This is a genomic window from Gluconobacter morbifer G707, from assembly GCF_000234355.1.
Taxonomy (GTDB): Bacteria; Pseudomonadota; Alphaproteobacteria; order Acetobacterales; family Acetobacteraceae; genus Gluconobacter; species Gluconobacter morbifer.
The window spans coordinates 288,357-346,027 of the sequence record NZ_AGQV01000010.1; the positions used below are offsets into that span (position 1 = coordinate 288,357).

The window sequence follows — 57,671 nt, forward strand, 5'->3', positions numbered from 1 at the left end:
TGGCCAACCGAAAATTACAGAAAAGGCTGTTCAGAAGCACTCTGTCAGAAATCCATGAATATCCACATAATAGTCATTCTGTTATTTGAGCAGCGTTTTTCTAGGATACTTTCATGATTCAGCCCTCTATCGTGGCCGTGGATGGAGGGGGAAGCAAAACCCTGATGGTCGTCCTGCGTCAGGACGGTACCATTTTCGATATCAGGCGTGCCAGAGGTTCCAACCCTTTCGATCAACCCTTATGGCGCGAAACGCTCTTGGGGTTGCTCGACCGCCTTCCAGGTCATGTTGCAGCCGCTGGTCTGGGCCTTGCTGGTTCCGGAGAAAGCGCCACATTCACTCAACATCAGTGTAGCCTGATTGATGTGGCCCTGGGGGATATTCCCCACTCTCTGACCAATGATGTGGACATGGCCTGCAATGGCGCTTTTGCAGGACAGGCAGGCGTTCTTCTGCTTTCGGGAACCGGCTCCATGGCATGGGCAACAGACGGTGCCGGCCGGACCTGCCGGGTGGGAGGCTGGGGGAGTCTTCTGGGCGACGAAGGAAGCGCTTTCTGGATTGGACGCAAGGCTCTTGGGGTCATCACGGCCATTCTCGATGGTCGCAACACGGTCGATACGGATTTTTTGGCGCCGTTTCAGAAGGCATTGGATCTATCGTCCGATCCAGCTGAATGCGCCGCAGCCCTGCTGGACTGGTACGCCAATCTGACACATGAACGCTCTGCTGTGGCCTCGCTCGCACATATAGTCGCCCGGTTGGCTGAGGAGAACTGTGCGCCAGCAGGCAGGCTCATGCAGGAAGCTGCAGCGGAACTTGTGCTCAATATCCAGACGGCCCGCCGCAAACTGCTCTGCCCTGATCTCCCCTGGAGCTATGCAGGTGGAACCCTTCAGAGCGCTTTCCTGCGCAATGCGATTGCCGAAACGTGCGGCGCTCCTGCGCGTCCACTGCTACCTCCGATCGGAGGTGGTCTTCTCACGGCTGCCAGACTTGCAGCCTGGCCTGTGGATGACATCTGGATCCACAATCTCGCCAAGACCCTCAGCGACGCAGGGCTGGGCAATTGATCCTGCCCTGCGTGCAACCGTCTTTATAATAGTCCTTGCCCACAAAGGCTTACGGATCCCTCCTAACGTGGCTCTTTCCAAGCCACCTTCACATAACAGTCTGACCATGCCTGACAGACTGGGACCACTTGGCGTCGCTGCTGGCATCTTCTTTATGATGGGCTTCGTGACCTAGCTGAATGACCTCCTGATCTCGTATGCCTGCGACGCCTTTTCTCTCGGAGACGCGGCAGCCTTCCTCGTCACGCTCATAGCCTTTCTGACAACCGACTTTCTTAATCGGCTGCGTCGCCCTTCTCGATACTACCAATGCCATGATGGTGCCGACGATCTTTCCCATTGCCATCTGGCGCCGGTCCTTGGTCACCACGCCTCGACCCTGATCGTCATGGCCTACAGCGGCGATACCATCATGCCGCAGATCTATATCGCCCTTAAACCCTTTGTCGGTTTCCAGGGAAACATATCATACTTCTTGGCAAAAATCTGATGAGGTCAAGCATGACAGTTCTGGGACTGAATCATATCACTCAGGCCGTAGCGGATGTGCAGCACTCCCTGGCGTTTTATCGGGATATTCTGGGATGCAGGGTACGCGCAATCTGGGCAGAAGGCGCGTATCTTAAAGTCGGCAGCCTTTGATTATGCCTATCGCGCGACGATCAGGTGAGACAGACACCGCATGCAGACTATACGCATATAGCTTTCAGTGTTTCCGAGGCCGCCTTTGCCAGTATGAGCGAAACACTCATAAGCAACAGCGTAATCTGGAAAGAAAACAGGAGCGAGGGACACTCTGTCTACTCTCTGGATCCAGACGGGTATAAGCTCGAAATTCACGCCAGCTCACTTGAGACCAGATTACAGCATTATCTGAACACTCCCTCGAAAAATGTGCAGGTTCTCTAAAAGGCAGCTTTCCGTTCTGTCACACAGCAAAGCCATAAGAACATCCCATGCAACTCGTTCTCGCCCCATCAAACCTTGGACTCAGTCCGCTTCAGAAGGGACATGTTCCCGGAACATGGCGCGCTCCCGAAGCCCTGATGGATGCCGGCCTCGGGGAGGCCGTGAACTACAGCTGCCTCCATAGTCTTTCGAGACCGGATTATTCTCCTGAGGCTCAGGAAGGGACACGTATTCGGAACGGTCACGCAATCCGTGCTTATGACCTTATCCTTGGAGAAACAGTTGGGAATGTCTGCACTTCAGGTGAGTTCGCGCTTGTCATTGGAGGAGACTGCTCCCTGTTGCTTGGAGCATTGGTAGGCGCCCGACAGATCGGGCCTATTTCACTGATCCATATCGATGGACACAGCGACTTCAGGCACCCGGGAAATTACGATCCAGCAGCAGCTCTCAATGGTGCGGCCGGCATGGATCTGGCGCTCGCAACCGGGCGGGGTGAGGCGCTTCTAACCGCCTGGCCCGATGTGTCAGATCCGCTGGTTTCGGATGCGAACGTCATCCAGATTGGTGAGCGCGAAAGTCACGATCCCGATTTCGTTTGGCCTGATATCGCAAACACTGCGATTGAACAGGTTGATATCTTTGAAGCCCAGAAGATCGGTCCGTCAGGTCTTTCCCAGCGGATCCATGATGTGCTTCTCCGCGAACCTGAGCAGAGTTTCTGGATCCATTTCGATGTCGATGTCATGGATCAGGCCATCATGCCCGCAGTGGATTGTCCGGGTTCTCCCGGCCTCTCGCCCGAATATCTGGTCCAGATCCTCTCTCCGCTTGTTTCCAGCGCAGGATGCTTGGGCATGAGCCTGACAATTTACGATCCTGACCGAGATCCAGAGGGACAATGTGCCACGATTATCATCGATATTTTGCATGCTCTACCTTTTCGGTAAGTAGGCATACATAACCATGCATTTTATGAACCGCTTACGCCTTTATACAAGATGCAAATTAACGCATGGCGGCTTGCCAAACGCCAGTCCCAGCTCCACGGGGACTTCTGGAGCGGATCAAGAGCAGACTTATAGAACTTCCCATATAAAGGCGCAGGGAAATAACCCTCTGACATGATTGGATCGCCGTTCGCTGGAAATCATTGCTTTTCCTTGAAAGATGAGCCGAAAAGCAACGACACAATGACGTGACCTGCTTACGACGGTTCCGGAAAGTTTCGAACCTCGCCCGGTTCTGGGCATTCAAAGCCAGATCCATATCATGCGAGGACGCGATGACGGCCACTCGACGAAATCTTCTCGCTCTTTCTGCTTTGGGAAGTGCTGCAGTTCTGGTGCCCCGAAGCGGACGGGCTCAGGATGCACAGCATGCCGGAGATGTCACCCCGACCATGGGAAACGTGGTGCGCAATACGCTACCACTGAACGTAGCGCAGACGGGTCAGCGGTTTCGTCCTCCGACACGCATAGGCCTTGGTGGGGTTCCGATCGGAAACGGTTTCGCGGCTGGTACGGATGAAGATGCCGAAGCCGCGCTGGAAGCGGCATGGGCTTCAGGAGTGCGTTATTTCGATACATCACCCTGGTACGGTCTGGGTCTGAGTGAACGGCGGTTTGGTCATTTTCTGCATACGCGACCGCGGGATGAATTTGTCCTTTCCTCCAAGGTTGGTCGACTGCTGACGGCTGCCCCCCAGCCACCTGGTGGGACGATGTGGAACGATCCCTCTCCTTTCGCCTACCGCTACGACTACACGGCAGACGGTATTCGGCGGTCAATCGAGGATAGCCTGCAAAGACTGGGAATTTCCCGGCTCGATATCGTCTACATCCATGACCTGTCGCCAGAAAACAAGGACATGGGGCCGCGGTGGACGACCTATTTCGATCAGGCCGCCAAAGGCGCTATTCCAACGTTGACCAGAATGCGGGAGGAAGGTCTCATCAGGGGCTGGGGGCTCGGGGTCAATACACCTCAGGCCGTTCTACGAACCATTGAGATCGGAGATCCGGATATCGTCCTTCTGGCAACCCAGTATTCCATCATGCGACATGATGAGGCGCTGACCCACACACTCCCTGCACTCGCGCCGCGTGGCATTTCAGCTGTTGTCGGCGCGCCTTTGAATGCAGGCTATGCAGCTGGACGCAATCGTTACGATTATGGAGGTACTATTCCATCCGGGATGGCGCGCAAACGTACAGCGATGGAGGCCATTGCCAGACAGCACGGAACCGATCTGCGTACGGCAGCACTTCAGTTTGCGGCGGCTCATCCGACTGTTGCAGCTGTCATTCCGGGGGCACGTAACGCTGCTCAAATGCAGGCTAATGCGAAGTCTATGGAAGTCTCAATTCCGGCAGCCTTTTGGGATGAACTCAAGCAGAAAAAATTGATTGCCCAAGCTGCGCCTGTTCCTGCTTCCTTGTAAGGGAAGCAGAAGTGGGTCTTGGGTGCTTTGTATTCTAAGCTCAGGATCTGTTAATTTATTGAATTGAGCTGTGCTCTATGCTTCACGGGCCTCCCGAGGGGAACCTGTGGGTAATATGTTTTTGCTGGCTGAGAGGCAGATGGAAAGGATTACGCCGTATTTTCCTCTGGGCTCACGGAGCTGAGTGTGGATGACCGCCGAGTGCTCCTTGGGATCGTGTATATGATCCGTAACAGGGCTCAGTGGAAAGATGTGCCGGAAGCGTATGGTCTGCACAAAACCTTATAACCGATTCATCCGCTAGAGCGTCTGGGTATTTTCAATGTGATGGCCTGTTTCGGCCTAGCCGCCTGCATCTGCCAGCCTTCCTGTTCAGTTGCTTCCTGATTACCTCAAGAGCGGTATCACGAAGCCCCAGGGCATCTTACGCGTGCAGGTCTGGAGAAATTTGAGGATGTCTTTTCGGATTCCCATGCAGGAAGCAAGCATCTTGCCGGCGGTCTTTCGGGATGATGAACCGGACATAAAAAAGTCCATCCCAATCAGCCATATCCGTGTCGCCTTCTATCAACGAAGGCAGGACCGAGCCATAGCATCGAGGTGACGCTAGACCAGTGACGCAGCGTTAACCTGAAGTGACGCTGGTTTTGGCTAAATGATTGTTTTTTCAGGAAAAGGGGACCTGGTGGAGAGAGTTGGAAACAGCTCTCATTTGTCATAAAACACCATACAAAACATATAGTTATCGCACCGAAAATCCGATGGCTGACTCTCATGGTGCTACAACTCGGCGAGCAGCGTATCCGTCGTCGAAGAAGATCCAGTGACAGAGGCAAATTGTCAATCTGCGGAATGGTTTTCTCCCTTCGCAGAACGTATCATGAGAAATTCTCGAAGACCGTGTGCGGCTTACTGAATGATGGCGGAAAAGAAGCGAAACCCACCTTGGACCCGTGACGAGATCATCTTGGCGTTGGACCTCTATCGACAAGTTGAAGGGGCTTGGCCCCGAGAAAGTGATCCTCGCGTCGCGGCGCTCAGCGATACCCTTAATAGCTTCTGGCGTGCCCAGGGCCATGAAGGAGCGACACTGCGCAATGCTAATGGTGTGAAGATGAAGCTCATGAACCTTCGCGCCCATGATCCCGCTTACGCTGACAAGGCAGGTCTGAAAGCAGGAAATCATATTGAGCGTGAAGTATGGGCCGACTTCGCAGATGATCCTCGACATCTCAAGGAAACGGCTGATGCAATTCGGGAAGCGATTGTGTCGGGAAAAGCTATCCAGATTGAGGTCGAAAGTGATGAGATTCTGGACCCAAACGAGGTAGAAGCTCCAGAAGGACGGCTTCTGACAGTCATGCATCATCGCCGGGAGCGGTCGCGAAAGATCGTTAAGGCAAAGAAGCAGGATGTCTTGAAAAAGGTGGGCCGCCTGACCTGCGAGGCTTGTAGCTTTGATTTCGCCGAACGATACGGTGCTCGCGGAGATGGGTTTATAGAGTGCCACCATATAAAGCCGCTGGCAGACTTGGCCGAAGCAGGAAATACGCGGTTAGCCGATTTGGCGCTTCTCTGTGCAAATTGCCACAGGATGATCCATGCGAAGCGGCCCTGGCTAAGCGTAGACGAACTTCGCGCTCTTCTTGATTTAGAGGGGTGGAACTGAGGGGAAAGTCCGGATGGGAGAAATTATCTGTTTAAATTTTCAATACAAAAAGAGTATTTTTAGCAAGTCAAATTGAGTGAGGTTTATGTGGTGTGCAAATTAGCCCGCATTCAACTTCTGTTTCTCCACCGGCATGCGGCCTAGTTATTCTTTTGCAGTTTATAGCAAGATGGGACCCAAGACGAGATATAGCGTGTTACAAGCCTCGGCGCGCAGCCGCTTTTACGGTAGTCGGATAACGAGTAAGAAATGCCCGCCTTCGTCGAAGGCCAGCAATCCCCCGGCCGTCGTAAATGAATGCCAATGGGGGAAGCGTGTAGCTGCTGTTACTTCCTTACACGGCACCATTTCTGCCGTTTTTATAATTCTCGTAATCGCCTTTGAGATCGAAGTGCGTTCATATCAGGATGGAGAGCCGGATCATCGGGTAGCGAAATTTGCTGTCCATGAAGGTCACGATATGTGTTTTCGGTGATCTCAGGGGAAACTAAAATTCTAAAATTATCGTCGATTGACAATAATCCGAGATCAAACAACGTATGTATATCGGATCGCAGTAGTATTCCGTTCGTAGTGCAGTTAGTTTCAGGTCCATTGTATGGATTTATGTGTGCAGCTTCAAGTATTTCTAGCGTATTTGATCCTGTGAATGCGCATCTATTTTTATAAGCGGCAATCAATTGCGATCTGAATTTCGCTTGTCCCTGACGCTGTGTGATCGATGCGAAAACCTTTCGTCTTCCTTCTATCGCGTTTTGATCGTTATTATCTCTATTCTGACGCTCAAGGAGCTTTTCTTGTTGACGGAGGATTCTCTCGCGTGCTTGCCATTCATGAAGAACATTTGCCACCGGTGCTTGCCGTGCGCGGATATAGGACATAAGTGGCGCAAATAATCGAGCAGCATTTTCAAATTCAGTGTAAAAACTGAGATCTATGTCGTCAATTTCATCTAAATTGTAATATCTACTAATAGAAGTTGCACCGTATTTTTGACCTGCCTCACTATGAAGGTAGCTTATCAACTCGGATATTGACTGAAAATCACTATTTTGATTTTCCATGCGGGCTTTTTTCTTAAATTTCCAGCCACCCTCTTGGTTTAGGCGCACACTAAGATCGAAAATAATTTGACTATTGGAAGCGGGAAATAAGTCAAAGAGCAACGGCGTTACTTTTCTTAAAAGATTTTTTACATCTTGATTTGAAAAATCACTTCGGTGAATTGCCGGAGCAAGACCGATTTCTACGCCACGGCCAGATACGATCATGAAAATCTGCGGCATACCAACCAAGTCGACTGAATCACTATTAACTAATGAGCACCATAGGTCGCGAGGTCGATTATTTCGAATTCCGGTTTCTGGTCGAAAACTAGGTTGAACTACGGGCTGAAGGTGATCGATGAAATTCTGGGCCACGTTCTCGCATATATTTCTTAGCGTCTGATTGATTCTGACATACGCATCACGCTGCTCTTGTGTGAGAATTTCGGTCCAAGCATTAGAAGGGGAATTCGGAAAATTTCCGACGATTTGGCAATCTTGGCTACTGATTTCTGACATATAAATCGCCTTAAATCACAAAATTTTATAAGAGGCATTCAGACGAAGCGCTAAAGGCCCACAGTTGACATGGTTATTTACCTTTCTACTTTTTGGAGAAAAGTCAATTCCTGTCAGAACGGCAAATTGAGTAATATATAAGATATTCATTCTTTTATCATTATAAAAGTTTCTGGAAATGTGTCGCCTTGTGCGCAAGTCGCAAGGCTATAGTCATCTGTCCGGATTGCATACTTTTCTGGACACTTTCGCCGCCAACGGAAAACCGGGCTTCCTATGTGTCAGGAAAACACCGATTCTATGTTTATTGACACTATGTAAGCCATAGCCTAGACATTTCCTTACACACAAGGGACCCAGTCATGTCAGGCCAGACCGTCGCATACGTCCGCGTTTCATCAGCAGACCAAAACACAGACCGTCAGACCTTCGAAGGCGTGAAAGTAAACAAGACCTTTACCGACAAGTGCAGCGGCGGAACGCGCAACCGCCCGGCCCTCACCGAGATGATGGAATATGTCCGCAACGGAGACACCATCGTCTGTCACTCCATCGACCGGCTGGCCCGCGACCTGCAAGACCTGATGGAACTGGTCCAGACCCTGACGGCCCGTGGCGTCGGTGTGCGGTTCATGAAAGAGAGCCTGATCTTCACCGGCGACGAAAGTCCGATGCAAACCATGATCCTGCAAGTCATGGGATCTTTCGCGCAGTTCGAGCGCAGCATGATCCGGGAACGCCAGAAGGAAGGACAGATTGCCGCCCGTGCAAAAGGCAAGCTTCCAGGTCGAAAGAAGACCCTATCAGCGGGCCAGATCAACGAGCTACATGCACGGATTGATGCCAAGGAACCCAAAGCACAGATCGCAAAAGCACTCGGGATCAGCCGCGCCACGCTATATTCCTATTGGGATCAGTCCGCCAAAACCTGAACTACAATATAGACCGGCCTTGAGCCGGTCTTTTCGTATCTGACACGGCCGCTAAGAAATACACCTGCCGATCATCCGTTGAGGTTAGGAAGCGGCTGAACTCGAACGTCTCTTCTTCGAGCCAGAAATCCGCAATCAATAACTACTATCCTGTTTCGTGCTATAATAGGTGCAATCAATCCCCCCGAACGAGACAGGAGCCATCATGAGCGAACCGAAAAAGAGGCGATATGCCAAGCTGACAGACGAGAAGTGGGTTGAGGCCGCAGAAATGCACAAACTTGGCTTCACCCAAGACCAGATAGCTGAGGCGATGAATGTCTCCGTCCGCACGGTCAACACCCATCTTCCGGTAGCCGTTGCCAAACTGGACGCCGCCAAGATCGCGATCACCTCGACTGACACGGCCCCAGTCCTTCCGGTTCCATCGCCTCATGACTTGCCGCCAGTCACCGATCTAGAAGAGTGCGGGCGCTACGCTCGTCGCCAAATGTGGAACGACATCGACGCCGTGACGAAGGCCCTACGTCGCGAGGTCGCATCCCCCGTCCCGAACGGAAGAAGCATCCGCGCACTGGCGACCGCTGCCGAGGCGTTCAAGAACGTATGGGGCATCGCTAGAGACGTCATCCAGCTTGACGACACGATTGATGACAAGGCGCTACCGCAGATCGTTATCCGTGAGATCACGGCTGATGAGGTGCAGGAGATGCGGCGCAAGCAGCGTCTCGAAGACGGAGACATTGACGAGGCCGAAGCCCGACTCCTGAAGGAAGAGGCGGCGCGTGATGATACCGACGCGGACACCGCTGTCATCAGTGAGGAATAGGCCGAAGTCTTAGAAAATCGCGGGAAACCCTCCATCCATACCCGATATACTCGGCAGCAATTTTGAAAATCGGCAACCAAAATCACTAGATTAAATCGTTTGTTGTGGAAATATCGGCCTCAATATTGTTACAATAAAGGGGCTCATACGGACTGTGAGTTAGCAGGGAGATGCAGGGGTGCATCTCCCTGCCACCCCGTCCGTGAGCCCCCGCCGCAGTCCAAGTCACAAACCCCATGAGCCCCCATAAGTGGATCACCAGATCGCTGCCGCCCGCGTCATCAGGCATATAAAAAATACGCGCAAAGATTTACTACCAAACCTCATCGCCTTCCGGGATGAAGTGCTTCAGCATGAGAGCCGCGACCTGATCGCACAGGCCGTGCTGGATTTCGCACGTCACCACCACCTGCCGAACGTGCCTGAAGCGAAGCGTCCGGTAATGCGTATTGGTGAGCCTCTGCCGTCCCAGAAGGTCCGCGCCCGCATCATGGCGGCGCTAACGGAGAAGGCTGATGGCAACCTAGAAGCCGCTCTGGAAATCCTCAACATCCCATCCCCAACGGGCATCGGCGAGGACGCCGACATGAGCGCCCTGATGTCCTACCTGCACTGCCTCGATGCCAAGCGGGATGGAAAATTGGAGGGAGATTCGCCCTCATTTGGAGGGACATTTGCCCCTCATTTGGAGGGAGATTTGCCCCTCAATTTGGAGGAGGATTCGCCCCTCGATACAGCCGATAACGCCGCGTTGAAAAATCCGCAGTTTCCTGCCGCCCGGAATACTGCCGATCAGAGCAAGAGCGAGGGTGGAAAAACGCATGGACCATTAGTATCCCTTCCCCTGCATACAGTTTCACACCCTGAAACCCTCCCTCTAAATGCAGTGCAAAAGCCGCAAGAAATCCAGCGGCCCGCCATCTCGGCAGTCCGCGTCACGGACGCGCCGAGCGCACCCAAGACGCTCCCAGCCAGCCCAGCGAGAAAGCATCGCAAGAGGGCTTCAACAGACATGACGGCGGAAGAAATCGCGCATGTCCGGCTCGCTATGCTCGCCTCCCAAGCCAGATCAAAGCCGCTTAACGTCGAGATCATGGTTCGCCTCGAAAAGACGGCCTCATACAGAAAACTTTGGAACCCATCCCCGGATGCGAAAGGGAAAATAAGAAGCCCGAACTCCGCGAGTGAGCGACAGGCAAGAGCGCAAGCCCGCAGGGCCGCAGCGGATGCCCTGTCTCGCCTTCTCGACAATCTTGGCAGGGACACGGGCGCTTCTATTCCATACATCGCTGTCTTTGAGCTTCCAGCGAAGGGCGGTTCAGGACTCCACGTCCACATAAAGGCCCACCTGCCGGATCGTGAAGCGGTGCAGATCCTCATCCGGAGGCTATCGAAGTTCACGAATACAACGCCGGAGATGGTTCAGAACTTCCAGCATCTTGCGGACAGCAACCACCTGCCGTTCGACGTCAGAGGAGAAGAATCTTTCGTCCGCAATCCCGACGCCCCCTTCGCCTCGGAGAAGCGGTCATGGCAAAGCGCCGCATATCTCTGCAAGAGCGCCGCGCAGGACGTCGAAGTCACCATCGCCGGGCAAGCAGCAACTCTAGGCACCATCAGGCCAGAGGCGGACGAACGAAAACACCTCCGTCACATGCAGGACATCAGAGCCTATCAGCAGCAGAACGCCGATATGTCAATCGCAAAGCGCGTCCGCTTCAGCAGGTGTCTGGGATGGGCCGCACTGGCAGCGGATGGCTTCACGCCAGAAAAGGCGGGTGATGCCGGGTGGCTTTCAAAATCCGAACGCAACCGACGGGACGGTATCCATCGCCGCGCCCTTCCAGCTTACTCGCCGCGAGCACCATCATTTCTTCCTCCAGAGCCTGAAAACTCGCCAAAATCTGCCGTTTCTGCTATAATAACTCTCGAAAGAGAGGACCATTTGTGACGCCATTCATTAAGCATTATTGCGATACAATCCTGCCTTCCCCGACCGGCGCATCAGATGAGGAAACGCACTTCATCCCGCCATTCGGGTGGTCCGAAATCATGCACATTGCATCCGATGTCCAGCATCAAGGTCGCGTCGCATCAAAACAGTGGGGGGACGTTGAAGTCCTCTCTTGCATCATCGAGGGTCAGCCGCACATCCTCGCCCACATCCGAACGATCCAAGGCACGCCCTTCGAAGGTGGGTTTGCATGGCACCGGGAAACCCTGAAGGCGGAGCTTCACGCCATAAAATCGTCTCTGGAGATCGCAGGAGCCGCCGTATTCTTCGGAGTCACGGCGCTGGAGCTGTTTTCCGAGCCACTGGATGCGTCCCAGCCCTCGTCCGGCATGATGACACCCAAGAGGACCAGCAAGCGCACCGGCGCAAAGGTGTCGCCATGAACGCCGCCACGACACCGAATCTCCTCATGACCAAGGATGCCGGTCTGGCTCTCATCGCGACCAGTAAGACGATTCGCCTGTTCCCGGAGACAATAGAGGGGATAGACTACGCCGTGATAACAGTTAAAATAGGCGGGAAAACAATTAATATCTATTCAAATCTACATATATGCGGATATTTAATTAGATATTTTGAATGACTAGTTAGTAATAGATATTTAAATTATTTATTGACCACGAAAGATTCGTGATGCTTTTGTTTTCATCACCAACAAAAAAAGGATGGAATCAATGTCTAATATTGAATCTTACTTCGCTAATGCAGAGATCGTCTCCGAGAGCATGGACCGCGCAATGAAGGCCGGGACGTTCCGCATGAATCGCCGCCCGTCTGGTCGATCAGTAGTGTTCGGGCGATCCGTTGACGGAGAAGATGAGGCGTTCGTAGAAATAGTTGTTGGTGAAGAGTTTGTAAGGCTGGCATAGAATAGAATAAATTTAGGTCATGGCACGATATAATTGCGCCATGACCTATAATAAATATAGTAATTATACAGTACCATATATCGGAAACTCTCTAGAATTAACGTATAATAATTTCTATTACCTTCTCATTTCCGAAAATATACTTCGAACGATTGATGCCAGACAGGGCGTCACGATTTACCGCTTTGCCGTAGCGAGGTAGGCCCATTGGGCCGTCGCTGATGGCGAGACTGCCCTGCTCTTCGATAAGACGACTTTCGCCGGGCCATCATCGCCCGCGCAGACAAAGAGCGTCTTCCGGTCTGATCGTCAGTATCGCGCTCAAAGCATAACCTATTTGACCTTAGACAAGACAGAACGTCGCCTTGGCTTGACTGGGTCAAGGCGAATCTTTTTCACGCCGCGCATAGACATTTTGCCAGGCGGCGCGAGGGTAATTGACAGGCCTGGATAAGAAATTGCTTGAATAGCCTTATCCAAAACCGCCAGTTCGAAACCGCTTCCCGTCTCGTCGAGACCATAAACTTCGGCAACATCCTCGGCATCATGGCCCATGACGGCATCCCGCAGCGTTTTGTCCACCCCGGCATTTCGCAAAGCCCGCTTCGCCGTATGCCTGAAAGAGTGAAAGGATTTGTTGAGCTCCGGAACCGCTTTTCGTGCTTCGCGCCCCCACCAGTTCGAAAAAGGACTGGTAGGCTTTTTCCCTTTAGACGTCTCGGCACGGATCATAGGAAAGAGAAGGTCGTCTAGACCATCACCTGATAGACGCCTTCCCTCGACGTAGCGCAGAAAGCCGAGACGCTTCACTTCATTATGAATAGGGATGCGCCGTGCAGCATTTACAGTTTTCCCAGTCAAGATATGGAGCACGTCGATATCGTCTTCCCGAACAACATCCCTAATTCTCAACGTGCCAAGCTCGTTCAGGCGTGCGCCAGAATACAAAGCTAAGATCGGCAGCCAGACTGCGGCCTCACCCGCGCCAGCCGCCGACCGCTCGCCCTTCACGAACACAGGCAACGCAAAAATAGACTTCAGATCCTCAAGACTGTAGGGTAGACGTGCTGCTTTGGTTTTCGGCGCTCCACCCTTTGCACGAACCTCTCGCGAAACCACCTGGTCCACGTAACCATTATCAGAAGCCCATTTTAGCGCAACGGACACAGCAGAAAGATGCTTGCTGTTAATCGTGGCTGACGACAGGCGCGGAACGTCAGGTTTATCTTTGTAAAGCGCCGTCACCTCTTGAACCGTAAGCAGTCGCTCCGCTGGCTTCAGCCGTGCAGGTATCTTCAGCAGCACATCTTTAAAGCCAGCGATTTGCCGTTTCGTGATCCGCGCGACATCCAAATCCCCAAATACTTCAATAAAGCGCCGGATGGACGTCTGAAAACTTGCCGCAGTGGAGACCGCGGGCTTGCGCTCATCAATGTATCGCTGCAAAGCCCCAGAAATCGTCAAGCCGGACGTTTTCACTGGCAAATGATCTTTGTCTTCCGCTTTCGTCGTAGGCCCGTCTGGCTCCTGGGGGCTTTTCGCACGCGGAAACAGGTCATCGGGTAGCGACGGCTTCCATGAAGGCTGAAAGTCCGTCCGTCCAGACGCCCATTCAAGCACTGTCTCGGCAACCTCGCTCTCGCCAGCCAAGATTTGCCCGGCGATAACTTCGACCCGCCTGTCATTCTCTAGAATGGGAGGAGCCGCTTTGGCTGCCAAGAGCCGCGCAACACTCCTGAAGGAAGAGGCCTTCAGCGTGCCTTCCTCGAGTTGCTGAAGCGTATGATCGGCACAATCAGCCGCGAACCTCGCCTTCTCTCCCATGAAATCAAAATTAGCGCCGGGCCTATCACGTTTAAGAGCCGCGATCCGTTCGGAAATGATCTCATCTCGCTCGGGGTCTAAGAAATTATCAGCCCAGGCTCGCTGCAGGGCAGTTTCAAACCATTCCCGAATAATCCGGTCCATTTCCTCAAAACCAGACACGCTCTCCAACTCCACCCAAAGCCGTTTGATCCGTAGACCAAGCGCAGCACACAAAATCCGCGCGACATCCCGATCCCGCGTTCCAACAGCGAACACGACATCTTGTTTTGCCACACGGCTCCGCAACCAGGCTGGCACGCGACACCTAAACGAATAGGTATCGCCACGGCGATAGACAAAGCTGCCAATGCCCATCGGTGCTACAGTCTTGTGCTACAATGAGTACAGACTGACCCGTTAGGAAAAAAACAGTCAAAACAATCAGTTAGATGGAGGCGACCTGGTGGAGAGAGTTGGATTCGAACCAACGTAGGCGTACGCCAGCGGATTTACAGTCCGCCCCCTTTAGCCACTCGGGCACCTCTCCGGGTCGGCGGTTGGGATATGTGGATTTGACGGCTATGTCAATCGCATAACCTCGATTATATGATTTTTTTCATGGCCAGACGACCGCACTCACGCTCCGCTTCATCCCGTTCGATCGAACGGATTCCCTCCCTCTCAAACCCATCCGCCGTACGGACCGGCCGCTCCAGTAAGGGCGCGCCCGGATACTGGATCTATGGACGTCATGCCGTGGAAGCGGCTCTGGCTAACCCGGCCCGGACTATTCACGAGTTTCTGGCCACCCGGGAGGCCGCCGCTTCTCTGGAACAGAATTTGCGCCAGCAGCCACAGATCGTTGATCGTGAACGCCTGGACCGGCTATGCGAACGGGATGCCGTGCATCAGGGCCTGTGCCTGAGAGTAGACCCCCTGACGTCACTTTCCATTCATGAGGCGCTGGCACAGCCCGGCCCCATTCTTGTCCTGGATCAGGTGACGGACCCGAGGAACATCGGTGCCATCCTGCGCTCCGCAGCGGCCTTCGGAGCCGCAGGACTGCTTGTTCAGGATCGCAACACACCGCAGGAAAGCGGCGCCATGGCCAAAGCTGCCTCGGGCGCGCTGGACATTGTTCCTATCCTTCGAGAAGTCAATCTCTCACGAGCCCTTGCGACGCTTCAGGCCGAGAATCTCTGGGTGGTTGGATTGGATGCCGGCGGTGGACGGCTGGACGGAACGAGCTTCGGAGACAGGCGCGTAGCCCTAGTTCTGGGAGCCGAAGGAGCTGGCCTGCGACGCCTCACACGTGAGACCTGCGATGAAATCGCCAGTGTTTACATGCCGGGAAACATGGAAAGCCTAAATGTTTCCAACGCCGCGGCAGTCGCCCTTTACGAGCTTGCACGCGGCTGAAAAACCGGTTTCCGGAGCCAAACCGGCTTACCGGATACCGGGACACTTAACCTTCAGGCCGAGAGGAAAGGATAGTCGGTATATCCTTCCGGTCCCTGGCTATACCAAGTCTTCATGTCATCGGCCTGAAGAGGCGCGTGCTGACGGAAACGTTCCGGCAGATCAGGATTGGCAATGAACTTTCGCCCGAAGGCGATGGCATCGGCCCGCCCTTCGGAAACGGCGGCTTCGGCTCCCTCGAACGTATAGTCCTGATTGAGAACCAGTGGTTTGTGGAACACCTTCCGGATCTGGGGCGAGAGCTTGGGCTGATCTGTTTTGCCGAATGTACCGTTCGGCCCTGGTTCCCGTAGTTCCAACCAGGCAATCCCGAGATCCTGCAAAATTTCCGCAGCCAGAATGAAGACTTTCTCAGGCGCACTATCGATACAGCCCTGCGTTTCTCCGTTCGGTGAAAGACGTATGGCGGTACGATCGGCACCAATGGTGGCAATGACCCGTTCCACGACATGCCGAAGAAAGCGGGTGCGGTTCTCCGGACTACCGCCATATTCGTCTGTCCGGTGATTGGTGCCATCACGGAGAAATTCGTCGATCAGATAGCCGTTAGCGCCATGGATCTGGACACCGTCGAAGCCCGCTTTCAGGGCGTTGCGTGCTGCGTTTTCATAATCGTTCAGGATGCGGGGAATTTCATCAAGCCGCAGGGCACGGGCCTGTTCGTACGGCTTCTTGCCTTCGTATGTGTGGACTTCGTCCGGCCCGGTGGTGGCCGAACACGAGACAGGCTGCTGTCCAGTGACGGAAGAATGAACAAGCCGCCCCATATGCCAGAGCTGGCAGACAATCTTTCCGCCCTTTGCATGAACGGCTTCGGTCACGGGCTTCCACGCAGCAACCTGCTCATCCGACCAGATGCCGGGAGCAAACGGCCAGCCAAGGCCTTCCCGCGAGATACCGGTTGCTTCGGAGATGATCAGGCCGGCAGAGGCACGCTGTGCATAATATTCTACCATGAGTGCCGAAGGTACACCGTTCTTGTCGGCGCGTCCGCGCGTCAGAGGAGCCATCAGAATCCGGTTTCTGGCGTGAATAGTGCCGAGTTCTACAGGATCAAAAAGTGTTGGCATGAAAAAATTCCTCTTGAGGGTCTGATTGTTCGATAACGATCGAACAATCAGAGTGTTGCAGTACACTTTCAGGAAAAGACTGTATAGAGAATCGTATGCCCCCTGCTCACCGCGCTCCCTTGCTCTCCCTGGACATCATTACCGTTCTGCGCGCCCTCGCGGACCCGGTGCGGCTCGATATCGTGCGACGACTGGAGACCCTGGGAGAAGCGAACTGCGCGGCGCTAATCGGCTCACGGCCCAAATCCAGTATGTCCCATCATTTTCAGGTTCTGCGGGAAAGCGGGATCATCCACACCCGCATCGAGGGCATCCACCATTACAATTCCCTGCGGCGAATGGAACTGGAGGACACGTTTCCGGGATTGCTGACGGCCATTCTGGCAGGGGCGACCGGAGCACGCGTACCGAAAGAGCCATCAGCCTGAAAAGCGCGCCTCAGTTGTGGCGCCAGACTTCCTCATGCACGCAGATGGCGAAGATCAGCCAGACAAAAAGCGGCACCTGCAGCTTTGCGGCACAGGGATCAACCTTGCGAGCGGCGACAACCGAACTGCCGGATGAGAGGATCATGCCAATGCAGATGGCCAGGCCAGTCCCGAGTTCACGCTTGCGGAACACGAAGAAAGGAAAAGACGCAATCCCCACCACGCAGAGCGCCCAGAGCGACAGGGCCAGAGTGCGCCCGGGAGAACTCTCCGCTCTCAGGAGCCGGTATCCCGACCAAGCGAGCAGACTGTCCAGCATGGTCCAGACCACGGCATAGACCGGCCCGGGCGGATTGAAGGCAGGCTTGTTCAGACGCGTATACCAGCGACGGGTCTCGGGATCATCCGCGGGGCTGATCTCTTGGGAAGCATACTGCACTCCAAAAACCGTCCCTGCCGCCAGAAGCGCGTCGATATACCGTCCCATGCCGGGTTCCTTTCGTCGAAGAGGCGGTCCTACAACGTCGGAAGGATGGGCCGGGTTCAGAGAGCGGGACATCAGGGCTGGTTCCCGGATCGGGAAGCACTGGCGAAATCGAGTTCGGAAACGATCCGTCCATCTTCCGGACTCCAGAGCAGAAGGCGAGCCTGTCCAGGACCGGAAAGAGTAATGGCCATCATTCCGTCCGGACGGGACGTGACGGCAGTGATATGCTCTCCTTCCGCCAGCGGCAGGGCCAGACGCGGCGTGGCGCCAGATGAAAGAGACGCCATAACAGGTGACGGAGCGGTCTTGTGAGGATGCAGGAAACGATAGGCCACGACGCCGATCAGGCCGAACGTGGCAAAAATGATCAGTACGCCCATGATAATGACGGCGGCGATAAGCGCTTTTGGCGTCTGTGGCTCGCTGTGCGTCTGATCCTCGGCTAAACCCTGCATCATGTCCGATCCCGAATCCCCGTTTCACCTTGCTGTTGATGCCAGTCTGGCCGGCCAGCGTGCCGATCGCGCGCTGGCGGACGCCATCGGCACCGTTTCGCGTTCCCGGGTCAAGACCCTCATTGAAGGAGGGCATCTTTTCCGCAATGGGCAGGTTCTGCGGGAGCCCGCGGAAACCCTGCGGGCCGGCATGGAACTCTTGCTGAATTTTCCGCCTCCGCTGCCGGCGCGCCCGATTGCGGAGAACCTGCCGCTGAAGATCCTTTACGAGGATCAGGACCTGATCGTGCTGGACAAACAGGCCGGTCTCGTCACCCATCCCGCGCCCGGCAACGAGACCGGTACGCTCGTGAATGCCCTGCTGGGGCATTGCGGAGACGGATTCGAGGGAATTGGCGGAGAGAAGCGTCCCGGCATCGTGCATCGGCTGGACAAGGATACATCGGGCGTCATGGTCGTGGCCAAGACCGCTCTGGCGCATAACGCGCTGTCCGAAGCCTTCGCCGCACGCGACATCGACCGGGCATATCTGGCTCTTGCCTGGGGACTCCTGCCGGCATCCGGCGAATTTGACGGCGCGATCGGGCGAGACAAACGGGACCGCAAGCGCATGACGGTCGTGACATCGGGCGGGAAGGCCGCCCTCACCCGGTTCCGGCTGCTGGAACCGATTCATGCTGCGGTTTCACTGATTGAATGCAAGCTGGCGACCGGCCGGACGCATCAGATCCGGGTACATCTGTCGCAGGCCGGGCATCCGCTGCTGGGAGACCCGGTCTATCTCCGCCGGATTCCCGCCGCGGCGCGGGGATTGTCCCAAGATGCCCGGGAAGCGGCCCTTGATTTCCCACGGCAGGCTCTCCATGCAGCGCGACTCGGCTTTATCCATCCACGAACGAAAAAACCAATTTCCTTCGACACTGCCCCTCCCGCTGACTTTCAAGACTTGAAAAACCGCCTGATCGGCTAAACCTGTGTGAGTTCTTGACTTTTTTGGCTGAGCCTGTCATAAACTGCGTATCCGACGAGCTGACGCGCCGCCGGAATGGATCGTACCACCAGAGGCCGCCCAGTTCGGGGGTTGATGGTCGGGGACGTGAAAGTCCTTCCCAATGCGTCACCTGGGTGTGTGGAACCATCCTGTCGTCCGGTCGTATGAGTCTTCACCTCAGCGAGGCCGGCGCACCCCGGGCGAAAGGAGTCGAAGAACATGGCATCCCCAGCCGTCATTTCCGTAGGTCCCGAGAACAATCTCACCCGCTACCTTCAGGAAATCCGCAAATTCCCCCTTCTGACCCAGAAGGAAGAGCTGGATCTCTCCCGTCGCTGGCGCAAGGATGAGGACACCGGTGCGGCCCATCGCCTGGTCACGTCCCATCTGCGTCTCGTGGCCAAAATCGCGATGGGCTATCGTGGTTATGGTCTGCCGGTCAGCGAACTCATCAGCGAAGGCAATATCGGCATGATGCAGGCCGTGCGCCGGTTCGACCCGGAACGTGGCTTCCGTCTGGCGACCTATGCCATGTGGTGGATCCGGGCCGCGATGCAGGAATATATCCTGCATAGCTGGTCTCTGGTGAAGATGGGAACGACTGCCGCCCAGAAGAAGCTGTTCTTCAACCTGCGTCGTCTGAAAGGGCAGATGCAGGCCATTGATGACGGTGATCTGAAGCCGGAACAGGTCAATTCCATCGCCACGACGCTGGGTGTTCCAGAACAAGACGTCGTATCCATGAACCAGCGTCTGTCTGCACCGGATCACAGCCTCAATGCTCCGCTGCGCATTGATGGCGAGGGTGAGTGGCAGGACTGGCTCGTGGACGATCATGAGAACCAGGAGCAGACCTATGCGGCCTCCGAAGAATTCAGTGGCCGCAAGGCCCTGCTGGATCAGGCCATGATGACGCTGAACGAGCGTGAACGTCATATCCTGGCGGAACGTCGCCTGAAAGAAGACCCGTCCACACTGGAAGAGCTGTCTCATCATTACGGTGTGTCCCGTGAGCGCATCCGGCAGATCGAAGCCCGCGCCATGGAAAAACTTCAGAAAGCCGTGGCGGCGGAAGTCGAGCATCGCCGTCGGGAAAATGGTCTTCAGGCCTGAAGACTGTTTCCCTCCAAAACATCAGAAGCCGCCGGGAGAAATTCCGGCGGCTTTTCTGTTTCCGGGTTTACTGTGACAGCGGGACGGCCAAGGCCAGACCACATGAAGCGCTGCCATGTCCGCGGCGCTGCTGGTTGGCGTGGTCGCTTTCTTCGCCATCGCCGAAAGAGCCATCTAGACGATGAAAAAAATCCGGTCGAAAATGGGCTGTGTCCGGAGTACTTTCTGTCGGAGCCTGTATATCTTCATCTGGAAGGGGCGCTGTACCGAACGACGATGAAGCCTGTGTAACATGGGTGGAGGCCGCCCGCAGAAGGGCCGCGCCCTGACGCGGATCGCGTGTCACATCCTGAAAAAGCGTACTGTTCATCGGGCGCATCAGGGGCGCCGCCGCTGTCATTGTTGCAGGGACTTCATGATACGACGGTACTATCACGGCACTGCTCGCAGGTGTTGCAGCAAGCGTCATGACCGGCACCAGAAAACAGAGGATGGGGAATATTTGGGGAGAAACGCGGAAACGGCCCATGATGGAAGGTCCGAAAGCAGGTTGACCCCATTATTCTGGATGTCCAGTTGGTTCGGACACAATTAAAAAATATCGAAGATTTCAGGGTGTCGCAAATCGTGATGGCCGCGTAAAAAAGCGGCCCGGAACGATGTCCCGGGCCGCTGGAAACGGATGTGGTTCAGTTATTCCGCTCCGTGTCAGTCAAGACCAAGATCCTGACCGGCGGTATGCAAAACTTCGATTCCTGGAAGCATCTTGCCTTCCAGCCATTCCAGAAAAGCGCCACCCGCAGTCGAAACATAGGTCATCTTGTCGGCAACGCCGGCATGGCGCAGAGCGGAAACCGTATCACCACCTCCGGCAACGGTCCTGAGTTTGCCCTGTTCGGTCAGGCGAGCGGCTTCCTGCGCCACCTCGACCGTGGCCCTGTCAAAGGGAGGCATCTCGAACGCGCCGAGAGGACCGTTCCAGACCAGTGTTTTCAGGGACGCCAGACGGTCCTTGATCAGTTCGACCGTGCGCGGTCCGGCATCGAGGATCATGGCGTCTGCCGGAACCTCGCCGATGAGGCAGACTTCGCTCGGGGCATTGGCCCTGAATTCACGAGCCACCACGGCATCGACCGGCAGGATCAATTCGCAGCCTTTTTCTTGTGCCTGATGGGCGATCTGGCGGGCAGTCTCGTGCATGTCCGCTTCCTGGAGGGACTTGCCCACATTCATGCCTTCCGCGGCGAGGAACGTGTTGGCCATTGCGCCGGTAATGAACAGCGTGTCCACCTTTTCCAGCACATTGCCGATCAGATCCAGCTTTGTAGAGATCTTGGAGCCGCCGATAATGGCACCGACCGGCCGTTCAGGGTTTTCCAACGCCGCAGACAACGCACCGAGTTCAGCCTGCATCAGACGCCCGGCGAAAGACGGTAGATGCCGTGCGACACCCTCCGTGGAGGCATGCGCCCGATGGGCGGTCGAGAAGGCATCATTGACGAAAATATCGCCATTCTGTGCGAGTGCCTTGGAAAACTCCGGATCGTTGGCCTCTTCCCCCCCATAGAAACGGGTATTTTCGAGAACCAGCACATCGCCGTCATCAAGATGACTGACTGCGCTTTCCACATTCGGGCCGACACAATCCCCGACAAAGGAAACCGGCCTGCCAAGAACCTGCCCCAGTTTCTCGGCGATGGGACGCAGGGACAGGGAAGGCACGACCTGCCCCTTCGGGCGATCGAAATGACTCAGGACAATGACGCGCGCGCCCTTCTCCGCCAGTTCGCTCAGGGTCGGGGCCACGCGCTCGATACGGGTGGTGTCCGTGATGACGCCGTCATGCAGGGGCACGTTGAGATCCGCGCGGACAAGAACGCGTTTGCCGCGCACATCCACGCCGTCAATGGTGCGGAACGCCATCACTCACAGACTCCCGAACAGGGCGGCCGTATCGGCCATACGGTTGGAGAAACCCCACTCGTTGTCATACCAGGAGCAAACACGTACCAGCTTGCCACCATCGACAAGTGCCGTCTGCGTGGCATCAAAGGTGGAGGACGCCTTGCAGTGGTTGAAATCAGTGCTGACCAGTGGAGCGGTGCTGTATTCCAGAATACCCTTGAGGCTACCCTCAGAGGCCGTACGGATCGCCTCGTTCACGGCGTCAACCGAGGCCGGAATGGTCCGGGGCACGAAATCCAGCGAGATGAGCGACACGTTCGGCGTCGGCACGCGGATGGCCGTACCGTCCAGCCTGCCTTTCAGGTGCGGCAGAACCAGACCGACAGCGCGGGCTGCGCCCGTGGAGGTCGGGATCATATTCAGGGCGGCGGCGCGGGCGCGGCGCGGGTCCTTGTGAAGCGTGTCCACCGTGCGCTGGTCCCCGGTGTAGGAATGGATTGTGACCATATATCCGCGCTCGATGCCGAATGCTTCGTCCAGGACATGGGCGATGGGCGCCAGGCAATTCGTCGTGCAGGACGCATTGGAGATGATCTGCATGCTCGGCGTCAGGACGTCGTTGTTGACGCCGAAGACGACGGTAGCATCCACCTCGGTTCCCGGAGCAGAGATCAGGACACGCTTTGCGCCGGCTTCCAGCAGGGGAGCCGCCTTCTCTCGGGACGTGAAAAGACCCGTGCATTCCAGTGCGACATCAACGCCCTGGAATGGAACCTGCGAGGGATTACGCTCGGCCGAAACGTGGATCGGGCCGTAAATCCGGCCATTCGCCTCAATGACGAGGGCGCTGCCTTCCACCCGTACGGTGCCAGGAAAGCGGCCATGGACACTGTCATAGGACAGGAGGTGGGCATTCGCCTCAACGGAGCCGAGATCATTGATGGCCACGACTTCAACGTCGGTCCGTCCGCTTTCGATAATGCCGCGCAGAACGAGACGCCCGATACGTCCGAAACCATTGATCGCGATTTTTACGGCCATATCCGCTCTACTCCGCTACTGAGATCCTGTGTGCCTCTTCCATAGCATTGCCACAGCCAAGCGACAGGGGGGTCACAATGTTTTTGATGAAGTTGGATCTATAATCTTGCCGAACTCCTCCGTTCCTGCGACGGTCCCGCACGATATGGCTGCTACTGTCCGACATTTTCGTGCGCGGAAGGGTGTTCACCCTGCCCGTCTCCTTGCCCTTCTGGGAGCTGTTATACTGACGGCTCCGCTGCTGTCCGGCTGCAAGCTGGTGGATCAGCGGACCTTCAACCCGAATGCGGGGCGCCCGCCACAGCCGGTTGTGCCCCCGGCACCCCCTGCCCCACCCGCGAAGCCACCTTTCCTCCAGATCAGGAGCGGCACGCCGGAATCGGAGTATGGGCCGATCGTGGACCGGGCTGTAAGGGCGGCGCTGGCGCACAAGGCCAATGTGCTGTTCATCGTGCAGGGGCTGGCACCGATGCAGGCCAGTCCTGACGAACAGGCTAGGGTCCTGACCGATCTGACGAAAAAACAGCTCGCCCCGCTTGGGGCACGGATTGCACGGGCAGGCGCGCAGCCCATCCAGATCGAAATGCATGCCGCCACCGATCCGTCACTGAAGGATGCCGTGATGCGCGTGGATGTCCGCTGATTTCCGGCTGAGGGAAGAACGCGTTAGTGAAGTGTCAGGAAGATCCGGGGCAGGAGCCAGCCCAGCGCGCCACCGACAAGCAGCAGCAGCAATCCTTTGCCAAGACCTGCGAGCGGTGATGCCCGGGGCGTGACGGGAAGCGTGACAACGCTCTCCCGCAGGGCGGCAATTTCTTCCTGCTGGGCCCTTTCCTCCTCTTCCTTCTGCCAGACGCGGCCGCTCATGCGACGGATATAATGACCGGCATCGGCCGGAGTAGTAGCGGACTGATCGACCATATGTTCAGCCAGTGTGCGATTGGCGGTATGACCCAGCCCCAGAACGCGGTGCGCCGGGCAGGCCGACAGTGCCTCCAGCACGCGCGGATGTTCGAACACCAGAAACTCCGATGCGTCCCCTCCACCGCGGATCAGGACGAGAATGTCCTCCCGGCAGGTTCCGATGGCATCCGCAATGCGGTATGGGTCCATCATGGCGGTAGGCAGGATGCGGATGCGGTCCGGACGCCAGGCACCACCGAGGGCCTGAAGAAAATCTTCCGCCACAAGAGCGCTGGAGGCCGCGGAATGGATCAGCATCATGTGCGGCTCCCTGCGCGTCGGATAGGGATGAAACTCCCAGGACAGGCTCCGCATCAGATCGAGTACGGACTGTTCGGTCCGTCCGGCTTTGCGCTGGACCGGATCATGCCCGACAATGGCGAGGGCCTCGAAACGGAGGGTAACCTGTCCGCGTATCTGGCGTGCCCGCAGCATGCCGGTGACCTGAACCTGATCGCCCGAACGGACACCGGCTTCGGCTAGGACACTCTTGGTGATATCCAATGGCAGGGTCGCGCCATGCTGCGGATCAAGGAGGGGAAGCTGATAATATTTCCGATAGCTGTTCGGTGCGACATCCCCCAGTTGACCAGCCACAACAAGGGGAAAACCCCAGTCTTCGAAAGCGGAACAAATTTCATCAAGACGGGCAGCAAAAAGATCCTGCACCTGCAGTGGAGACAGTATAGGCACACCCGACGTGTCATCGGATGAAGAGAAGTGGCGGTTGCGTCTCGGAAAAGCGTCCATCTCGCACCATATGGCGAAAGAACAAATGTTCTTACAGGGGTTTATGAGCCCCTCACGCCATTTTTTCTCGTTTTTCAGGAGGTTGGGCCGGAGATGACGTCTTTTGACCTGGACGGGCTTTTTGCCCGGCTCGCACGCTCCACGTTCCGGGCGCGTTTTCATCTGGATGAACAGGCGCGGTCATATCTCGAGACACGCGGGCTGGAAGCCGTCATGGAACATGGGGCAGCATTCATTCATGACCGACTAGCACCGGCCTATCCGCTCCGGGATGGACGACAGACCCCCATGCGCGGCCATCCGGTCTTCATTGCACAGCATGCGACCGGTTCATGCTGCCGGGGCTGTCTGGCCAAATGGCACGGGATCGAACGGGGACAAGCCCTGACGGAAGAAGAACAGGCACGCGTGCTGGACACCATCCGTGCCTGGATCGAGCGGGATTTCGGGCAGGAAGTTCCTGAGGCGCCTTCTCAGGGCCGGTTGTTCTGAGCCTTTCTCAGTCGCTGACGGACAGAAGCAACAAGCAGGATGACGATGATGGCCACACTGCCGACCTCGATCTGGGAACGGGTTTCCGGCTGCATGATCATGGCCACGAGGATGCAGGCGCTCAGAAGAAGCGCGGCATAGGACGTCAGGGGTCTTTCAGGAACAAGTTTCAGCCGCCCGACAATCAGCAGCATGTTGTTGAAAACCATGAAAGCCCCGGTCAGGCTCACCAGCAGGGCGAAGATCACGGAAGGCGATAGAACAGCCATGACCGCGACGCCGACCGATGACAGAACGCTGCCGAGAATAGCGCGGCGCGGAAGGTGACTATCGGGATCGACCGGCAGGAACAGACGGGGTGCATCGCCATCCCGCGCCAGTTCGTGCAGGATACGTGACGTCACGTAGATCCCGGAGTTGAGACTGGAAAGAGCCGCCGTCAGGATCACGATGGTCATGAACAGATCCGCAAAGGGCACGTGTAGGCGATGGAGCACCAGCAGGAACGGTGACTGGCCAGATGTGACATCACTCCACGGTACGAGACAGAGGATCAGGGTAACGGACGTCAGATACAGGCCGAGAATACGGAAGGCGATGGTCCGTGTGGCCCGGACGATGTTCTGCTCCGTATTGTCGGACTCCACGGCCGCGACAGTGGAGATTTCGCTTCCCCCCATGGAAAAGAGAATGGTGGGAATGACCGCGAGCAGGGCCAGCCAGCCATGGGGCACCAGGCCGCCATGAGCAAACAGGTTGTCATGGACAGGAACGTCCTGCGTGCCCAGCGCCCAGCACCCGAGGGCGATGAACCCGGCGATGGCGAAGACCTTGATCGCGGCGAACCAGTATTCAAATTCGCCATACCCCCTGACGGACAGCAGGTTGAGGCCGGTCATGGCGGCTAGAACGATCAGTTCAAGCGCGGCATAGGGGAGCGGGATGAAAGGAGTGAGCATCGTGGCCACGGCGATGACCTCGATCGCGATGACCGTCACCCATGTCAGCCAGTAGGCCCAGCCTGCGACGAAACCGATCCGGTCTCCCAGGGCATAGCGAATTTGTTGGAGGAAGGAGGCGCGACCGGGGACCTTTCGGGCGAGATCCCGCATCATCATGTTGACGAGAAAGACAAAGGTGCCGGTGACGGAATAAGAAATAAGAACAGCCGGTCCACCCAAGGACAGGGCCGCGGAGGAACCGACGAAATATCCGGCTCCCATCACGCCGCCAAGGGCGATCATAACGATATGGCGTGTTCGAAGACTGTGCGCGAGCTGGTCAGTCTGGGTCAAAAAACCATTCCTTGCCGTAACGGATGAAAGCCCTCTCAGACCGGCAGATCCCGGTTATCAGCCAGCGTTTCCATGGTCATGTAGGATGTGACGGCATCCAGTTCGACCCGGTTTATGATCTGCTGATAGACACGGTCGAAATCATTCATGTCGCAGGCAATCACCTTCAGAAGGTAGTCGTATTCACCCGCAATTCGATAAAAATCAATGATATTTGGTATCGAGATCACAACATTCCGGAATGTCTCGAACCATTCCGTGCTGTGATGGCGTGTCCGCAGGAGCACGAACACGGTCAGTGAAAGCCCGAGCGCGCGCGCATTGAGGCGGACGGTGTCATGACTGATGATGCCTCTCTCCTGCAGGGCGTTCAGCCGCCTCCAGCAGGCATTCTGGGAAAGGCCGACCTTCTCGGCCAGCTCGCGCTGCGAGGGTGTGCCCTGCTTCTGGAGGATTTTCAGAATGGCACGATCAATCTGATCTAATTTTTTTGTCATACCAGCGCAAATGACAACAGAAATATCTTTTCTGTCCAGAAAAACAAACCGATCGAACCTGCTGATGTGATCTATCGTACCGTTTCAGACCAGCAGTGGAGGAGTGGGATATGGAGACGGTCAACTGCCTTGCGAACAGCACGGATCTTCTGGACCGGTTTGAGGCTTCCCTGACCCGGGCAGGACGCGAGAGTCTGGCAGCGGGTGTCATTGGCGATGGCGCGGCATTCACCGGCCCTTTTGGCAGGCAGTACCTTCTCTATGCCGATTATGTTGCGTCTGGGCGGGCCATGAAACCGGTGGAGGACTTCGTCATGACCGAAATTCTTCCCTTCTATGCCAACAGCCATACTGAGGCGTCTTTCTGCGGTGCGTTCATGACGCGGCTGCGCAACAGTGCGCGGGCGACCATTGCACGACTGTGCCATGCCCCGGAGGAAACCTTCAGCACCATCTTCATGGGCAACGGGGCAACCGCGGGACTTAACCGTCTTGTGCATCTTCTGGATATTCCCGCCCTCTGCGCTGCCGGGCACCGGCCTGTCGTGTTCATCGGACCATACGAGCACCACTCCAACATCCTCCCCTGGCGGGAAAGCGGAGCGGACATCATCGAGATCCCTGAAAGCCCGCAAGGCGGGCCTGATCTGGCTGTTCTGGAAGACGCGCTGAAAAACGTAGGCGGAGAGCGACTAAAGATCGGATCATTCTCCGCAGCATCCAACGTGACGGGGATCGTGACGGATGTGGATCCCGTCACGATATTGCTCAAACGGTATGGTGCGCTGGCCATCTGGGACTATGCGGGGGCTGGCCCCTACATGCCGATCGACATGAAGTCAGGCACACCGGCGGAGAAAGACGCGATTGTCGTGTCCTGCCACAAGTTCCTTGGCGGGCCAGCCGCATCGGGGGTTCTGATCGTGCGCAAGGACGTGGTGTCACGCCGGACACCGGTGCTGCCCGGCGGCGGTACTGTCCGGTTCGTTTCACCGTGGTCCCATGACTACACTGACCATCTTGCTGCGCGGGAGGAGAGCGGCACGCCGGATGTCATCGGAGACATCCGTGCGGCCCTGGCCTTCATCGTCAAGGCCGTAATCGGTGAGGATTTCATGGCCGAACGCAACACCGAACTGCGGACCCGGGCGCTGGACGTCTGGAATGCCAACCCGAATATCGAGATCCTTGGCCTACCCGACTTGAAGGCGCTGCCCATCTTCTCTTTCCGGGTCAGGAATGCCAGCCAGGGCGGGTACATCCATCAGCAGCTTTTCACACGGATGTTGTCTGACCGGTATGGAATTCAGGCACGGGGCGGGTGCGCCTGTGCCGGACCCTATGCCCATCGTCTGCTCGGGATCGGGGAAGCAGCTTCCGAAACCATTCGGCAGGCCATCCTGTCCGGACAGGAAATCGACAAGCCGGGCTGGACGCGTCTGAATTTCAGTGTCCTGATGGATGACGGCAAAGTCGAACGGATCATCCGGGCTGTTGACGAACTGGCTCGGGCACCGGAAGCCGTTGCGGCACAGTATGAATGCGATGTCTCCACGGCCCGTTTTCATCCCAGAGCGGCAGCCTGAACCGGGTGACATGGAACGGTTTCTTGAAAGAGCCACAGAGGGAAAGAAAGCATCTGAGGAAAAGGGGTGTGTATTGTTCAGGCCGACAGATGAGACTATGCGAAGATAAAGCGGGATTTCGATCCCCTGATCTGCACACGACGCGTCCGAGGTCGAGTCCATGTCTTTTACGCTGCCGTCCTATCCGTCCCGTTCCTCCCTCCGTCAGGCCATTGATGCTGACCGGCGACGACCGGAAGCCGAATGCATTCTTCCCCTGATCGATGAAGCAACCCTGACTGACACGCAGCAGGCCGACACTCATGCCCTCGCCCGCCAGCTGACGGCGGGGGTACGGGCAAAGAAACGACCGGTGGGTGTCGAGGCGCTGGTGCAGGAATTCTCCCTTTCCTCAGCGGAAGGCGTGGCCCTGATGGGGCTGGCTGAAGCTCTGCTCCGCATTCCGGATGCTGCCACGCGCGATGCGCTGATCCGGGACAGGATCGGCAATGGCGACTGGCTGGCCCATGTCGGAAATGGCCGCTCCCTGTTCACGAATGCGGCATCCTGGGGACTGAAGCTCACGGACCATCTGACGCGGGATGGTGGAAAGGGGTTGGCAGGCACGCTGCTGGGCCTGATCGGGCGCGGCGGACAGCCTCTCATACGCGAAGCGCTCGATGTGGCGATGCGGATGATGGGGAACCAGTTCGTCACGGGAGAGACGATCAGGGAAGCCCGGCGCAACAGTCTTGCCTTGGAGAACCGCGGCTTTACCTATTCCTACGACATGCTGGGAGAAGCAGCGATGACGGCGGCCGATGCGCTGCGTTATCGCGTGGATTATGAGCGGGCGATCGAGGTCGTGGGTGAAACCGCCCGTGGCGTGGCCCTGCATGAGCGGCCGGGCGTTTCCATCAAGCTTTCGGCCCTCCATCCGCGTTATGTCTTTGCCCAGCGTGAACGGGTCATGACGGAACTGGGTGAGACGCTGCGTTATCTCGCGACCCGTGCCCGCAGCTTCAATATCGGCCTGACCATTGACGCGGAAGAAAGCGAACGGCTGGATCTTTCGCTCGATCTTCTGGAAGACCTCTGCCACTGCCCGGAACTGGAAGGCTGGAACGGGATCGGGTTTGTCGTTCAGGCTTATGGACGCCGGGCACGGAAAGTCGTGGATTTCCTCGTGGATCTGGCGCAGCGGACGAAGCACCGGCTCATGATCCGGCTGGTCAAGGGGGCTTACTGGGACAGCGAGATCAAGAGGACGCAGGTCGAGGGGCAGGCGGATTTCCCGGTCTTCACCCGCAAATGCTACACGGATGTCAGCTATATCGCCTGCGCGAAAAGGCTGCTTGCGTCCCGGGACGTAGTTTTTCCCCAGTTTGCTACACATAATGCCCGCACGGTCGCGACAATCTATACGCTGGCAGGGCTGAATTTCCAGCCCGGGGATTATGAATTCCAGTGTCTGCACGGCATGGGAGAAACACTTTATGAAGAGATTGTCGGGCCGGAAAAACTGAAACGTCCCTGCCGGATCTATGCGCCGGTTGGATCCCATGAAACGCTCCTGCCCTATCTGGTGCGCCGTCTGCTTGAGAATGGGGCCAATTCATCTTTTCTGCATCAGATCAACGCGCGGGATGTGGACGTTGAACAGGTCATTGCCGATCCGGTCGCGCTCGCGCATGCGGTTCAGCCGCCGGGTGCTTCCCATCCGGGTATTGCGCTACCCTGTGACCTGTTTGCTCCGGAACGACGCAATTCAGCCGGTACGGATCTGACGGACGAACAGACCGTAATGACGCTGGCCAAAGCCGTAGCGCAATCCACCGCTTCCGAACGGGAGAACCTCGGCTGTTCGGGCGAGGCACAGACGATCATCAACCCTGCCGATCCCAGTGACCGGATCGGAACCGTCACGCTGGGGACGGAGACGGATATCCGCCGGGCGATCGCCATCGCCGTACGGGGCCTGTCGGGCTGGGCCGGTCTGGAAGTTTCCGACCGAAGCGACAGGCTCGACCGTGCAGCGGATCTGCTGGAAGATCATCACCCTGAACTCGTGGCGCTTCTGGTGCGGGAAGCAGGCAAGACCTATGCCAATGCTGTCAGCGAAGTCCGCGAAGCCGTGGATTTTCTGCGCTATTATGCCGTGCAGGCTCGTGAGCTCGCCGCGCAGGGGCCAGTGGCTTCCCTGGGCGTCATGGCCTGCATCAGCCCCTGGAACTTCCCGCTGGCGATTTTTGTGGGACAGGTTGCCGCCGCACTGGCTACGGGGAACACGGTCATTGCCAAACCTGCACCAGAAACACCGTTCATTGCGCTGCGCGCCGTGGAACTGCTTCAGGAAGCCGGGATTCCGAAATCCGTCCTGCGCGTCGTCCCTGGCGATGGCCTGACCGGCGCGGCCCTTGTGGAGGACGAGCGCATCGCCGGCGTCCTGTTCACGGGATCGACCGCCGTTGCGGAGAAGATTGCCGAAACACTGGCGGGACGAACCGGAACAGATGGGCAGCCTGTGCCGCTGATTGCGGAAACAGGCGGGCAGAATGCCATGATCGTGGACAGTTCCGCCCTGCCTGAGCAGGTGGTGACGGATGTGCTGGCCTCGGCGTTCGACAGTGCAGGGCAACGTTGTTCCGCGCTGCGTGTACTCTGCGTGCAGGAAGACTGCGCAGATCAGGTTCTGACCATGCTGCGCGGAGCGATGGAAGAACTACGCATCGGCAATCCAGCCCTGCTGGAAACGGATATAGGCCCCGTCATTTCGCAAAAATCGCACGAGGGTCTGTTGTCCTATATTGCGGACATGCGCAGCAATGGCCGTTCCGTTCAGTCCCTGTCACTATCTGGAACCCAAGCGGACGGAACATTCGTGGCGCCAACACTTATTGAAATCACTGGACTGGGGCAGTTGCGCGGAGAAGTCTTTGGGCCTGTCCTGCATGTTCTGCGGTTTCCGGCCTGCAATCTTGAACGCCTGATCCAGACCATCAACCATTCCGGCTATGGCCTTACCTTCGGACTGCATACGCGGATCGAGAGCCGAGCGCAGTCCATCACGGGACGGGTCCAGGCCGGAAATCTGTACGTGAACCGCAATATGGTCGGGGCCGTCGTGGGCAGCCAGCCTTTCGGTGGGGAAAAGCTTTCCGGCACGGGTCCGAAAGCGGGAGGGCCGCTGATCCTGCGTCGCCTGATGGCGAGCGCCCTTCCCCATGCCGGATGGAACCGTGGCGATCTGCCTGAGCCGGCCAGGACGTTCCTGTCCTGGCTGCTGCACCGCGACCTGCCGCTCTATCAGAAACTCGCCCCGGACATGCTGCATGGACTGTCTGGCACAGTGCGCGACCTGCCGGGCCCCGTAGGAGAAAGCAACCGGTATACCCTCCTGCCCCGAGGCGGGGTCCTGTGCATTGCCAGCGACAAGGCAATGTTGCTCCGGGCGGTTGGACTGGCTCTGAGTGCGGGGAATGTGGCGTTTGTCCAGGGGCCGAATGCGGCTGCGAACTGGGTGAAGGATCTTCCGCCACGCATGGCGCTGCATGTCCGCCGTGTCCAGGGCGGGAAAGCCGAGGACTGCAGGATCATCCTGTCATCCTTTGACGAGCAGCAGATGGCGGAACAGGCCCGCAGGACGCTCTCCCGCTCAGGGGTTGTCGTCTCCGTCCATCTTATGGATGCCGGAAGTCCGATACGACCGGAATGGGTGCTCAAAGAGAAGGTCATCAGCACAAACACGGCAGCCGCAGGCGGGAATGCAAGCCTCCTGACGATTGCATAGGAACAGGGATGAAAACTTTCACGGCGGCTGAAACTGCGCGCCTTCTGCCGTTTCAGCCGCTGGTGGACATGCTGCGTGCAACGTTGCTCGACTATCAGGCCGGACAGATCCTCTGTCCGGCACGGACTATCCTGTCACTTCCCGGTCGTTCCGGGCAGTTGATATCCATGCCGGTCATGGCGCCCGATCTTCTGGCCACCAAGCTGCTGACCATTCTTGATGAAAACAGGACGCGTGGTCTGCCTACCATCCAGGGGGCTGATTGGAACCGGTGCACAGGCACGGGTTCATCTGGAAGCGCTGAACACGCTTCATCCCGGACTGCGAGTTGATGTCCGCGGCCGCTCGCCCGAACGGGTGAAGGCCCTTCTGACGACAATCCCCTGCCCCGCTCTCACGCTGGCAGCAGATGATCCGGCGTTTACGGATCATGATGTGGTCATTACCGTGACGAGCAGTCGCGATGTGCTGTTTGATGCGCAGCCTTCGCCGAAGCGGCTTGTTATCGGGGTCGGGGCGTACCGCCCGGATATGGTGGAAGTAGGGCCGATGATCGTGGCCGGAAGGAAGCCTCCTCATCGTCGATGATCCGGTGGGCGCCCCTTCCGAGGCCGGAGATTTCATTCAGGCAGGCACGGACTGGAAGCAAGTACGATCTCTGGCAGAGATGCTGCAAACACAACGACCCGTTTCCAGGCCGGTTTTCTTCAAGAGCGTCGGCTGTGCGGCATGGGATCTGGCGGCGTGCCGTCTGGTGCGGGCATCCTTGGCTGACGGGACAATCTGACTCGGACTTTTCCGGCGAAAGCAGGCCCGAAGTGTTCTTTTGACAGGACACACGTAACAGTCAAAACATTTTAGTGTCATTCGTGCAACATTGCGGATTATTTACGACTGATTGATGAAATAAATCTCTTCTATTCCATTACAGATATGGAATTGTTTTTCTTCCAGCCAGGAAGGATTGCCATGCAGCTTCGCCGCCAGCTTTTCATTGCCACGACCCTCGCGTCACTAACTTATACATCTGCCTTTGCGGAAGGAGATACCCCGGCGGCTTCCCATTCTCATCATCCCTCTCCCGCAACGCCTCACACATCCCGTGCGCCAAGAGGCGCAACACACAGAACAGCAGCCCCAGCGGCACGCCGTCATTCCACGGCAGAGCCTCCCTCGGGCAACGAAGCCATGATCGTGACAGGGACACATGCCAGCAACCGTCACGCCCGGCAGAGTGTTTCGCCCGTGACGGTCGTGACTGCTGCCACCCTGCGTCATTCTGGTATGGTCAACCTGGCCGATGCACTGACCCGGACTTACGCCCAGATCAATGTCTCGGCCATGGGCTCGGATGCGGGAGCGCTGACCTCCTCCATCCGGATGCGCGGCCTCAACCCCAATCAAGTCCTCGTTCTGGTGGACGGCAAGCGACGCCATACTACTGCGAATATTTACGCCGACAGCGGACCCCAGTTTGGCGCGACGCCTGTTGATCTGAACATGATCCCTGCCAACGCCATCGATCATATCGAGGTTCTCGAAGACGGTGCGGCAGCCATGTACGGGTCGGACGCGATTGCCGGCGTGGTCAACATCATCACGAAGAAGACATCTCATGGGCTGAACGTGAGTGCCCAAACGGGAGCAAATGCCTATAACGGGGATGGCTGGCAGTATCAGGTCAATGCCGATGGCGGGCTGAAGCTCGGGAATGATGGCTACATCCACATCAGTGGGCAGGAAACGCATACGGACCACTTCATCACGAAAAATGTCAGTGACCACCGTCTTGTCGGTTACACGCCAGCGGGTGTCGCCAATGAACTTTATACTGCTCCGGCAGGTGGATATCAGCCGCCTGCCACCAGCAACAAGATCATGAGTACGCCGGAAGAAACGCGCGAGAACCTCATGATCGACTTCGGAAAGCCCATCACAGAGAAAGTGAATTTCTACGGGCAGATCACATACGCGCACCGGCACTCGGAAGCTTATGAAAACTACCGCACGCCGGACATCATGCCCGAATATTATCCGGAGGGCTTCACCCCGATCGAAACCATCGAAGAGAACGACTTTGCCGCTCTCCTGGGTCTGAAGGGAAATGTCTTCGGCTTCGACTGGGATCTCAGTACCGTTTATGGCGAGGACACGGACAAGGTCGGCAATAAAAATACCGTCAACCCGAACTATTACGCCACCTATGGGTGGTCTCCGACCAAGGCACGGGCCGAGAGCTATACAATGTCCCAATGGACCAACAGCCTTGATTTCCGCCGCCACTTCAACATCGCCAATACAGTTCCCATGACGCTGGCTTTCGGCGGACAGCATCGCCTTGAAGGATACCAGATCGTCGCGGGCAATCCGGCATCCTACGAAATGGGCGGAACGCAGGGCTATGCTGGTCTGACACCGCAGGATGCGGGAACCTGGTGGCGGGACATCTGGGCAGCCTATCTAGATGGAGACTTCCACTTTACCAAAAAATGGGAAGTCGATTTCGCTGGCCGTTTCGAACATTACACGGACGTCGGCAACACCGAGAACGGCAAAATCTCGACGCGGTATGACTTTACCAAACGTATTGGCATCCGCGGAACGATTACGAACGGCTTCCGCGCCCCAACACTAGCCGAACAGCATTTCAGTGCGCTGAACGTCGCTCCCAACGGGGCTGGCGGACTGCTGCCGGTTGATTCGGCTGCGGCACGGAGCCTCGGGGCATCTCCACTGAAGCCCGAGCGCTCTACCAGTGCGAGCGGTGGCATCGTTCTGGAGCCGGTAACGGGCTGGCATATCGAGACGGACGTCTATCAGATCAACATCCGTGACCGGATCGTGGCGGGTGGAACGACCAACGGGCTTGCCGCCGTGGACGCGATCGAATCCCTTGGCATCGCGCTACCCAGCAATCTGAGTGGTGCGGACAATCAAAACGTCACGGCATATTATTTCGCCAACGGGGCCAGCACGCGAACCCAGGGGCTGGACATCAAGAGCGACTACATGTTCCGGCTCCACAAATACGGCAATCTGACGCTCTCCATGGCGCTGGATCTGAACCGTACCCGCCTGCACCACAACGGGATCGGCAGTAACGGATCGGCCCTGCTGACGGAACAGAATATTGCCTCCATCACCTCGGCTTATCCGCGCAGCAAGATTATCCTGAATGCTTACTGGTCTTACAAGAACTGGGACGTCAACATCCGGCAGACCCGTTACGGCGAGACGACCAGCATGCTGACTTACGAGGACTGGACACCATCCGCCGCGACCTGCCCCGATGGCAGCGGCAAACAGTATTCCAACACCTGCTTCCAGCAGTTCAAGAACACACCTCGCTGGCTGACGGATCTTGAGATCGGATATCGCTTCAACGAGAACTGGCATATCGCTGTCGGCGCGAACGATATCTTCAATGTCCGTCCGAGAAAGATCCCTGCAATCGCCAACAGTCTGGGTGCGTCACCTTACGATGGCGATTCCGCACAGGTTCCGATGTATGGCGGTTATTACTACGGTCGGATCAACGCGAATTTCTGAAGCAGTCTGTCATGCGGGAGCGCCGGCCTCTCGAAAAAACGGGAGGCCGGCGCTCCCGCATGACGCAAACTCACCACGTATAGACGAACTTCATGTAATAGGCGTTTGTCTCGGGAACATTGCGGCCATCCACAGAATGGGAATAACGGGTGGTCAGGGAAAAATCCTTCGTGATGAAGATCATTGCTCCCAGTCCAAGTGCGATTTCCCGCCCGCTGGAATCTGCGACCCAGAGGTTCGACGTGTTGTCGTGCATGCCGCCGGTATTCTGCCAGTCCAGAGCAAAAAATGGTTCGATGCGCTGGGTCGCTTTCCAGCTGAATCTCAAATTTGTGTAGAAGACATTGCCTGGCGAATAGCTGTGTTCTCCAGTCTTGTGTTTCGTGGAACCGACGACGCTGCCCAGATCGCCGTCAAAACTGAAATGCTTCCATTCATAATCGAAAATGATGCTGGAGAGATTGGCCCAGTACCCAGAAGAGAGGGAATCCCGGGTGCCGGACGGTGTTTCCATGAAGGTCTGGATGCCGAGGGTACTGTGCTTGTTGGGCTTAAACCAGGCGGCAGGGCCAACAATTGTCGTGCCGAGGCCGCCGTAGTTGGTCCCGTTTGCAAGCGCGAAACTTTCAGCCTGAATGAGCTCAAAAGCGAACCCCACATGGGGAATGGCATCAAAAGTACGGAAATGGACATATTTGGTCATGCCGGACCACGTATGACTTCCGCCCCGCGGCTGCCGGCTTCCCTGGCTGTCATAACTATTACCCGCAGCGTTGCCATCTCCGTACTGGACGAGGACGTTGAACGGTTTGTAGTCCACCGGAAGATCGTATTCATGGGGACCGATAATGGCGAGTGCGATGTCGGAAGCCTGCAGAGAGGCTGTCGAACAGTACAGAATCACGGGCAGACAGCATGTTTTCAGAACCCGAAAACAGAGTTCAGGCCGAAATTTCCGGGGCATGGCGTGCAAATCCATCGAGCAGCAGGGACGCATGTTCTTTAGAACAGACACCCCAGAATTCACGAAAAACCAGTGACCGGTCCGGACTGATCTCCGTTTCCTAAGATGAAACGGATGTTATCGTCGTCTCGACGGAGGCAAACCCCTGACACCACCCGAGTGCGATCACAATGCATCGTTTCCCGACGATGTGATGGGGGCATGAATACTGCCAGAGTTACATTGACAAACTATTTCTTACCTTCAGCAGTTATCCTGAATATTCCACGTTAGTAAAGCGTCCATCAGACTCCTGAAGCAAAGATCCTTTCGTAAAGTTCCGGTTTGAAGCCCGTGATCGGAGCAGCCCCCGGTCGCTCCAGAACCGGGCGACGGATCATGGCGGGCTGTTCCAGCATCAGGGTCATGGCTTTTTCTGCTGTCAGGCTACCTTTTTTCTCCTGAGGAAGGCGCCTGAAAGTGGTCCCTGACTGGTTGAGCAGAGCTTTCCACCCTAGCTGGTCTACCCAACGCTTCAGGTGCTCTTCCGGAACGCCATCCTTGCGGTAATCGTGAAAAACATAGGCAACACCGTGATCGTCCAGCCACGCACGAGCTTTTCGCATCGTGTCGCAGCTTCTGATGCCATAGAGCGTAACAGGTGCGGTCATGTCATGTCCCATGATCTGAATGATGGAATGCTCTTTCTGCCAGAAACGATGAGATGTCAGATATCCGTGAAATCCGCCACATTTTGTAAAAATTCCAAAAAACGCGTTGTTAATTTTTTCCAATCTCTGCATGTTAAGTAATTGTTAAGCATCTCTGGCGGATAAACCCACATGAGCAATCAGACGGTATCTTCAGGTATTCTCTCAAGCGGCACGACTGTTTCCAGCGGTGACACGCTGGTCGTGGCAAATGGTGGAACCATCAGCGGCACCTCTCTTGAAGGAGGAACAACGAGTGATGCCATTCTGAGCGGGCGCACGGCGTTCCAGCATGTTCTGGCAGGTGGTACGGACTCCGGGACCACGATTGAGGCAGGCGCCAAGGAATGGTTGGATGGTACCGCGATTGGCGATACGCTGGCTGGTGTAGGTGAGCTGCATATCGGCTCAGGCGCGTCGGCCACAGATACGTCCGTTCAGACACACGGCCACGAATATGTCAGCGCCGGGGGCGTCTCCACAGGCTCCCACCTAGCTTATCAGGGCATGCAGTTCGTGGCGGGTACGTCGAATGACGCGACACTGTCCACCAACAGCATTCAGGTTGTCAGCGCCAGCGGCATGGTAAATGACGCCACGCTAGACACGGGTGCCACGCAGTATGATGCCGGCATCACGATGGGAACGAAGCTGAACAGCGGTGGCACGGAAATCGTTTCGTCTGATGGCGTCTCCCTGAACACGCAGATCGGGAATGGCGGCATCGAGAGGACGACCCAGGGCGGCGTTTCCGAATCGGCCATTGTGAGTACTGGTGGTCTTGAAGACGTCCAGTCCGGCGGCCGCACCGACAATCTTACGGTCAACGGTGGCCGGGTCGACGTCGAGAACGGCGGGTTCGGTGCTGGAACAACAGTGAAGAGCGGCTCCGTTGCGATCAGCGCTGGCGGCATGGACATCAATACGGCTGTCAGCGGCGGCACGGTCACAGACGCTGGCGCACTCAGCGATACAACAATCACGGGCGGTACCGTCACGATCGCGAGTGGTGGTTTTGCCTCCGCCACAACGGAATACAAGGGTTACATTGACGTCCAGTCCGGTGGGACGACGCTTAATACCGCTATCAATGGTGGCCCGGCCTATGAGACTATCGAGGCTGGCGGCACGGAGATGAACGCGAGCATCATCCGTGGTGAGGACTGGGTATCGGGCGTGGCACTGAACGACAGCGCCACGACTCTGGGCAAGATCGATGTCATGTCTGGTGGTTATACCAGCGGCAGCACGATCACGCGTCATGCCCATGAGACGATCAGCGCCGGTGGCGTGGCATCCGGTACGATCCTTGACCAGCAGGGCATGGATTACGTGATGGGATCGTCCGTCAATGCGACGGTCAAGGGCGGAAGCGAGCAGTTTATCAGTGCAGGCGGTGTGGCCACCGATGCGACGGTCGGCAGTGGTTCTCTGCAGTACGACAGCGGTGAGACAGACGGAACTGTTCTGGAAGACCATGCCTACGAGACAGTGACGTCCGGTGGCGTGGCCAAGGGAACAGTCGTTGAGAATGGTGCCTTCCTGACGGTTGATGCCGGTGGCGAGATCGACGGAACAGTGCTGCAGGCCGGTGGTGGCATCGACATCGACAGCCTTCAGTACGGGGATGTTACCAAGGCAGCCATCGAGGGCGACACGCTGGTCGTCACCGAAAACGGGCAGAGCTACACGCTTGATCTGGCTGGCGATTACAGCGGCTACCATGCCGATCTGACCAAGGCCGCCGATGGCAGTACCATCGTTCGTCTGGGCAAGGGCGAGGAAGTCTGTTTCCTGCCGGGCACCATGATCCGCACGCCGGATGGGGAAACTGCCATTGAGGAACTGCGCATCGGGGATGATGTGCTGGCCTGGGTGGAAGACGCACCCGTGACGCGCCGGATCACCTGGATTGGCAGCCGCCGCGTTCAGGCGCAGGGCGGAGCCGCCGCACAGTCCGGACATCCGGTCCATATCCTGAAAGATGCCATTGCCGAAGGCATGCCATATAAGGATCTGCTGGTTACGCCCGAACACTGCCTGTTCATTGACGGCGGTTTCGTACCGACGCGGATGCTGGTGAATGGTCGCTCCATTTTCTATGACCGTTCCATTGCGGTTTACGATTACTTCCACATTGAGACAGAAAACCATTCCGTCATCATGGCGGATGGAATGCTGACGGAAAGCTATCTGGATACGGGCAACCGTCGCAGCTTTACACAGCACGGTACCGTGGCGCAGCTGGGTGGACGCCAGAAGAGCTGGGAGCAGGATGCCGCAGCCACACTGACGGTGGATCGTGCAACAGTGGAGCCCCTCTTCCGCACGCTGGAAGCGCGGGCCGTCGCCGCCGGTTTCGATCTGCGTGAAGCCGCTCCGACCCTGACGGATGATGCGGACCTTCATCTGGTCACGCCTCAGGGTCAGGTGATCCATCCAAGCCGCACGGCAGGTGATCGCGCAGTCTTCATGATCCCGACCGACGTGCATGAGGTGCGGCTGGTTTCCCGCACATTCCGCCCGTCTGAAACGGAAGGTCCGTTCGTGGATGACCGTCGTGACCTTGGCGTTTTGGTCGGCGACGTATCGCTCTATGACTCCGGTGCAACCCGTCATCTCGACGAGCATTTCAACGCCGGGACACTGTCGGGCTGGGCCAACCCTGAAGACGGTGCATGCCGCTGGACAACGGGTAATGCCGTTCTGGACCTTGGATCGCGGGAGCCTAACAGCCTTGCGCTTCTCTCCGTTCAGGTTCTCGCAGCTGGTCCGTACGCTCTGGACGAAGAGACGCAGGTGGACAGCCAAACGGCCTGAACCTCACGAAAAAAGCCTGGTCCATCAGGACCGGGCTTTTCTGGTCACGTTCTGCCTGCGACGGCTGGTCTTTCCGGATCAGCCGCCGTTTTTTTGACCAGCGTGCCGGATCAGGCGACGAGACCGCCATCCACCAGCAGGGATGCTCCGGTGACGTAGGAAGCATCCGGACTGGCTAGAAACGAGACCGCACGGGCGATGTCATCTACGGAACCATATGACCGTGTTGCGGTAAAGCTGCGGATCAAATCGGCTCCCTCGCCTTGGTCCGGGTTCAGATCCGTGGCGATCGGGCCGGGCTCAACCACGTTTGCCGTAATGCCACGGGGCCCGAGGTCACGTGCCACGCCTTTCACGAAACCGATCAGACCGGCCTTGGTGGCGGAATACAGGGAAATCCCCGGGAAGGGTGCACGCTCTCCGAAAGCGGAGCCGATGAAGATCAACCGCCCGCCAGACGCCATATGTTTCACGGCCTCGGACGTTTCGACCATGGCGGCGCGCAGGTTCAGGTTGAGGACATCTTCGATCTGTTTGACGCTCATCTCGTCAATCGGGCCATATGGGTAGATACCGGCGTTGCAGACCAGCGTATCCAGACGACCGAATTGTTCGCGGGTTCTGGTCACGGCGGCGAGATTGTCCTCCACGCGGGCACCATCCGCCTGAATGGCGACAGCCCGCCGGCCTGTGGCTGTCACCTTTTCCACCACTCTGTTCGCAGCCTCCTCATTGCGGGCATAGGTAATGGCAATGTCATACCCATCCTCAGCCAGCTTCAGGGCTATGGCCGCACCAATACCGCGCGAACCACCTGTCACAAGCGCGACGCGCTGGGTCATGTTGCTGTTCCTTTTCGTCTTGTATTTCAAAAAACTTCAGTATCATGACAGCGTGATACCCGCTGTCTGTACTTCCACTAAGCGAGACATTGTGACGAAAAAAGGTATGATCCTGGATCAGCTGACCGATTTGTGTCCGAAAAAACGACAGGGACAGGCAGACCATGACCGAGCCGGATGAACCATCCTCACCCCGTCCTTGGTGGAGTAACGTACTGGCAGGAGTTTCCCTTGCATCCATCAATATTCCACAGGTTCTGGGCTACACGCGCATCGCGGCCATGCCTGCCGTCACCGGTCTTTACACGGTTCTGATGCCCCTGATCGCCTTTGCGGCTTTCGGATCTTCCAGACATCTCGTGGTGGCTGCGGATTCCGCCACGGCAGCCATATTCTCCAGCGCACTTAGCAGGATAGCAGCGCCGGGAAGTGCACATTATAGTGCCCTTGTCAGTGGGACAGCGCTGCTTTCCGCCATTTTTTTGCTGTTTGCGCGGCTGTTCCGTCTCGGGTTCCTTGCGGATTTTCTCTCCCGTACCGTTCTGGCGGGTTTTCTGACTGGCGTGGGATTTCAGGTCTCGATCGCCATGCTGCATGACATGCTGGATATCCCCTCGACCGCGCAAAATACGCTGATGCAGCTGGGACAGACACTTACCCATCTCTCTTCAGTCAACATAACGGTCGCCGGCCTGTCCGTCCTGACAGTCCTACTGATCCTGACGGGGCGCAGACTTTCCCCTCACCTGCCTGTTGGTCTGTTCGTCGTGATCGGGAGCATTGTCCTGAGCAGGGCAGCGGACCTGCCCCATCGGGGTGTTCCTGTTCTCGGAACGATTGCAGGTGGTCTGCCGCGATTTGGGCTGCCACATCTCTCATGGGCTGATTTTCTGGCGCTTATGCCGGTCGCAGCGTCCTGTGTATTTGTTATTATTGCACAGAGCGCAGCAACATCCCGCGCCTTTGCCGAACGGTTTGAGGAGACGGATGACGAGAACCGAGATCTGCTCGGTCTGGCCGCAGCCAATGCGGCAGCGGCCATCAGCGGCACTTTCACCGTCAATGGTAGCCCAACCCAGACGGCCATGGCCGTGCAGGCCGGAGCGCGCACGCAGATTGCGCAAATCACGTTTGCCTGTGTCACGTTCCTTGTCCTGATGGTCCTGACCGGGCCTCTTCAGGCCCTGCCGCACTGCGTTCTGGGAGCCATCGTCTTTACCGTAGCCATCGGCATGATTGACCTCCGTGGGTTGCGGGCCATCCGGCAGGAAAGCCCGGGGGAATTCTGGCTGGCCGTAACGACAGCGGCCGTTGTAGTAGGGGTCGGGGTCGAACAGGGCATTTTTCTCGCCATTGCGCTCTCTCTGTTCCGTCATGTCCGGCACAGTTATGAGCCACATACGATGGTGCTTCAGCGCGCGCCGGGATCTTCCGTGCTGGAAAGCGTGCCGGCCCGTCCAGGTGCGGAAACCGCCCCCGGGCTGATCGTTTTCCGTTTCTGCGCCGACCTGTTCTACGCCAATTCACACCGGTTCAGCGATGATCTGCTTGCCCTAATCAATGGGGCGGGCAGTCCGGTCCGGTGCATCGTGATTGATGCCAGTCCGATTACGGATATTGATTATTCCGCAGCTCAGGATCTTCGTATTCTGATCGAACAGCTTCAGAAACGTCACATTACCATTCTGTTCGGACGCGTGAGTGTCTATCTGCGCGCAGATATGGATCGGCACCATATTACGCCTGTCTTGGGCAGCATGCATATCTTTACCGAACTACATACGGCCCTGCAGGCAGCGCAGACCTGTTACTGATGAACCGGGTACCCTGCGGATTTTCCCAGTCTCTCCGCAGAAATCCGCACCGGGAAACAAGACTCAGAGAAGGGCGTTGAACACCACGCCGAGCACGGCTGCATCCTTGTAAGTCGTGGTGCCCCCTAGGCGATTGAAATACTGGAAATCCGGCTGGACGGTCAGTCCGTTCATCACGTGAAAGCTGTAGAACAGTTCATAGGCATTCTCGTGGGACTGAATACCATGAGGTGTTCCGAAGTTCGTAGACTGGAACGGTAAACCCGCATTGAAGGAGGCTTCCTGCTGAAGGATTGCAGCGCGGCTGAAGTTCATCCACTGGAAGGCGATGCCCCAGGTATCCAGCGGGCGTCCCCAGAGTTTGCCCGTATCAAGCAGAGCGCCGACCAGATGATGATTCATGGCGGATGTCTGTCCAGAGGCATAAGAATAATATCCCGCCAGGACCAGTCCGTTCATAGGCCCTGCGCCATGGCGGATCAGCATCTGGTCGGCCATGACCCAGACGGAGGTCTGACCGCTCTGATAACGTGGACGACGGCCAGTCAGCACCCAGGCCTGCCCCGAGCCATCATCATAAAGGTCAGGATAGCGGGAATTGTCATACATGACGCCGACCTTGTAATGGCCGATCAGTTTGTCACGTCCGAATTCAGGGATCCATCCGGCTTCGACCTCAGTGGAAAGCTTGCCCAGACCGCTCTGCGCCCATGACCATCCTGAGATGCCACCATTGTAGGAATGGGGAGAAACCGCGAACAGCCCCCCCATAAGGTAGAGATGTTTGGTCGGCATGAGGCGGAGTACAGTGCCGATATTACCTGACGGCCAGTCACGTCCGCCATTCAGATACTTCGTGGGCGTAACGTTGCCGCAGAGCGACACGTTCATGAAGCTGCATACCCAAGGCGAGTTGTTGAAGAACGTACCTGTCGGCATCCAGCCGATAGCCCAGTCCACCTTTCGGTTGAACCATGCCTTTTCGGCGTACGCCCAGACAAGATGCGCGACGACGTTGCCGCGGGCGCCATAGATCTGCTGCGCCTGGGTGACGTTATCACCGATATCTCCGCTGAGGTTCCGGCCATGACCGTTGACCATCAGCATGTGCAGCCAGAAATCCTTCGCCCAGTTTCCGGCGCCCAGAAGTTTCTGCCAGTCCACGTCCAGCGTCACACCGACCTGACCGGCGTTTGTTTCTGTCTTGTGGCGGCCTCCGGTGACGTTCCCGGCAAGGCTCTCGTAGATATCGACTGCGACATACACGCCACGCTTCTGAAGCCAGGGCTGAATGCCGCCCCAGCTTCCAAACATGTGTGTCGTGCCATAAGGCGCACCAAAAGACGGTGGGCCATAGGGAGAGTCCATAAAGCCCGGAATCGTGGTGGACAGCATCGGCGTCGGGGTAGGCTGTGTTTCCCCTCCCGAAGCCGGGTTGGTAACTTCCCGTCGGGCGTCCTGCGACGCATCTTGAGCGCGCGCGCTTCCATACGGACCCGACAAGACACACAGGCCGGCCACCGTCAAAGAGGACAACACACGCACAGTCAGGCGGGAAGCCGCTGGCTGCCGTGGCATGGCATGACTTTTACTTGAAAAGGCCAATTTGTTACAATTAAACTTCAAGCACAGTCCCCATAACATTGTTTCGATCCGAGAACCCATGTTTCTTTTTCAAGAAATGTTAGATTTCAGAAATTTTTACAGCAGTAACACCCCCATATATATTCTTTTATGTTTCGGGAAAGCACAAGTCAGTGAAGAGGAAATCACTGCCTGTCACCGATCAGGTAAAAAAGGGGATTTTACCGGAAACAGCAGGTCAGGACACTTAATGAAAACAAACGCTTTTCTTTTCATGCCTCATGAAAGGTTTTGTTCTGATAGGATCTTATGCTGTGCGGCCATGCCTGAACCGGATAATTCCCCAGAAAAAACAGCACATCCTGAACTGTCTGAAACCCTAGTTTCGTGAAACAGGCAGAATCGGTTAGGGAAGAGACAGATCGGGGAGGAAAAACAACAGCATGGTCTTCAACTGGCTGAAACGCAAAAAGCCTCCCTCGCCCCGTCTGCCTTCCGCTCCCCTGACGCTGGAGACCGCAGCATCTTATACCATCGAAATGGAACGGACGGACAGTCATCTACCGCGTCTGGTGCAGGACGGAAGGCTCCCTGACGGTACGGCATCCCTTTTCCGTGACTGGCGATCCACGCCGCTGACCCTGCGTCAGTTTGTGCTGGAGAATGTCGTTCTGGACCGGTCCCTAATGGTGTTTCTTAAGGACGGCCGACCAATTGTCGATACAGCCTATCTCCAGTCTCCTGCGGATGTTCAGGCACTGACCGTACGCCCGGAATGTCTTGTCGCGGCACCGAAAAAACAGCCGGTCATGGCGGCCTGTTTCGATCACTGGAACCTGAATTACTATCATTGGCTCGCTCATACTGTACCAACGCTGTTCATTCTGCATGAAAAGGGCTTCCCGGGCAGCCTCATTCTTCCTTCCCTGACACCCTGGCAGGAGGACACACTTCGTCTCAGCGGATTTGATCCGGATAACAGCGTAACGACCCATCACGGTCAGCAATATGCTTTTAGAAAAGTCATTTACACGGATTATGTTCGGGGAGCGGCTGATTTCTCGGTATCGACACGATCCTGCAGGGCATACCGGGCTCTGACCGCTCGCGCTGGCGTTAAACGTGGTACAGCCCGAACGCTGAAAATCTTCATTGCGCGCGGAAATGCGTCAAACCGGCTGATGGCCAATGAAACGGAGCTGGCATTTGCCCTGAAACAGGAAGATTTCACGATCGTGCAGCCCGAAACCCTGAATATAAACGCGCAGATCCACCTGTTTTCACAGGCCAGAATGGTCGTGGGAGCATTGGGAGCAGGAATGGCCAATGTGGTCTGGTGTCAGCCTGGCACCATCGTCTGTGAACTGGTTCCCCAACACCATCAGAACCCCTGTATCCTCAATCTTACCATACAGATGGGACTTCTGTACTGGGGAGAACTGATCGAGACCGGGGTGGATACATCTAGTCACGTCTCAGTAGGGCTACGCCCTTTCGACATACCGTTACTTGTTCATCGCATCCGGCAGCTGGCGGCTTTCATAAGATAATTTATTGAAAAACCGCCAGCTACAATAAAGGACAAACATATCAGTAGATATCAATTGCCAAGCGTATTGTTCTGGCTATCTGTCCATTTGGAAGAAGAATGCCAATAGGCTTCAACGCCAGAAATACCATTGAGCGTGCAGTCAGAGCACCAGAGATGACTTCCGTCTTGCTCGTTGGTTGTAGGAAGAGTCGCCAACGTATAGGATGCCTCTTTCAAGGAACCGCCTCCAACTGTGTCGGTCGTTGTATTCCAGTTCCCGTGACCATCGCCGTGCAGGCCTGAAACATTATCTGTACTGTTCGTGGATTGCAGATCTCCTGTGGCCTGAAGATGAATTGTGGCGCTGATATTGGATGCTGTTTTCAGATAGTAACTGTCTGGAACATACCATCCCCCAACAAGATTATTGGAAACAGTCGCTGGCTTGATCCAGAGTCTTTTGCCACCTTCAATCCAGCTATCAGCCAGATTGTCAAATCCATTGTTCATCTGAACGATTTTATCAGCCGTAACCTGACCACTTCCCTCTACACGCAGGCCGCAACTCTGAGCATAGCCACAAAGGGAAATGCTGCCATACGCTCCGCCGACATTCCACTCGATGTCGCCTCGTTTGGAACCACTCAGATCACTCGTCCGGGGACCAACCCCCTCAGTAGTAGACCTCAAATGCCCAACACTTTTTCCTTGTCGTGTGAGACAGACATATTATCGTAATTTTTCCATAGAACCCAGCGCCAGATATTGGGGCCTAGTAGACTCAGAACTCATTCTTTAAGCCAGAAGATGAAGCTTGCCTCGATGTAGATTGCGGATATGAATGAGCACAGCGGTCGTATCGCGTTGCGACTGCCGCCAGTTTTTTAGCTTTGCGAACATGTTTTCGATTAGGTAGCACTTTCTATACAGATTCCAGTTGTTAGAACTTGTTTGGAAAATCACGGACGAGCGTTTCTGCGCATGAGAATGGTGCCCATGGCGACAAAGATCATGGCTTGTGAAATGCCAATATAGCGCTTGTAATCACGCACAAACCGGCGGCAGCGGATTCATCCAGATAAAAGCTCTCTCGGCCACCTAGATTCGCGGCAATACCCCGGAGCTCTTTGCTCTGTCTCGGCGGCAGGTGATCTCGACAATAAAATTCAGATAGGTCGCCTTGTCTATTAACTTCAAACAGTCATAGGTGCCTTCGCGCAACGCTTACTGATCACATAAGACCAATTTCTTGATCAGGTTTTCAAGTACGATTTTTGTAAATTATCAATGATAAATACACAGAAGTATACAATATTATAATGGTATAGTAATAAAAAATAAAATACTCTTAATTATCCGGAATCAAAAAAATTCTATGCGTTATTATTTTTTTATCCAATTCAAAGAGTGCCGTGAAAAACATTGACATACTTAGACGAATAATGCATTATATATGACATAATAAGGTTTTTGTGACTTTATTATCATAAATACTGGGTAAAATTTCCCACTTATTGTTTTAACCTCATCAATAATAATATGAATCATAGTCTGCAGCATAAATCTGTTGTTTCTACTCTTTTTATGAAAGAATTTTTATAATAATCATAATACAAATTCAAACAATAAATTAAAAAACATCTATAATAATCAATATTTATTATTATTTTTTGAAATATTATGTATTTCTATTAAAATAGAAATCATTCCTATCTGCATCATTCTGTTACTTTTATATGGACATTTAACAACGTTAGAAATAAGGAAAAAAAATGCTGAGCAATAAACTGAAAATATTATTCTTTACGTTTTCTGTTTTTCCTAGTGTTTTTATTTTTTTACCATTTGAAAATAAACATGCCCTTGGAAAAGGGGCGCCATATTCTTATGTTTCAAACAATAAGAATTTTAAACCTACTCTGATAACCACAGGCATTAATGCAGAGCTAAAACCTATTGCTCCGACTTATCGAGGAAGTGATGGCGCATGGCATGAAACAACAGTAGTTTCCCAAATATGCGGAGTAGATTCAAACGGTACTCCCCAAACCTGCCCTCAACTTGATTCTTCAACTGTCCTTTTGAAGTCAGAAATCAACGAAGCCAATGGTGTCGCTGGTCTGAACGCTGCAGGAAACATGACAGCCCCGATAGACACGGCGAACGCACTAACAGCAGCAGGATCGGTACAACTGGGTTCAACGACAACTGCAACTGTTCTTCCCAATGATGCAGACTCTTCTTCAACGGATGCCGTAGCGAACGAGCCACTCGTAACAACCGGTTTTCGCTGGAATTCCGATCCTTGGGAGAATCCCGATACGGTCATGATCGGCGGCAAGCAACCGTGGCAAAGCGGCGCATTGGCAGTTTACGGCGCACCCTGGACTTACGGCAATGTCGGCTCTCTGGTCGATATCGAGATGGGTAATAGTGTGTGGTCAGACTTGCGTGGAGGATCGGGTGACTTCGATGCGATCGCCGAGTTTGTACAAGCTTCAAATACCACACCTTATTATAAGGTTGGTGCAGATTTTACCGACGATACCGGGGTAACACATACACTGACTTTCGATACGGGGGGTGTGACTGTCACACCAGCTCTACCTGACTCTTTCACGCAAATGTGGAACCGTATCGGTAAGGGAGGCGCGGGCGTGCTCGTCTATACTAATCTCATGGCAGCACAGCCGACAATGGTGGCGGCGAAAGTCGGCTTTCCCGCGCATCAGACGCCGAATTTGTGGTCTGGCTACATTACGGGCGTCACCACCTCAGAGAACAGCACTCATCTGGACATGAGCGCGGGTTGGCATAGCTCGGGGGCATGGGTTGGAGTAAACGGCACGAACAGCGGGGCAATTCCCGATACTTCCGTAGGGCTCGATCAAGTGTTCTACAGTGCCTATTCTCATCCACTTCTTGTAATCGGCACTTACAACCAGGCGTTTGCGCAAAACACCAAATGTGCGCTGGATTATCCGCCCTCTTCCGCTTCTGGCACGAAAATTCTTAAAAACGACGCTCCGGTCAATTCCTGCCAAGGAAACGAACTGGACGTGTATGTACCCAGTACCAAACCAGATGGCTGGATGCATGCCCAAGGGTTTACGGCGGTTCTCCAAAATTCTACACCGCTCGTATCACCGGACAGCGCATCATTCATTGCCCAGGGAAATTGGCCAACGGCTTTCCAGACAGGCCTGGGGACGGATGGACGCGATTTCTTCGGTGGGGTTCTGGACGTCAATTCGCGGCGTGGACCGGCTGCGACGACCGGAAGCACAACTGAAATCATGGAGGCTATGCAGGGAACAGACGCACCGACCGACGTGCGCTCGAATATGCTTGGACTAAGGATGGTGCAGCGTACGGATACGCTCGGCACAGGGGGCGTATCCGGCGTTCACTACCCGGCAGATAACTCACTACATCTAGGGGAATGGATCGGCGGATCACAGTTCGGCACGGACGGCACTACCACAGGACAATATGGCATCTATAAGGGTGATCTTTCCTTTAACCCGAGTTGGGCAAAAGGAGGCGTTGCACTTTGTGGCGCAGACAATGGCTTTGCGGATAGCGCAACTGCCTGCATGTCGGTTCTAACGGACGGTTCACTGATGCTGGGAGCGGCAGGTCCGCAATTTGGGCCACGTATCCTCAACGGCGTTAATGGGCTGCATGCCTCACCCGGAGGTTTCATCCAGTATAACGACGGATTTCATATGGAGGTGCCTCAGGGTGACATCAGTAATGTCACCGGCAACGGCGCAACAGTTGATACATCCTTGGGGAACAATCATGCCTGGTTAACGTGGCACACCGGGACTTATAACTTCTATTCCACGCAAGGAGCGAATTCGGATGGGTCAGCTTCCACGCCCACATTGATGCTGAAGGTTGCCGAAAGCGGGCTAACAGCAACCGGCTATACCGAGACGCTGACTACACCCACTTCTTCCTCCGCCCCCTGTACCGCGGGACAATTCACTGATGATGCAAATTACCATTACGTCTGTGTCGCAGAGAACACGTGGAAGCGCGTAGCACTGAGTACGTGGTAAAAAGTACCATGAAGTCAATCAGGGATAATAAATCTCAATAAATAAATTCAGGGACTTCTCCAGCAAGCCTTGCGATTGCTTTCCGCTCATACGAAGGCAAGGTGCAGAAAGCAGCTGCGATCGCGTCTTCCATAGGAGCCGTCGCAAGGCCTTTTGCTACAAAATTTCGAAGGGACGTCACAGATTCCAAGAAACGGGCGAGCATGTTAACAGACGACTTCATCTCGATCGGCCGCAGATAAAATTTTTCCCAATCATAGGCACGCTGAAGCCCAACTTCGACTTCCCGCGAATTCATCCGTGCGGAAACATAGCGTCCAGTCCTAGGATGAGTGAGAGAAATTGATCCATCACTATTCGTATGTACTTCATACGTCAAAATTCGCAGCACACGAGGGTCGTTGCGAATAGAAAACCGACCAAAATCGGCCATCATCAAGTGAAGTATTGGTTTCCCTTTAAGGGCCAGAGCTAAAAGTTTTGGAGTTTCAGATAACGGATCAAGTGAAACATTTCCATTTTTTATTCCGATGGTAGTTCTTTCAAAGGTCTCTAATTCAAATAAACTTCCTGTTCCTTCACTAAAAACCTCTTCCATCAATGAAGACGGCTCCGAATGATCAGAAGTCCAGCGTTCATTTTTCTCACCTTGAGAGAAATTTTTACTTTCTTGATAAATAGGTATTTCCTTTGTGATATCAGACTTGCACAAGGAAACAAGGCCAAGATAATTCTCTTCCAAAGTAATCATCATAGATCGCATAAAATTACATGACATAAAATGTAATAAATGGAACATTTTTTCAACGTAAGCGACATTTATTGGTGTCGTTTGTTCGTTATACCTGGGATCATAAAAAACGGAATTTGATGGATCATCGGGATGGCGACGTAGATCTTCGCGCAGATATTCTCGCTGTACGTAATTTTCCATACTACGTGCCTGCAAATGGATAAGCCGTCCTCCTTTCCAGTCAGGTTCGTTTTGCGTCAAGCCGGCGCGATGCCCGTCTAGCCACCGAATAGGCTGGCCGTCAGCGGAGGCTGTACGTTCTGCAGGAACGGGAGAGGCATGGACATAAGCAATGCTATTCTGCGGGATTGCTGTTGGACGTGTAATGACTTTGGTGTGGCGATTCCAGAACAGGTCTGGCGCGCCATGTTTGGTGTAGGCCAGAACAGGCGGTCCGGACGGACGCATAACATGACCGTTCCACCCATAGTTAGCCCAATTAAAGGCAACACTATCATAATCATTCATTCTTGAGAGGAAGTCTTTAATGTCTTCACCATAAAGATCAAGATATTCATCTGCATCAAAGAAAGCGATCCAGTCAAATTCATCCCGATATGTCGTAGATACATGATTATAAATCTGGACCTGACGGACAGCATGATAGGTTGCGCTTTGTGACACACGAATCAAGCGAATATCAAAATTACCTTTTGCACGGATTATTTTAGCAACAGAATCATATATACTATTATCATCAAATAAAATAACTGTATCAAATCCGAGTGCTATATACCACGATATCCAATAAAGTATTTCTTTACTTTCATTTTTCGCCACACAACAGACTGCACAACGCATAATTTTATTTCCTTATTATAAAACAACAAAGACAAGAGAGAACAATTTTGATACACTAGAACATATAGATCTGTTGTCTACTAGGCTCGGTTAGAGCTTGTTTGAGAAATTGTTCTGATATGATGCAAGCTCTGGACATCTATGTCAGAACAGAGGGATCAGACAGCCAGCATCATCCGTAAGAGAAAACGCTACCTGTCTGACATAACGAACAAGAAATGGGAACGGATTGCGCCATTAATACCAAGCTTTAGGTGTCGTGACCGCCCGCAGGAGAGTGAATTCCGTGAGACGATCAACTTTACTCGTTCAGGCTTCGGTTCGCGTATGCTGCCGATCCACTTAGGACACTGGCACGCCAATTCCTGTTTCAGACCACCCATAACGTTGAGCTAATACTCATCCGGGAGCAGGCAGGTCGTGAGTCCAGTTCAATAGCAGGAGTGATCGATAGCCAGAGCATCAAGATCCTTCATGCGAGAACAAGGGATACGATGCCGGAAAGAAGGTTACCGGCCGCAAGCGGCATATGGTTGTCGATACGGACGGGTGCCTAGTGATGATCAACTTAATCCCGACCGACATCTCCGACAATGCCGGCGCTCAGATGATCCTGGATGCGATCCGCAAATGCTGGTCATGGATGAAGCATCTATTCGCCGAGAGCACCTATGACCGCTTGAAGTTGATAGATAAGGCGACACGACCTATCTGAGTTTTATCGGCAAGATCATCTGCCGCTGAGACGGAGTAAAGAGCTTCGGGGTGACGCCATGACACAGGATGGTCGAGAGAACTTTCGGCTAGATGCCCCATTGGCGGCGGTTCATGCGTGATTACGAGCGCTACATTAGCGTGTCACAAGCCATGATCGTTGTCATCATGGGCCCCAGTCTCATGCGCAGAAACATTCGCTCGTGATTTTCCAAACAGGTTCTAAGGAAGATTTGATAACACTTGGACACGCGCCGACTGTCTTGAAAAATTACGTAAAAGGCGACCGAAGAGAAACATATATTTTTATGTTATTTCAGATACTTATCCGAATTTAGCTTTGACGAGCTTATCTTGTGAAAGAGATCGATAAAATCCTCGGCTAGGTCAATGATATTGCACAACCTGAGTATGGCGAACCTAGTAAAAGTCATGCACCTCTGTTTTCACAGTTCTTGAAAACATGTAGAGACTTACGGAATGGAACATATACAAAACCTCTGCGAGACCGATCATTATTTTGTACGTTCTTGGTATGGCTCAGAGGCGAGTCAATTCATTGTGGTGAGCTTTACTGGAATAGACGCCCCTGAGCGTTATGACGGCTCATTCTTTGGTGCAGCATTGGCGAGACAACTCGATCTTCCTTGGGTAGGCGTTGTCGCGCGCCAAAACGGGTGGTATCGCGAGGGCGATTATACGGCTATTTTTCAGCTGATCCGTGCTTGGATTGCGAAGCGGCGGATGGCTCTCTCTACGCCGGGGTCAGTTCGGGTTATAGGTTATGGAATATCAATGGGCGCTTACGCGGCAATAAAATATTCTCGCGTACTAGGTCTAGATAATGTTCTGGCCCTTGCCCCCCAGTGGAGTCTTGATAAAGAGGAAGCGCCTTACTTTTCTCAATTCAAGCATTTTTTCCAGCCTTTTATGAAAAGAATGGGTATTAGCCAAGAAGATGTTAGCGGTCGGATCTATGCACTTTATGATCCGTATGAACTTCCAGATCTGGAAGAAATCGAGAATCTGCGTTACCATACTGAGGTCGAGCCCGTCGCAGCCTGTTATGCAAGCCATATGGTTTTGAGCTGTCTCAAAGGAAGCAAACCCTTCCGTGCCATGCTTGATAATCTCGACAATCCTGCCGCCGTCTGTCAGATTGTGGCCGAAACAAGACGTTATAATATTGAAAATATCATTAGGGTAATCGAACGGGCTTTCCGGCATCGCCCTTCTCTGGGAGCCAAGGCTTTGACATGCCGGCGTACAATGCTAGCCGTCAACCAGTGCTCTCGCGACCAGAGCAACCGTCTTTGGCGAATTGCAGCCGATCTAATGCGTTTTGGCTATACGCGGGACGCTGATGCTTTTTTCGCGATGGCTACTGGCAATCATCCGCCAGCTGTCGCGCTCCCACGTCTTATGAACTGGCGAGGTGAATTACTATGTTACAACCACGCTAGCGGAGAATTTTCTCAAACCCATCGTCATCTTTGTCAGGACGGAACGATGGTAACGTTGCTAGGTAACGAGCTTGTAGCGGTAACGCCCGCAGGTCTTGTGCCAGTCCCTGGTCGAGTAAAAGCTATACGAGGACGTTGTTCCATTGAAATCAATGGACATTACTTGTCGTCTCGTGAGAATGGGCGCATCGAATTATTGTCAACACTGGATGACTGGGAAGAATTTATACTCTTGCCGGTTCGGCAATGGCCATGTATGCGGTGATATGGCCATGTTATTCTGTTATATGTTTTGCGTTTGTTGCTAGAATAGAAGTGGTGCTGATTTTCAGACACGGCCGTAAGCTATTCTCGACCTAAGGTAGGACGAGCGTCAGGGGCAACGCTACGAGGAAACTGATATTCAGATAAGTCAAAGTCACGAGTTACTCTTAAGCTCAGGCCTTATTAATTTGAGTACGGAAATCCGATTCAGGCTCTATGAGCAGACTGAAGATGAGCGACCTGTATTGGCTGACGGACGAACAGATGGATCGTCTGCGCCCCTTTTTCCCAAGAGCCACGGCAGGCCAGATCAGTGATTATACCGGCGCAACTGCTCTACTGGACAGTCTTCCTGCAGCACAATGTATGCTAGGAGACCGAGGGTGTGACGCTGACTGGTTCAGGGATGCCCACCCTAGAAGAAAAAGGGATCAGATCCTGCATCCCAAGATGGAAATCCCGCGGAAAAGCTGTCAGATATGACAGGCTAAAATACCCGCGTCGAGATCATGTTCGGCAGGCTCAAGGAATGGGGACGGGTCGCAACACGCTGCGACCGCCGTGTTCTGACTATAAATCCTGAGCCTAGTTTGAAATATTTCCGATAAAATAATTAATCCTACTATATCAAGAAAATTATTATTTTGCTCTGGCGATCTTTCACACGAAAGTCCATAAAAGCCCGGGAACACGGCGGGAAATTTCCTCACGGACGGAAACCGGCACACAGGCCAGAACGCGCAGGAATTCGTCGGCACGCGGAGCAATAGAAGCCTCCACCAGCCAGATCAGAATCTGATCGGCTGTTGTTTTCGTGTTGGGATTGAACGTCAGAGGCGCCCTGTCGCTCCAATAGGAAACAGTTTCATCAGGAACAAGCTCGAATTGTTCCCAATCTCTGATTTCACGTCTGTCAGCCACCACACGTTCAATACCTTGCGGCTGTCCTGGATTGGGATTGGGAACAAAGGCAATATGAAGATTTGTGACCGGGTTATATGCTGCGTAACGATGCTCCTCCATGGAACGGAGAACATAGATGAGCGTATCTGACAGTCTATCGTCATTCCGCAAGCGAAGGAGATGACGCGCATCCGGCTCCCCTTGCAGGGCCGTGAAAAGTGTCATGACACCAGGAGTACAGCCGTGTATCGCGGCATAAAGAGGCAGCAGGCTGTTCTGTTCAGCCGTTTCATGTGTGCAGTGAACGACGCGGCGTTCGTGAGGAAGAAGGTACAGGAAAGTCTCAAAATGGGTTCTGAGACGATAGACAGTCGGAGGCTTTTCCTGTTCTGGCCTCGTCACCAGCGTATCTTCAAGCTTATCCCAAGTATTGCGCAGGGCAGAGATCGCTCTTTCTACCATGACATGATAGATGTCTTTCAGCAGGACATGTACCGCAGAAATAAAACGCAGTGGTTCATGATCCGTCGCATCATTGCGATCAAAATGCTTCCAGTAAATAATGGAATCACCAAGATCAGCATTTAGTCGCCGCTTAATCCGCTGGATATAATGCTCCATGCTTCGGCAGATGTAGTGCATGACGAAAGCATCATTCCAATCGATTTCCTGATTAGCATCCTGTCCGTTTACAGGCCGACCATCCGGACGCACGTAACGCTCAGGAGGAATGTCATACCAGTGCGGATTGTAATAGGTGGGACCAAGTTTTTCCGGACGGACAAAGCTTTTGATGAGCCTGTTGTCCCCCAGTTCAGGCGTTGAATGCTGCAGGAAGGCTTCCACGCTTGTTACTTTAGGGCGGACAACCCGTTCCGAACTCCCTTGAATCCGCCAGGACAGACCAACCGCATCTGCATGATCGAAACCGGATAGAAAGGCAGGAAGAGTATTGTGATGGCGGAGATAGACGTATTCATCACCGTCCAGAAAGCCCAGCCAGTCGTACTGGCCCTTGCACATTTCTGCTGCCGCCATAAAACTGTCCCGCTGACGCAGGTAAAAGTCCGGTTGTCTGACCGGGTCCGTTCTGAAGGCGCGGATATCGCAAACAGCAGCAGCGGACTGAATGATTTCCCAGGTTCCATCTGATGAATGATCATCAAAAATGAATAATGTTTTTACTCCTAACGCACGATGCCACGCGATCCAGCCTGCAATATCTGAAAACTCATTCTTGACAAAAAGTACTATGGCAACGCTGGGGAGAGAAGTCATTCTGGGTATGTCCATCTTGATGGTCTATCAGAACTGAATAGCAGTTTGGCTATAAAGACAAAACTATGGTTGTCCGTTCCGTATCAAAGTTTTCCGCAGAGTTTTTCCGTCCAGGCAAACAAAATCTTTGATGAGCAGGGATAAAAATTCCTTCGGCTCATCATATACCAGGTTCGGAGAGCCTGCTGGCTTTGAGGTAAACCATGTCACTTCCTTTCTTATCGCTTCAGGCGCGGGAATATGGATATGAAACAACCTATTTTCTTATGGCTGAAAAGTGTCTGGCACTTCTGACACGAAGCACGTCCAGAGCCGACCAGATTATCACACCAAGGATCGGCAAACCCGCTATTTGCTGAAGCCGACAAAGATGATACTGCTTACAGGACGACGTCAGACTGCAAGATCCGGCCCTCTCTGCACCTTCGAAAAGGATTAGTGCAGCCATTGATGACTTGTGGGCGCCGCGCCTATGCAACCAAGCAGGAAATGTCAGGCTGAAACAATAGCCCTCGTCTGCTGAGCCTGAAATCAGAGCGGATAGGAAACCTCTGTGTCCGTCATGGCCTCAGACAGGATACGAACACAGAGGATATACGCGGTTATTCGTTTTTCAGGGCGTCCGCTTCTTCCTTGCGGGTCGCGAACGGGACTTCCTGTTTGTCGTCCAGTTCGTTCATATCGCCTCCCGGATTACCCAGATTTTCCTGCGTCCAGGCTTCCTCAATCGGCTGACCGTTCGCATCCAGCGGAACAGGTGACTTGACCGGGACTTCTCCAGCATCCGAGTTAAGCGCCATGCCGATCAGATCGGTGGCTTCTTCCTTGTATCCCTCGGGACCACATGCCGGTTTTCCGTCCGCTTCCCAAAGCTCCTTTGCCTTGGCCAGAATACGGGCTTCTTGCTGTGGGCTGTCTTTCAGGGGGTTTTCCATATCAGTTCCTTGTCGCTTGTAGCATTCATTCCAGTACCAATGACGGTTTGGTTACCTGTCCTGCAGGGCTCTTTCACCCAGTTTCGACAGGTCATGGCTTTCAGCACCTTCAGGGTTACGAATTGCCTTTTTGGCAATTTCCCGCTCTTCCTCGGTTGTGGAGCCTACCCGCTTCGCGACGTGCTCGGCCAGAAGAATAATTTCCTCCTTGGTCAGGAGTTTGGACGAAT

At 54.8% G+C, this 57,671-nt stretch carries 46 protein-coding genes, 1 tRNA gene and 4 pseudogenes (1 of these 51 only partly in view); 28 read left to right on the forward strand and 23 right to left on the reverse strand.

Annotated features, from left to right (window positions below):
• The first annotated feature begins 113 nt into the window (after nt 1–113).
• Nucleotides 114–1,073, forward strand: a complete 960-nt coding sequence (locus GMO_RS11525; RefSeq protein ID WP_040509416.1) for an N-acetylglucosamine kinase — start codon at nt 114–116, stop codon at nt 1,071–1,073.
• A gap of 88 nt (nt 1,074–1,161) precedes the next feature.
• Here the strand turns inward: GMO_RS11525 and GMO_RS11530 are convergent, their stop codons facing one another.
• Complete coding sequence (locus GMO_RS11530; protein ID WP_040509417.1) at nt 1,162–1,443, reverse strand: hypothetical protein; 282 nt, start codon at nt 1,441–1,443, stop codon at nt 1,162–1,164.
• 131 nt (nt 1,444–1,574) lie between these two features.
• Between GMO_RS11530 and GMO_RS14995 the strand changes: the two are divergent.
• From GMO_RS14995 to GMO_RS11550, 4 genes and pseudogenes are all read left to right on the forward strand, one after another.
• Nucleotides 1,575–1,982 (forward strand): annotated as a pseudogene (locus GMO_RS14995) (VOC family protein).
• 47 nt (nt 1,983–2,029) lie between these two features.
• Nucleotides 2,030–2,932 (forward strand): arginase family protein, encoded by a 903-nt coding sequence (locus GMO_RS11540; RefSeq protein WP_008852598.1) that lies wholly within the window; start codon nt 2,030–2,032, stop codon nt 2,930–2,932.
• Between the two features lie 335 nt (nt 2,933–3,267).
• Nucleotides 3,268–4,425, forward strand: a complete 1,158-nt coding sequence (locus tag GMO_RS11545; RefSeq protein WP_040509419.1) for an aldo/keto reductase — start codon at nt 3,268–3,270, stop codon at nt 4,423–4,425.
• A gap of 916 nt (nt 4,426–5,341) precedes the next feature.
• Nucleotides 5,342–6,094: an HNH endonuclease gene (locus GMO_RS11550; protein WP_040509421.1), complete on the forward strand. Its 753-nt coding sequence runs from the start codon at nt 5,342–5,344 to the stop codon at nt 6,092–6,094.
• Nucleotides 6,095–6,453: 359 nt separating this feature from the next.
• Here GMO_RS11550 and GMO_RS14000 read toward each other — a convergent pair whose 3' ends face one another.
• Nucleotides 6,454–7,659: an HNH endonuclease gene (locus GMO_RS14000; protein ID WP_008852600.1), complete on the reverse strand. Its 1,206-nt coding sequence runs from the start codon at nt 7,657–7,659 to the stop codon at nt 6,454–6,456.
• Nucleotides 7,660–8,021: 362 nt separating this feature from the next.
• Between GMO_RS14000 and GMO_RS11555 the strand changes: the two genes are divergently transcribed.
• From GMO_RS11555 to GMO_RS11575, 5 genes are all read left to right on the forward strand, one after another.
• Nucleotides 8,022–8,591: a recombinase family protein gene (locus GMO_RS11555; protein WP_008852601.1), complete on the forward strand. Its 570-nt coding sequence runs from the start codon at nt 8,022–8,024 to the stop codon at nt 8,589–8,591.
• A 205-nt stretch (nt 8,592–8,796) separates the two neighbouring features.
• Nucleotides 8,797–9,420: a helix-turn-helix domain-containing protein gene (locus tag GMO_RS11560; protein ID WP_040509422.1), complete on the forward strand. Its 624-nt coding sequence runs from the start codon at nt 8,797–8,799 to the stop codon at nt 9,418–9,420.
• 250 nt (nt 9,421–9,670) lie between these two features.
• On the forward strand, nt 9,671–11,371 hold the full coding sequence (locus GMO_RS11565; RefSeq protein ID WP_008852604.1) for a hypothetical protein: 1,701 nt from the start codon (nt 9,671–9,673) through the stop codon (nt 11,369–11,371).
• Nucleotides 11,368–11,817: a hypothetical protein gene (locus tag GMO_RS11570; RefSeq protein ID WP_008852605.1), complete on the forward strand. Its 450-nt coding sequence runs from the start codon at nt 11,368–11,370 to the stop codon at nt 11,815–11,817. The genes GMO_RS11565 and GMO_RS11570 overlap by 4 nt, the downstream gene beginning before the upstream one ends.
• The gene (locus tag GMO_RS11575; protein ID WP_040509424.1) at nt 11,814–12,017 is read left to right on the forward strand and encodes a hypothetical protein; all 204 of its coding nucleotides are present in this window, start codon (nt 11,814–11,816) and stop codon (nt 12,015–12,017) included. The genes GMO_RS11570 and GMO_RS11575 overlap by 4 nt, the downstream gene beginning before the upstream one ends.
• A gap of 619 nt (nt 12,018–12,636) precedes the next feature.
• On the opposite strand, the gene GMO_RS11585 is transcribed toward GMO_RS11575, so the two are convergent.
• Together GMO_RS11585 and GMO_RS11590 are read right to left on the reverse strand one after the other, a co-directional pair.
• Nucleotides 12,637–14,484 (reverse strand): site-specific integrase, encoded by a 1,848-nt coding sequence (locus tag GMO_RS11585; RefSeq protein WP_008852606.1) that lies wholly within the window; start codon nt 14,482–14,484, stop codon nt 12,637–12,639.
• A gap of 86 nt (nt 14,485–14,570) precedes the next feature.
• A tRNA-Tyr gene (locus GMO_RS11590) sits at nt 14,571–14,656 on the reverse strand.
• A 71-nt stretch (nt 14,657–14,727) separates the two neighbouring features.
• Here GMO_RS11590 and rlmB point away from each other — a divergent pair.
• Nucleotides 14,728–15,528: a 23S rRNA (guanosine(2251)-2'-O)-methyltransferase RlmB gene (gene rlmB, locus GMO_RS11595; protein ID WP_083813676.1), complete on the forward strand. Its 801-nt coding sequence runs from the start codon at nt 14,728–14,730 to the stop codon at nt 15,526–15,528.
• A gap of 53 nt (nt 15,529–15,581) precedes the next feature.
• Here rlmB and GMO_RS11600 read toward each other — a convergent pair whose 3' ends face one another.
• Nucleotides 15,582–16,658 carry an alkene reductase gene (locus GMO_RS11600; protein WP_008852608.1) on the reverse strand — a complete coding sequence of 359 codons (1,077 nt, stop codon included), beginning with the start codon at nt 16,656–16,658 and terminating at the stop codon, nt 15,582–15,584.
• A 95-nt stretch (nt 16,659–16,753) separates the two neighbouring features.
• Between GMO_RS11600 and GMO_RS11605 the strand changes: the two genes are divergently transcribed.
• Nucleotides 16,754–17,086 (forward strand): ArsR/SmtB family transcription factor, encoded by a 333-nt coding sequence (locus GMO_RS11605; RefSeq protein ID WP_040509427.1) that lies wholly within the window; start codon nt 16,754–16,756, stop codon nt 17,084–17,086.
• 10 nt (nt 17,087–17,096) lie between these two features.
• Here the strand turns inward: GMO_RS11605 and GMO_RS11610 are convergent, their stop codons facing one another.
• On the reverse strand, nt 17,097–17,645 hold the full coding sequence (locus tag GMO_RS11610; protein ID WP_245528484.1) for a TspO/MBR family protein: 549 nt from the start codon (nt 17,643–17,645) through the stop codon (nt 17,097–17,099).
• Nucleotides 17,645–18,031: a hypothetical protein gene (locus GMO_RS11615; RefSeq protein ID WP_008852612.1), complete on the reverse strand. Its 387-nt coding sequence runs from the start codon at nt 18,029–18,031 to the stop codon at nt 17,645–17,647. Before GMO_RS11615 ends, GMO_RS11610 begins: the two co-directional genes overlap by 1 nt.
• Here GMO_RS11615 and GMO_RS11620 point away from each other — a divergent pair.
• Together GMO_RS11620 and rpoH are read left to right on the forward strand one after the other, a co-directional pair.
• Nucleotides 18,030–18,998, forward strand: coding sequence for an RluA family pseudouridine synthase (locus GMO_RS11620; RefSeq protein ID WP_008852611.1), 969 nt, complete (start codon nt 18,030–18,032; stop codon nt 18,996–18,998). The genes GMO_RS11615 and GMO_RS11620 overlap by 2 nt on opposite strands.
• A gap of 240 nt (nt 18,999–19,238) precedes the next feature.
• Complete coding sequence (rpoH, locus tag GMO_RS11625; protein ID WP_008852613.1) at nt 19,239–20,132, forward strand: RNA polymerase sigma factor RpoH; 894 nt, start codon at nt 19,239–19,241, stop codon at nt 20,130–20,132.
• Nucleotides 20,133–20,199: 67 nt separating this feature from the next.
• Here the strand turns inward: rpoH and GMO_RS11630 are convergent, their stop codons facing one another.
• From GMO_RS11630 to gap, 3 genes are all read right to left on the reverse strand, one after another.
• A complete protein-coding gene (locus GMO_RS11630; RefSeq protein WP_139064454.1) occupies nt 20,200–20,601 on the reverse strand; it encodes a hypothetical protein in 402 nt (133 codons plus the stop codon).
• A 239-nt stretch (nt 20,602–20,840) separates the two neighbouring features.
• Nucleotides 20,841–22,055, reverse strand: a complete 1,215-nt coding sequence (locus GMO_RS11635) for a phosphoglycerate kinase (RefSeq protein ID WP_040509428.1) — start codon at nt 22,053–22,055, stop codon at nt 20,841–20,843.
• A 3-nt stretch (nt 22,056–22,058) separates the two neighbouring features.
• Complete coding sequence (gene gap / locus GMO_RS11640; RefSeq protein WP_008852616.1) at nt 22,059–23,078, reverse strand: type I glyceraldehyde-3-phosphate dehydrogenase; 1,020 nt, start codon at nt 23,076–23,078, stop codon at nt 22,059–22,061.
• Nucleotides 23,079–23,223: 145 nt separating this feature from the next.
• Here gap and GMO_RS11645 point away from each other — a divergent pair, with 145 nt between their 5' ends.
• Entirely contained in the window at nt 23,224–23,721 is a 498-nt protein-coding gene (locus tag GMO_RS11645) for a hypothetical protein (RefSeq protein WP_008852617.1), read from the forward strand.
• A gap of 23 nt (nt 23,722–23,744) precedes the next feature.
• Here GMO_RS11645 and GMO_RS11650 read toward each other — a convergent pair whose 3' ends face one another.
• The gene (locus GMO_RS11650; protein ID WP_040509430.1) at nt 23,745–24,791 is read right to left on the reverse strand and encodes an exodeoxyribonuclease VII large subunit; all 1,047 of its coding nucleotides are present in this window, start codon (nt 24,789–24,791) and stop codon (nt 23,745–23,747) included.
• 93 nt (nt 24,792–24,884) lie between these two features.
• On the opposite strand from GMO_RS11650, the gene GMO_RS11655 reads away from it, so the two are divergent.
• Nucleotides 24,885–25,283, forward strand: a complete 399-nt coding sequence (locus GMO_RS11655) for a DUF4186 domain-containing protein (RefSeq protein ID WP_008852619.1) — start codon at nt 24,885–24,887, stop codon at nt 25,281–25,283.
• Here the strand turns inward: GMO_RS11655 and GMO_RS11660 are convergent.
• Together GMO_RS11660 and GMO_RS11665 are read right to left on the reverse strand one after the other, a co-directional pair.
• On the reverse strand, nt 25,265–26,578 hold the full coding sequence (locus tag GMO_RS11660) for an amino acid permease (protein WP_040509431.1): 1,314 nt from the start codon (nt 26,576–26,578) through the stop codon (nt 25,265–25,267). The two genes, GMO_RS11655 and GMO_RS11660, sit on opposite strands and share 19 nt — an antisense overlap.
• Before the next feature lie 35 nt (nt 26,579–26,613).
• Nucleotides 26,614–27,075 carry an Lrp/AsnC family transcriptional regulator gene (locus GMO_RS11665; protein ID WP_008852621.1) on the reverse strand — a complete coding sequence of 154 codons (462 nt, stop codon included), beginning with the start codon at nt 27,073–27,075 and terminating at the stop codon, nt 26,614–26,616.
• 110 nt (nt 27,076–27,185) lie between these two features.
• Here GMO_RS11665 and GMO_RS11670 point away from each other — a divergent pair, with 110 nt between their 5' ends.
• The 5 genes from GMO_RS11670 to GMO_RS11685 all read left to right on the forward strand — a co-directional run bounded on the left by GMO_RS11670 (nt 27,186) and on the right by GMO_RS11685 (nt 35,979).
• Nucleotides 27,186–28,661 carry an aminotransferase class V-fold PLP-dependent enzyme gene (locus GMO_RS11670; protein ID WP_008852622.1) on the forward strand — a complete coding sequence of 492 codons (1,476 nt, stop codon included), beginning with the start codon at nt 27,186–27,188 and terminating at the stop codon, nt 28,659–28,661.
• A gap of 160 nt (nt 28,662–28,821) precedes the next feature.
• Nucleotides 28,822–32,430 (forward strand): bifunctional proline dehydrogenase/L-glutamate gamma-semialdehyde dehydrogenase PutA, encoded by a 3,609-nt coding sequence (gene putA / locus GMO_RS11675; protein WP_008852623.1) that lies wholly within the window; start codon nt 28,822–28,824, stop codon nt 32,428–32,430.
• An 8-nt stretch (nt 32,431–32,438) separates the two neighbouring features.
• On the forward strand, nt 32,439–32,762 hold the full coding sequence (locus GMO_RS14910; RefSeq protein WP_008852624.1) for a Rossmann-fold NAD(P)-binding domain-containing protein: 324 nt from the start codon (nt 32,439–32,441) through the stop codon (nt 32,760–32,762).
• Nucleotides 32,650–33,018 (forward strand): Rossmann-fold NAD(P)-binding domain-containing protein, encoded by a 369-nt coding sequence (locus GMO_RS14915; RefSeq protein WP_342632843.1) that lies wholly within the window; start codon nt 32,650–32,652, stop codon nt 33,016–33,018. The genes GMO_RS14910 and GMO_RS14915 overlap by 113 nt, the downstream gene beginning before the upstream one ends.
• Nucleotides 33,019–33,399: 381 nt before the next feature.
• Complete coding sequence (locus GMO_RS11685; RefSeq protein ID WP_040509433.1) at nt 33,400–35,979, forward strand: TonB-dependent receptor plug domain-containing protein; 2,580 nt, start codon at nt 33,400–33,402, stop codon at nt 35,977–35,979.
• A gap of 70 nt (nt 35,980–36,049) precedes the next feature.
• On the opposite strand, the gene GMO_RS11690 is transcribed toward GMO_RS11685, so the two are convergent.
• Together GMO_RS11690 and GMO_RS11695 are read right to left on the reverse strand one after the other, a co-directional pair.
• Nucleotides 36,050–36,883, reverse strand: coding sequence for a transporter (locus GMO_RS11690; RefSeq protein WP_245528485.1), 834 nt, complete (start codon nt 36,881–36,883; stop codon nt 36,050–36,052).
• Nucleotides 36,884–37,227: 344 nt separating this feature from the next.
• Nucleotides 37,228–37,593: an ArsC family reductase gene (locus GMO_RS11695; protein ID WP_040509534.1), complete on the reverse strand. Its 366-nt coding sequence runs from the start codon at nt 37,591–37,593 to the stop codon at nt 37,228–37,230.
• A gap of 171 nt (nt 37,594–37,764) precedes the next feature.
• Between GMO_RS11695 and GMO_RS11700 the strand changes: the two genes are divergently transcribed.
• A complete protein-coding gene (locus GMO_RS11700; RefSeq protein ID WP_008852632.1) occupies nt 37,765–40,452 on the forward strand; it encodes a Hint domain-containing protein in 2,688 nt (895 codons plus the stop codon).
• 110 nt (nt 40,453–40,562) lie between these two features.
• Here the strand turns inward: GMO_RS11700 and GMO_RS11705 are convergent, their stop codons facing one another.
• Nucleotides 40,563–41,294, reverse strand: coding sequence for an SDR family NAD(P)-dependent oxidoreductase (locus tag GMO_RS11705; protein ID WP_040509435.1), 732 nt, complete (start codon nt 41,292–41,294; stop codon nt 40,563–40,565).
• Nucleotides 41,295–41,458: 164 nt separating this feature from the next.
• On the opposite strand from GMO_RS11705, the gene GMO_RS11715 reads away from it, so the two are divergent.
• Complete coding sequence (locus GMO_RS11715; protein ID WP_008852634.1) at nt 41,459–43,108, forward strand: SulP family inorganic anion transporter; 1,650 nt, start codon at nt 41,459–41,461, stop codon at nt 43,106–43,108.
• Between the two features lie 63 nt (nt 43,109–43,171).
• On the opposite strand, the gene GMO_RS11720 is transcribed toward GMO_RS11715, so the two are convergent.
• The gene (locus GMO_RS11720) at nt 43,172–44,686 is read right to left on the reverse strand and encodes a carbohydrate porin (RefSeq protein ID WP_139064455.1); all 1,515 of its coding nucleotides are present in this window, start codon (nt 44,684–44,686) and stop codon (nt 43,172–43,174) included.
• Between the two features lie 449 nt (nt 44,687–45,135).
• On the opposite strand from GMO_RS11720, the gene GMO_RS11725 reads away from it, so the two are divergent.
• Nucleotides 45,136–46,242, forward strand: a complete 1,107-nt coding sequence (locus tag GMO_RS11725; protein WP_008852636.1) for a glycosyltransferase family 61 protein — start codon at nt 45,136–45,138, stop codon at nt 46,240–46,242.
• A gap of 50 nt (nt 46,243–46,292) precedes the next feature.
• Here the strand turns inward: GMO_RS11725 and GMO_RS11730 are convergent, their stop codons facing one another.
• Together GMO_RS11730 and GMO_RS14740 are read right to left on the reverse strand one after the other, a co-directional pair.
• Nucleotides 46,293–46,913: a hypothetical protein gene (locus GMO_RS11730; protein ID WP_139064456.1), complete on the reverse strand. Its 621-nt coding sequence runs from the start codon at nt 46,911–46,913 to the stop codon at nt 46,293–46,295.
• A 269-nt stretch (nt 46,914–47,182) separates the two neighbouring features.
• Nucleotides 47,183–47,438: pseudogene (locus GMO_RS14740) on the reverse strand (IS5/IS1182 family transposase); the annotation flags it as partial.
• Nucleotides 47,439–47,995: 557 nt separating this feature from the next.
• Between GMO_RS14740 and GMO_RS11735 the strand changes: the two are divergent.
• A complete protein-coding gene (locus tag GMO_RS11735) occupies nt 47,996–50,290 on the forward strand; it encodes a hypothetical protein (protein WP_008852638.1) in 2,295 nt (764 codons plus the stop codon).
• 34 nt (nt 50,291–50,324) lie between these two features.
• Here GMO_RS11735 and GMO_RS14010 read toward each other — a convergent pair whose 3' ends face one another.
• On the reverse strand, nt 50,325–51,884 hold the full coding sequence (locus tag GMO_RS14010; protein ID WP_008852639.1) for a glycosyltransferase family 2 protein: 1,560 nt from the start codon (nt 51,882–51,884) through the stop codon (nt 50,325–50,327).
• A 141-nt stretch (nt 51,885–52,025) separates the two neighbouring features.
• Between GMO_RS14010 and GMO_RS11745 the strand changes: the two are divergent.
• The 3 genes and pseudogenes from GMO_RS11745 to GMO_RS14015 form a co-directional block, all read left to right on the forward strand.
• Nucleotides 52,026–52,805 (forward strand): annotated as a pseudogene (locus GMO_RS11745) (transposase).
• Nucleotides 52,806–53,078: 273 nt separating this feature from the next.
• Nucleotides 53,079–54,326 (forward strand): alpha/beta fold hydrolase, encoded by a 1,248-nt coding sequence (locus GMO_RS14250; RefSeq protein WP_008852640.1) that lies wholly within the window; start codon nt 53,079–53,081, stop codon nt 54,324–54,326.
• Between the two features lie 275 nt (nt 54,327–54,601).
• Nucleotides 54,602–54,933, forward strand: a pseudogene (locus GMO_RS14015) (hypothetical protein); the annotation flags it as partial.
• A gap of 52 nt (nt 54,934–54,985) precedes the next feature.
• Here the strand turns inward: GMO_RS14015 and GMO_RS11760 are convergent.
• The 3 genes from GMO_RS11760 to GMO_RS11770 all read right to left on the reverse strand — a co-directional run.
• On the reverse strand, nt 54,986–56,521 hold the full coding sequence (locus tag GMO_RS11760) for a glycosyltransferase family 2 protein (protein ID WP_342632844.1): 1,536 nt from the start codon (nt 56,519–56,521) through the stop codon (nt 54,986–54,988).
• Nucleotides 56,522–57,108: 587 nt separating this feature from the next.
• Nucleotides 57,109–57,441 (reverse strand): hypothetical protein, encoded by a 333-nt coding sequence (locus GMO_RS11765; RefSeq protein ID WP_008852643.1) that lies wholly within the window; start codon nt 57,439–57,441, stop codon nt 57,109–57,111.
• 51 nt (nt 57,442–57,492) lie between these two features.
• On the reverse strand, nt 57,493–57,671 hold the 3' portion of the coding sequence (locus GMO_RS11770) for a hypothetical protein (RefSeq protein ID WP_040509442.1). The gene runs 64 nt beyond the window's last position; only the last 179 of its 243 coding nucleotides appear in the window; the start codon falls outside the window, past its right edge — the gene reads right to left on this strand; it ends in the stop codon at nt 57,493–57,495.

Bases quoted from the DNA above. Each gene is read 5' to 3' on its own strand.
- GMO_RS11715 (WP_008852634.1), top strand. From the start codon at position 41,459: ATGACCGAGCCGGATGAACCATCCTCACCCCGTCCTTGGTGGAGTAAC.
- GMO_RS11695 (WP_040509534.1), bottom strand. From the start codon at position 37,593: ATGACCGCACCTGTTACGCTCTATGGCATCAGAAGCTGCGACACGATG.
- GMO_RS14000 (WP_008852600.1), bottom strand. From the start codon at position 7,659: ATGTCAGAAATCAGTAGCCAAGATTGCCAAATCGTCGGAAATTTTCCG.
- GMO_RS14910 (WP_008852624.1), top strand. From the start codon at position 32,439: ATGAAAACTTTCACGGCGGCTGAAACTGCGCGCCTTCTGCCGTTTCAG.
- GMO_RS11705 (WP_040509435.1), bottom strand. From the start codon at position 41,294: ATGACCCAGCGCGTCGCGCTTGTGACAGGTGGTTCGCGCGGTATTGGT.
- GMO_RS11725 (WP_008852636.1), top strand. From the start codon at position 45,136: ATGGTCTTCAACTGGCTGAAACGCAAAAAGCCTCCCTCGCCCCGTCTG.
- GMO_RS11610 (WP_245528484.1), bottom strand. From the start codon at position 17,645: ATGTCCCGCTCTCTGAACCCGGCCCATCCTTCCGACGTTGTAGGACCG.
- GMO_RS11575 (WP_040509424.1), top strand. From the start codon at position 11,814: ATGAACGCCGCCACGACACCGAATCTCCTCATGACCAAGGATGCCGGT.
- GMO_RS11765 (WP_008852643.1), bottom strand. From the start codon at position 57,441: ATGGAAAACCCCCTGAAAGACAGCCCACAGCAAGAAGCCCGTATTCTG.
- GMO_RS11555 (WP_008852601.1), top strand. From the start codon at position 8,022: ATGTCAGGCCAGACCGTCGCATACGTCCGCGTTTCATCAGCAGACCAA.
- GMO_RS11540 (WP_008852598.1), top strand. From the start codon at position 2,030: ATGCAACTCGTTCTCGCCCCATCAAACCTTGGACTCAGTCCGCTTCAG.
- GMO_RS11545 (WP_040509419.1), top strand. From the start codon at position 3,268: ATGACGGCCACTCGACGAAATCTTCTCGCTCTTTCTGCTTTGGGAAGT.
- GMO_RS11655 (WP_008852619.1), top strand. From the start codon at position 24,885: ATGACGTCTTTTGACCTGGACGGGCTTTTTGCCCGGCTCGCACGCTCC.
- GMO_RS11645 (WP_008852617.1), top strand. From the start codon at position 23,224: ATGGCTGCTACTGTCCGACATTTTCGTGCGCGGAAGGGTGTTCACCCT.
- GMO_RS11605 (WP_040509427.1), top strand. From the start codon at position 16,754: ATGCCCCCTGCTCACCGCGCTCCCTTGCTCTCCCTGGACATCATTACC.
- GMO_RS11635 (WP_040509428.1), bottom strand. From the start codon at position 22,055: ATGGCGTTCCGCACCATTGACGGCGTGGATGTGCGCGGCAAACGCGTT.
- putA (WP_008852623.1), top strand. From the start codon at position 28,822: ATGTCTTTTACGCTGCCGTCCTATCCGTCCCGTTCCTCCCTCCGTCAG.
- GMO_RS11735 (WP_008852638.1), top strand. From the start codon at position 47,996: ATGCTGAGCAATAAACTGAAAATATTATTCTTTACGTTTTCTGTTTTT.
- GMO_RS14915 (WP_342632843.1), top strand. From the start codon at position 32,650: ATGAAAACAGGACGCGTGGTCTGCCTACCATCCAGGGGGCTGATTGGA.
- GMO_RS11550 (WP_040509421.1), top strand. From the start codon at position 5,342: ATGATGGCGGAAAAGAAGCGAAACCCACCTTGGACCCGTGACGAGATC.
- GMO_RS11615 (WP_008852612.1), bottom strand. From the start codon at position 18,031: ATGATGCAGGGTTTAGCCGAGGATCAGACGCACAGCGAGCCACAGACG.
- GMO_RS11630 (WP_139064454.1), bottom strand. From the start codon at position 20,601: ATGACGCTTGCTGCAACACCTGCGAGCAGTGCCGTGATAGTACCGTCG.
- GMO_RS11670 (WP_008852622.1), top strand. From the start codon at position 27,186: ATGGAGACGGTCAACTGCCTTGCGAACAGCACGGATCTTCTGGACCGG.
- GMO_RS11685 (WP_040509433.1), top strand. From the start codon at position 33,400: ATGCAGCTTCGCCGCCAGCTTTTCATTGCCACGACCCTCGCGTCACTA.
- GMO_RS11585 (WP_008852606.1), bottom strand. From the start codon at position 14,484: ATGGGCATTGGCAGCTTTGTCTATCGCCGTGGCGATACCTATTCGTTT.
- GMO_RS11560 (WP_040509422.1), top strand. From the start codon at position 8,797: ATGAGCGAACCGAAAAAGAGGCGATATGCCAAGCTGACAGACGAGAAG.
- GMO_RS11525 (WP_040509416.1), top strand. From the start codon at position 114: ATGATTCAGCCCTCTATCGTGGCCGTGGATGGAGGGGGAAGCAAAACC.
- GMO_RS11760 (WP_342632844.1), bottom strand. From the start codon at position 56,521: ATGGACATACCCAGAATGACTTCTCTCCCCAGCGTTGCCATAGTACTT.
- GMO_RS14250 (WP_008852640.1), top strand. From the start codon at position 53,079: ATGGAACATATACAAAACCTCTGCGAGACCGATCATTATTTTGTACGT.
- GMO_RS11650 (WP_040509430.1), bottom strand. From the start codon at position 24,791: ATGGACGCTTTTCCGAGACGCAACCGCCACTTCTCTTCATCCGATGAC.
- GMO_RS11600 (WP_008852608.1), bottom strand. From the start codon at position 16,658: ATGCCAACACTTTTTGATCCTGTAGAACTCGGCACTATTCACGCCAGA.
- rpoH (WP_008852613.1), top strand. From the start codon at position 19,239: ATGGCATCCCCAGCCGTCATTTCCGTAGGTCCCGAGAACAATCTCACC.
- GMO_RS14010 (WP_008852639.1), bottom strand. From the start codon at position 51,884: ATGCGTTGTGCAGTCTGTTGTGTGGCGAAAAATGAAAGTAAAGAAATA.
- gap (WP_008852616.1), bottom strand. From the start codon at position 23,078: ATGGCCGTAAAAATCGCGATCAATGGTTTCGGACGTATCGGGCGTCTC.
- rlmB (WP_083813676.1), top strand. From the start codon at position 14,728: ATGGCCAGACGACCGCACTCACGCTCCGCTTCATCCCGTTCGATCGAA.
- GMO_RS11665 (WP_008852621.1), bottom strand. From the start codon at position 27,075: ATGACAAAAAAATTAGATCAGATTGATCGTGCCATTCTGAAAATCCTC.
- GMO_RS11700 (WP_008852632.1), top strand. From the start codon at position 37,765: ATGAGCAATCAGACGGTATCTTCAGGTATTCTCTCAAGCGGCACGACT.
- GMO_RS11720 (WP_139064455.1), bottom strand. From the start codon at position 44,686: ATGCCACGGCAGCCAGCGGCTTCCCGCCTGACTGTGCGTGTGTTGTCC.
- GMO_RS11620 (WP_008852611.1), top strand. From the start codon at position 18,030: ATGTCCGATCCCGAATCCCCGTTTCACCTTGCTGTTGATGCCAGTCTG.